This is a genomic window from Nosocomiicoccus sp. HMSC067E10, assembly GCF_001810835.1.
GTDB classification, from domain to species: domain Bacteria; phylum Bacillota; class Bacilli; order Staphylococcales; family Salinicoccaceae; genus Nosocomiicoccus; species Nosocomiicoccus ampullae_A.
The window spans coordinates 1-57,671 of the sequence record NZ_KV802751.1 but is presented as its reverse complement, the minus strand read 5'-3'; the positions used below and the strand labels follow the sequence as shown (position 1 = coordinate 57,671).

The 57,671-nt window shown below is 37.5% G+C and carries 61 protein-coding genes and 1 pseudogene (1 of these 62 running past the window's edge); 9 read left to right on the top strand and 53 right to left on the bottom strand.

Annotated features, from left to right (window positions below; genetic code table 11):
• The 11 genes from rpe to gmk all read right to left on the bottom strand — a co-directional run.
• Nucleotides 1-220, bottom strand: partial view of a ribulose-phosphate 3-epimerase gene (gene rpe / locus HMPREF2767_RS02065; RefSeq protein WP_070622452.1) — the 5' portion only. It extends 425 nt beyond the left edge of the window; only the first 220 of its 645 coding nucleotides appear in the window; its start codon is at nt 218-220; the stop codon falls past the left edge of the window.
• Complete coding sequence (gene rsgA / locus HMPREF2767_RS02060; protein ID WP_070622451.1) at nt 220-1,083, bottom strand: ribosome small subunit-dependent GTPase A; 864 nt, start codon at nt 1,081-1,083, stop codon at nt 220-222. The genes rpe and rsgA overlap by 1 nt, the downstream gene beginning before the upstream one ends.
• Before the next feature lie 100 nt (nt 1,084-1,183).
• Nucleotides 1,184-2,452: a cytochrome P450 gene (locus tag HMPREF2767_RS02055; protein WP_070622450.1), complete on the bottom strand. Its 1,269-nt coding sequence runs from the start codon at nt 2,450-2,452 to the stop codon at nt 1,184-1,186.
• An 81-nt stretch (nt 2,453-2,533) separates the two neighbouring features.
• Nucleotides 2,534-4,462 (bottom strand): Stk1 family PASTA domain-containing Ser/Thr kinase, encoded by a 1,929-nt coding sequence (pknB, locus tag HMPREF2767_RS02050; RefSeq protein WP_070622449.1) that lies wholly within the window; start codon nt 4,460-4,462, stop codon nt 2,534-2,536.
• Nucleotides 4,463-4,464: 2 nt separating this feature from the next.
• Complete coding sequence (locus HMPREF2767_RS02045; RefSeq protein WP_070622448.1) at nt 4,465-5,193, bottom strand: Stp1/IreP family PP2C-type Ser/Thr phosphatase; 729 nt, start codon at nt 5,191-5,193, stop codon at nt 4,465-4,467.
• Between the two features lie 12 nt (nt 5,194-5,205).
• Nucleotides 5,206-6,498, bottom strand: a complete 1,293-nt coding sequence (rsmB, locus tag HMPREF2767_RS02040) for a 16S rRNA (cytosine(967)-C(5))-methyltransferase RsmB (protein ID WP_070622447.1) — start codon at nt 6,496-6,498, stop codon at nt 5,206-5,208.
• Entirely contained in the window at nt 6,495-7,433 is a 939-nt protein-coding gene (gene fmt, locus HMPREF2767_RS02035; RefSeq protein ID WP_070622446.1) for a methionyl-tRNA formyltransferase, read from the bottom strand. Before fmt ends, rsmB begins: the two co-directional genes overlap by 4 nt.
• 8 nt (nt 7,434-7,441) lie before the next feature.
• Nucleotides 7,442-9,817 carry a primosomal protein N' gene (priA, locus tag HMPREF2767_RS02030; RefSeq protein WP_070622445.1) on the bottom strand — a complete coding sequence of 792 codons (2,376 nt, stop codon included), beginning with the start codon at nt 9,815-9,817 and terminating at the stop codon, nt 7,442-7,444.
• On the bottom strand, nt 9,817-11,004 hold the full coding sequence (gene coaBC / locus HMPREF2767_RS02025; RefSeq protein WP_070622444.1) for a bifunctional phosphopantothenoylcysteine decarboxylase/phosphopantothenate--cysteine ligase CoaBC: 1,188 nt from the start codon (nt 11,002-11,004) through the stop codon (nt 9,817-9,819). The genes priA and coaBC overlap by 1 nt, the downstream gene beginning before the upstream one ends.
• Nucleotides 11,005-11,058: 54 nt before the next feature.
• Nucleotides 11,059-11,262 carry a DNA-directed RNA polymerase subunit omega gene (gene rpoZ / locus HMPREF2767_RS02020; RefSeq protein WP_068128850.1) on the bottom strand — a complete coding sequence of 68 codons (204 nt, stop codon included), beginning with the start codon at nt 11,260-11,262 and terminating at the stop codon, nt 11,059-11,061.
• Nucleotides 11,262-11,885, bottom strand: coding sequence for a guanylate kinase (gene gmk / locus HMPREF2767_RS02015; protein ID WP_070622464.1), 624 nt, complete (start codon nt 11,883-11,885; stop codon nt 11,262-11,264). Before gmk ends, rpoZ begins: the two co-directional genes overlap by 1 nt.
• Before the next feature lie 127 nt (nt 11,886-12,012).
• Between gmk and HMPREF2767_RS02010 the strand changes: the two genes are divergently transcribed.
• Nucleotides 12,013-13,713, top strand: a complete 1,701-nt coding sequence (locus tag HMPREF2767_RS02010) for an Rqc2 family fibronectin-binding protein (RefSeq protein WP_070622443.1) — start codon at nt 12,013-12,015, stop codon at nt 13,711-13,713.
• Between the two features lie 81 nt (nt 13,714-13,794).
• A complete protein-coding gene (locus tag HMPREF2767_RS08665) occupies nt 13,795-14,031 on the top strand; it encodes a hypothetical protein (protein ID WP_148128987.1) in 237 nt (78 codons plus the stop codon).
• Nucleotides 14,032-14,199: 168 nt separating this feature from the next.
• On the opposite strand, the gene pyrE is transcribed toward HMPREF2767_RS08665, so the two are convergent.
• From pyrE to HMPREF2767_RS01875, 27 genes and pseudogenes are all read right to left on the bottom strand, one after another.
• The gene (gene pyrE / locus HMPREF2767_RS02005) at nt 14,200-14,808 is read right to left on the bottom strand and encodes an orotate phosphoribosyltransferase (RefSeq protein WP_070622442.1); all 609 of its coding nucleotides are present in this window, start codon (nt 14,806-14,808) and stop codon (nt 14,200-14,202) included.
• On the bottom strand, nt 14,808-15,500 hold the full coding sequence (gene pyrF / locus HMPREF2767_RS02000) for an orotidine-5'-phosphate decarboxylase (protein ID WP_070457614.1): 693 nt from the start codon (nt 15,498-15,500) through the stop codon (nt 14,808-14,810). Before pyrF ends, pyrE begins: the two co-directional genes overlap by 1 nt.
• Nucleotides 15,501-15,509: 9 nt before the next feature.
• Complete coding sequence (locus tag HMPREF2767_RS01995; RefSeq protein ID WP_068128860.1) at nt 15,510-16,412, bottom strand: dihydroorotate dehydrogenase; 903 nt, start codon at nt 16,410-16,412, stop codon at nt 15,510-15,512.
• Nucleotides 16,409-17,158 (bottom strand): dihydroorotate dehydrogenase electron transfer subunit, encoded by a 750-nt coding sequence (locus HMPREF2767_RS01990; RefSeq protein ID WP_070622441.1) that lies wholly within the window; start codon nt 17,156-17,158, stop codon nt 16,409-16,411. The genes HMPREF2767_RS01995 and HMPREF2767_RS01990 overlap by 4 nt, the downstream gene beginning before the upstream one ends.
• A 13-nt stretch (nt 17,159-17,171) precedes the next feature.
• Nucleotides 17,172-18,434: a dihydroorotase gene (locus HMPREF2767_RS01985; RefSeq protein WP_070622440.1), complete on the bottom strand. Its 1,263-nt coding sequence runs from the start codon at nt 18,432-18,434 to the stop codon at nt 17,172-17,174.
• Nucleotides 18,400-19,317, bottom strand: a complete 918-nt coding sequence (locus tag HMPREF2767_RS01980; protein ID WP_070457606.1) for an aspartate carbamoyltransferase catalytic subunit — start codon at nt 19,315-19,317, stop codon at nt 18,400-18,402. The genes HMPREF2767_RS01985 and HMPREF2767_RS01980 overlap by 35 nt, the downstream gene beginning before the upstream one ends.
• A 45-nt stretch (nt 19,318-19,362) precedes the next feature.
• Nucleotides 19,363-19,878: a bifunctional pyr operon transcriptional regulator/uracil phosphoribosyltransferase PyrR gene (gene pyrR, locus HMPREF2767_RS01975; RefSeq protein ID WP_070622438.1), complete on the bottom strand. Its 516-nt coding sequence runs from the start codon at nt 19,876-19,878 to the stop codon at nt 19,363-19,365.
• Between the two features lie 205 nt (nt 19,879-20,083).
• Nucleotides 20,084-20,998, bottom strand: coding sequence for an RluA family pseudouridine synthase (locus HMPREF2767_RS01970; protein ID WP_070622463.1), 915 nt, complete (start codon nt 20,996-20,998; stop codon nt 20,084-20,086).
• Nucleotides 20,979-21,458, bottom strand: a complete 480-nt coding sequence (gene lspA / locus HMPREF2767_RS01965; protein ID WP_070622436.1) for a signal peptidase II — start codon at nt 21,456-21,458, stop codon at nt 20,979-20,981. Before lspA ends, HMPREF2767_RS01970 begins: the two co-directional genes overlap by 20 nt.
• A gap of 8 nt (nt 21,459-21,466) precedes the next feature.
• Complete coding sequence (gene ileS, locus HMPREF2767_RS01960) at nt 21,467-24,205, bottom strand: isoleucine--tRNA ligase (RefSeq protein ID WP_070622434.1); 2,739 nt, start codon at nt 24,203-24,205, stop codon at nt 21,467-21,469.
• Nucleotides 24,206-24,464: 259 nt separating this feature from the next.
• Complete coding sequence (locus HMPREF2767_RS01955) at nt 24,465-25,247, bottom strand: YlmH family RNA-binding protein (protein ID WP_070622433.1); 783 nt, start codon at nt 25,245-25,247, stop codon at nt 24,465-24,467.
• A gap of 50 nt (nt 25,248-25,297) precedes the next feature.
• The gene (locus tag HMPREF2767_RS01950; RefSeq protein ID WP_083286890.1) at nt 25,298-25,603 is read right to left on the bottom strand and encodes a YggT family protein; all 306 of its coding nucleotides are present in this window, start codon (nt 25,601-25,603) and stop codon (nt 25,298-25,300) included.
• Between the two features lie 12 nt (nt 25,604-25,615).
• On the bottom strand, nt 25,616-26,131 hold the full coding sequence (locus tag HMPREF2767_RS01945; protein ID WP_070622431.1) for a cell division protein SepF: 516 nt from the start codon (nt 26,129-26,131) through the stop codon (nt 25,616-25,618).
• Nucleotides 26,132-26,140: 9 nt separating this feature from the next.
• Entirely contained in the window at nt 26,141-26,770 is a 630-nt protein-coding gene (locus HMPREF2767_RS01940) for a YggS family pyridoxal phosphate-dependent enzyme (RefSeq protein WP_070622429.1), read from the bottom strand.
• A complete protein-coding gene (locus tag HMPREF2767_RS01935; RefSeq protein WP_083302020.1) occupies nt 26,771-27,535 on the bottom strand; it encodes a purine nucleoside phosphorylase YfiH/LACC1 family protein in 765 nt (254 codons plus the stop codon). It abuts the gene before it with no gap.
• Between the two features lie 274 nt (nt 27,536-27,809).
• Nucleotides 27,810-28,764 (bottom strand): annotated as a pseudogene (ftsZ, locus tag HMPREF2767_RS01930) (cell division protein FtsZ); the annotation flags it as partial.
• Between the two features lie 25 nt (nt 28,765-28,789).
• The gene (gene ftsA / locus HMPREF2767_RS01925; protein ID WP_068128883.1) at nt 28,790-30,229 is read right to left on the bottom strand and encodes a cell division protein FtsA; all 1,440 of its coding nucleotides are present in this window, start codon (nt 30,227-30,229) and stop codon (nt 28,790-28,792) included.
• 98 nt (nt 30,230-30,327) lie between these two features.
• Nucleotides 30,328-31,461, bottom strand: coding sequence for a cell division protein FtsQ/DivIB (locus HMPREF2767_RS01920; protein WP_070622425.1), 1,134 nt, complete (start codon nt 31,459-31,461; stop codon nt 30,328-30,330).
• Nucleotides 31,462-31,476: 15 nt separating this feature from the next.
• Complete coding sequence (gene murD, locus HMPREF2767_RS01915) at nt 31,477-32,808, bottom strand: UDP-N-acetylmuramoyl-L-alanine--D-glutamate ligase (RefSeq protein ID WP_070622423.1); 1,332 nt, start codon at nt 32,806-32,808, stop codon at nt 31,477-31,479.
• Between the two features lie 3 nt (nt 32,809-32,811).
• Nucleotides 32,812-33,771, bottom strand: coding sequence for a phospho-N-acetylmuramoyl-pentapeptide-transferase (gene mraY, locus HMPREF2767_RS01910; protein ID WP_068128889.1), 960 nt, complete (start codon nt 33,769-33,771; stop codon nt 32,812-32,814).
• 9 nt (nt 33,772-33,780) lie between these two features.
• On the bottom strand, nt 33,781-35,958 hold the full coding sequence (locus HMPREF2767_RS01905) for a penicillin-binding transpeptidase domain-containing protein (protein ID WP_210391799.1): 2,178 nt from the start codon (nt 35,956-35,958) through the stop codon (nt 33,781-33,783).
• Nucleotides 35,948-36,322 carry a cell division protein FtsL gene (ftsL, locus tag HMPREF2767_RS01900; RefSeq protein WP_068128891.1) on the bottom strand — a complete coding sequence of 125 codons (375 nt, stop codon included), beginning with the start codon at nt 36,320-36,322 and terminating at the stop codon, nt 35,948-35,950. Before ftsL ends, HMPREF2767_RS01905 begins: the two co-directional genes overlap by 11 nt.
• 15 nt (nt 36,323-36,337) lie before the next feature.
• The gene (gene rsmH, locus HMPREF2767_RS01895) at nt 36,338-37,264 is read right to left on the bottom strand and encodes a 16S rRNA (cytosine(1402)-N(4))-methyltransferase RsmH (protein ID WP_070622421.1); all 927 of its coding nucleotides are present in this window, start codon (nt 37,262-37,264) and stop codon (nt 36,338-36,340) included.
• A 12-nt stretch (nt 37,265-37,276) separates the two neighbouring features.
• Nucleotides 37,277-37,708, bottom strand: a complete 432-nt coding sequence (gene mraZ, locus HMPREF2767_RS01890) for a division/cell wall cluster transcriptional repressor MraZ (protein WP_070457577.1) — start codon at nt 37,706-37,708, stop codon at nt 37,277-37,279.
• Between the two features lie 121 nt (nt 37,709-37,829).
• Nucleotides 37,830-39,407 carry a bacillithiol biosynthesis cysteine-adding enzyme BshC gene (bshC, locus tag HMPREF2767_RS01885; protein WP_070622419.1) on the bottom strand — a complete coding sequence of 526 codons (1,578 nt, stop codon included), beginning with the start codon at nt 39,405-39,407 and terminating at the stop codon, nt 37,830-37,832.
• Between the two features lie 110 nt (nt 39,408-39,517).
• Nucleotides 39,518-39,691, bottom strand: coding sequence for a 50S ribosomal protein L32 (gene rpmF, locus HMPREF2767_RS01880; protein ID WP_040929246.1), 174 nt, complete (start codon nt 39,689-39,691; stop codon nt 39,518-39,520).
• Between the two features lie 2 nt (nt 39,692-39,693).
• A complete protein-coding gene (locus HMPREF2767_RS01875) occupies nt 39,694-40,215 on the bottom strand; it encodes a YceD family protein (RefSeq protein ID WP_040929247.1) in 522 nt (173 codons plus the stop codon).
• Between the two features lie 148 nt (nt 40,216-40,363).
• Between HMPREF2767_RS01875 and HMPREF2767_RS01870 the strand changes: the two genes are divergently transcribed.
• A complete protein-coding gene (locus HMPREF2767_RS01870) occupies nt 40,364-41,494 on the top strand; it encodes a nucleotidyltransferase (protein ID WP_070622417.1) in 1,131 nt (376 codons plus the stop codon).
• Here HMPREF2767_RS01870 and coaD read toward each other — a convergent pair.
• Nucleotides 41,475-41,972 (bottom strand): pantetheine-phosphate adenylyltransferase, encoded by a 498-nt coding sequence (gene coaD / locus HMPREF2767_RS01865; RefSeq protein WP_070457571.1) that lies wholly within the window; start codon nt 41,970-41,972, stop codon nt 41,475-41,477. The two genes, HMPREF2767_RS01870 and coaD, sit on opposite strands and share 20 nt — an antisense overlap.
• Entirely contained in the window at nt 41,965-42,537 is a 573-nt protein-coding gene (rsmD, locus tag HMPREF2767_RS01860; protein ID WP_083302021.1) for a 16S rRNA (guanine(966)-N(2))-methyltransferase RsmD, read from the bottom strand. Before rsmD ends, coaD begins: the two co-directional genes overlap by 8 nt.
• A gap of 39 nt (nt 42,538-42,576) precedes the next feature.
• Between rsmD and HMPREF2767_RS01855 the strand changes: the two genes are divergently transcribed.
• Nucleotides 42,577-42,945 carry a DUF7147 family protein gene (locus HMPREF2767_RS01855; protein WP_040929251.1) on the top strand — a complete coding sequence of 123 codons (369 nt, stop codon included), beginning with the start codon at nt 42,577-42,579 and terminating at the stop codon, nt 42,943-42,945.
• Here the strand turns inward: HMPREF2767_RS01855 and HMPREF2767_RS01850 are convergent, their stop codons facing one another.
• A complete protein-coding gene (locus HMPREF2767_RS01850) occupies nt 42,946-43,185 on the bottom strand; it encodes a DUF2129 domain-containing protein (RefSeq protein WP_040929252.1) in 240 nt (79 codons plus the stop codon).
• Between the two features lie 76 nt (nt 43,186-43,261).
• Between HMPREF2767_RS01850 and HMPREF2767_RS01845 the strand changes: the two genes are divergently transcribed.
• Nucleotides 43,262-44,161, top strand: a complete 900-nt coding sequence (locus tag HMPREF2767_RS01845) for a glycerophosphodiester phosphodiesterase family protein (protein WP_070622413.1) — start codon at nt 43,262-43,264, stop codon at nt 44,159-44,161.
• A gap of 37 nt (nt 44,162-44,198) precedes the next feature.
• Here HMPREF2767_RS01845 and HMPREF2767_RS01840 read toward each other — a convergent pair whose 3' ends face one another.
• Nucleotides 44,199-44,636, bottom strand: a complete 438-nt coding sequence (locus HMPREF2767_RS01840; RefSeq protein WP_068128913.1) for a YlbF/YmcA family competence regulator — start codon at nt 44,634-44,636, stop codon at nt 44,199-44,201.
• Nucleotides 44,637-44,751: 115 nt separating this feature from the next.
• Between HMPREF2767_RS01840 and HMPREF2767_RS01835 the strand changes: the two genes are divergently transcribed.
• Nucleotides 44,752-45,108, top strand: coding sequence for a YugN family protein (locus HMPREF2767_RS01835; protein ID WP_068128914.1), 357 nt, complete (start codon nt 44,752-44,754; stop codon nt 45,106-45,108).
• Between the two features lie 36 nt (nt 45,109-45,144).
• On the opposite strand, the gene HMPREF2767_RS01830 is transcribed toward HMPREF2767_RS01835, so the two are convergent.
• From HMPREF2767_RS01830 to cyoE, 7 genes are all read right to left on the bottom strand, one after another.
• Nucleotides 45,145-45,609, bottom strand: a complete 465-nt coding sequence (locus HMPREF2767_RS01830) for a DUF420 domain-containing protein (RefSeq protein WP_068128916.1) — start codon at nt 45,607-45,609, stop codon at nt 45,145-45,147.
• A gap of 14 nt (nt 45,610-45,623) precedes the next feature.
• Nucleotides 45,624-46,586: a cytochrome c oxidase assembly protein gene (locus HMPREF2767_RS01825; RefSeq protein ID WP_246828756.1), complete on the bottom strand. Its 963-nt coding sequence runs from the start codon at nt 46,584-46,586 to the stop codon at nt 45,624-45,626.
• Between the two features lie 112 nt (nt 46,587-46,698).
• Nucleotides 46,699-47,046: a cytochrome C oxidase subunit IV family protein gene (locus tag HMPREF2767_RS01820; RefSeq protein WP_068128918.1), complete on the bottom strand. Its 348-nt coding sequence runs from the start codon at nt 47,044-47,046 to the stop codon at nt 46,699-46,701.
• Nucleotides 47,047-47,673, bottom strand: a complete 627-nt coding sequence (locus HMPREF2767_RS01815) for a cytochrome c oxidase subunit 3 (protein ID WP_068128920.1) — start codon at nt 47,671-47,673, stop codon at nt 47,047-47,049. It lies immediately after the preceding gene.
• Nucleotides 47,673-49,604 carry a cytochrome c oxidase subunit I gene (locus tag HMPREF2767_RS01810; protein WP_070622411.1) on the bottom strand — a complete coding sequence of 644 codons (1,932 nt, stop codon included), beginning with the start codon at nt 49,602-49,604 and terminating at the stop codon, nt 47,673-47,675. The genes HMPREF2767_RS01815 and HMPREF2767_RS01810 overlap by 1 nt, the downstream gene beginning before the upstream one ends.
• 2 nt (nt 49,605-49,606) lie before the next feature.
• Nucleotides 49,607-50,755: a cytochrome c oxidase subunit II gene (gene coxB / locus HMPREF2767_RS01805; RefSeq protein ID WP_083302017.1), complete on the bottom strand. Its 1,149-nt coding sequence runs from the start codon at nt 50,753-50,755 to the stop codon at nt 49,607-49,609.
• 28 nt (nt 50,756-50,783) lie between these two features.
• Nucleotides 50,784-51,695, bottom strand: a complete 912-nt coding sequence (cyoE, locus tag HMPREF2767_RS01800) for a heme o synthase (protein WP_068128924.1) — start codon at nt 51,693-51,695, stop codon at nt 50,784-50,786.
• A 329-nt stretch (nt 51,696-52,024) separates the two neighbouring features.
• Between cyoE and HMPREF2767_RS01795 the strand changes: the two genes are divergently transcribed.
• The gene (locus HMPREF2767_RS01795; RefSeq protein ID WP_371440753.1) at nt 52,025-52,909 is read left to right on the top strand and encodes a COX15/CtaA family protein; all 885 of its coding nucleotides are present in this window, start codon (nt 52,025-52,027) and stop codon (nt 52,907-52,909) included.
• A 59-nt stretch (nt 52,910-52,968) separates the two neighbouring features.
• Here HMPREF2767_RS01795 and HMPREF2767_RS01790 read toward each other — a convergent pair whose 3' ends face one another.
• Both HMPREF2767_RS01790 and HMPREF2767_RS01785 read right to left on the bottom strand, forming a co-directional pair.
• Nucleotides 52,969-54,165, bottom strand: a complete 1,197-nt coding sequence (locus HMPREF2767_RS01790; protein WP_070622409.1) for an FtsW/RodA/SpoVE family cell cycle protein — start codon at nt 54,163-54,165, stop codon at nt 52,969-52,971.
• Nucleotides 54,166-54,176: 11 nt separating this feature from the next.
• Nucleotides 54,177-54,479, bottom strand: a complete 303-nt coding sequence (locus HMPREF2767_RS01785; RefSeq protein ID WP_040929268.1) for an Fpa/YlaN family protein — start codon at nt 54,477-54,479, stop codon at nt 54,177-54,179.
• Between the two features lie 116 nt (nt 54,480-54,595).
• On the opposite strand from HMPREF2767_RS01785, the gene HMPREF2767_RS01780 reads away from it, so the two are divergent.
• Nucleotides 54,596-55,066: a hypothetical protein gene (locus HMPREF2767_RS01780; RefSeq protein ID WP_083302016.1), complete on the top strand. Its 471-nt coding sequence runs from the start codon at nt 54,596-54,598 to the stop codon at nt 55,064-55,066.
• Between the two features lie 44 nt (nt 55,067-55,110).
• Here the strand turns inward: HMPREF2767_RS01780 and HMPREF2767_RS01775 are convergent, their stop codons facing one another.
• Together HMPREF2767_RS01775 and typA are read right to left on the bottom strand one after the other, a co-directional pair.
• Complete coding sequence (locus tag HMPREF2767_RS01775) at nt 55,111-55,470, bottom strand: YlaH-like family protein (protein WP_070622458.1); 360 nt, start codon at nt 55,468-55,470, stop codon at nt 55,111-55,113.
• A 27-nt stretch (nt 55,471-55,497) separates the two neighbouring features.
• Nucleotides 55,498-57,330: a translational GTPase TypA gene (gene typA, locus HMPREF2767_RS01770; RefSeq protein ID WP_068128927.1), complete on the bottom strand. Its 1,833-nt coding sequence runs from the start codon at nt 57,328-57,330 to the stop codon at nt 55,498-55,500.
• A 103-nt stretch (nt 57,331-57,433) separates the two neighbouring features.
• Between typA and HMPREF2767_RS01765 the strand changes: the two genes are divergently transcribed.
• A complete protein-coding gene (locus HMPREF2767_RS01765) occupies nt 57,434-57,622 on the top strand; it encodes a DUF5325 family protein (RefSeq protein WP_040929270.1) in 189 nt (62 codons plus the stop codon).
• Nucleotides 57,623-57,671: the final 49 nt, after the last annotated feature.

Here is a 57,671-nt window from a genome sequence, read left to right as displayed (position 1 = left end):
ACTGCTCTGGATCTTCTGTCATTAAGTGAACGTCTAGTGGAATATTCGTTTTTTTACTAATCGCTTCACAAACAGGAATACCGTATGAAATATTCGGCACAAATTGTCCATCCATAATATCTAAATGGAAAATATCCGCACCTGCTTCTTCCATTCTCTTCATTTCACTTTCTAAATTTAAAAAATCACTCGCTAGTAATGATGGTAATACTTTAACCATTAATATCTCTCCTTGTAATTCGTCATTTCTTCGTATATTTGTAAGTAACTGTTGTAGCGACTTTCTTTTATATCACCATTATTCACAGCATCTTTTACGGCGCATTTCGGTTCGTTAATATGGACGCATCCTCTAAATTTACAGTCGTCTAGAAAAACGTTAAATTCTTTAAAATAAAAACGTAAATCCTCTTTGTCGATATGTGTAAAATCAATCGTAGAAAATCCTGGAGTGTCTGCGATTTGACCGTTGTTTTTATCGATCAGTTCAACATGACGTGTCGTATGTTTTCCGCGATTTAGCTTTTCACTAATTTCATTTGTTTCTAAGTTTAAGTTTGGAAGTAACGTATTTAATAACGTACTTTTCCCGACACCCGTTTGTCCAGCAAGGACCGATAACTTATCTGGGAATATATCTTTTAATGATTCATTTACCGTGTCTTTTTCTGTAAAGTACACGTCATACATATCATATGTTTCTTTTATTTTTTTGATTAATTCTTCATCGTCATTTAAATCGTTTTTAGTAACGATTAAAATTGGCGTAATATGATTAGATTCACTATATGCTAAAAATCGGTCTGTTAAATAAAAACTAAAGTCCGGATTTTTTATGCTCACTGTAATGAGTAGTTGATCGACGTTAGCAACTTGCGGACGGACTAAACAATTTTTACGTGGATGTATATGAGTAATCGTTCCTTCTTTTACGTTGTCCGCTTCAAAATCGACAATATCTCCAACTAATGGACTCTCTTTACGTTTACGGAATATTCCACGCGCTCTTGTTTGATATACTATGCCGTCACTTTTAACGTAATAAAAACCGGCAAGCGCTTTTACAATTTTACCTGTTTGCATAATGCCTCCTAAAATTTTCATCTAAATAAATTATAACAAACGTTTATATTTAAGAAACATAAAAAATCCCTCTAAACATTTTTGTTTAGAGGGAAATATATTAGAAACGATCCACTTTTTCTCTAACGTTGTTGATGACCATACCACTGTTAATGTAACCAGGGATACTGTTTAAGTCGATTGTTAAGTCTTGCTCTGGAACGTCCCAAGTGATTTCGTTTGCGAAGTATTTCATAGTTTCTTCCATGATGATGATTGTGATCCACTCACCTGCACAACGGTGGTTAGTCCAGTAGTCTCCGCCACCTTGTGGAATCATATCAAATGGTGATCCGTCCCAGTCTCTAAAACGTTCTGGAATGAATTTGTTTGGTTGATCCCATAACTCTTCACTGTGAAGCGTACCGTAAACGTCGATTACGAGACGTTGGTCTTTAGGAATCGTTACACCTTTATGTTCCACTTCTACTTTCGTTTTACCAGGTAAGAATGGAACGAATGGGTAGAATCTTCTTACTTCTTGAGCGAACATGTACGGATAATCTTCTACCGTGCTCATTTTACGAATTGCTTCTGGGTGTTCGTAAAGTGCAAGTACACCGTATGATACGAAACGGTTAATTGCAATTAATGGACGGAACGTGTTCATGAGGTCGATACCTGCAAGACGTGAATCCATTTGATTACCTTCATAGTCTCTCCAGTGTGCTAACTCATATAATGATGAGCCTTTTGGAGGATTAATTTCACCGTTACGTGTTTTAATGATTTGATCTTCTAACCAGTCTTCAACACGTTTACGCGCATCTTTAGATGATTTGTAACCTTTGAACGCATTACCGAGACCTTTGAATGAGTCGATCATGATATCCATGTCTTCTGCGATTCTTTCGATTTCTTCTTCTGGAGCAGTTACTCCCGCCCAGCGCATACCAATACGTGTTAATAGAACGATAGATTCGTGGTAAACGTTAACGTCTCCCATCGCTTCCATACGCGCTGTGTTAGCTTTCCAGTAGTTACGTGTTAATTTACGTACATACTCTAAGTTTCCTTCAGTCATTAATGACATGAATAGCGCTTTTCTGTCGATATGTTGTTTACCAGTTGTCGTGTGGATCGCACCTTTACCGAATAAAGTGTTTACAACACGCTTAGGTAAACCACCTTCACGTTCGATTTTGTCGTTATCGTAGAATAGTTCTGCCCCTTCTTTTCCACTTAAAACGACGTAGCTTTTACCACCGAGTGCACGTGTTTCAAACACTTCTGCACCTAGGCGTTCTCTTTGATTTGTCGTATAAAGGTAGCCTTGTTTAAATACTTTTAACGTATTATCTAGACCTTTATCTCTTTTAATTTTTGCCATTGTTTTCATCCTCCAAATTGAAGTCTTCCTTTTTATTATAGATAACATTTTTTATAAACGCCAATATTTCAATAAATTTATTTAATCATTTTTGATTTTTTCTTCTAACACTTTTTTACCATCGACTTCGATACGATAACCACCTGATTCACCTTCTTCTAGGACGAGGTTAATCGTGTACGGTGTGTCTTCAAAGATCACAAACTCTTCCTCGACGTCATCGATGTTTCGTGTTTTATCTTCGATATAGACTTTTACTTTTTTCGTTTTTTCTTTCTTGTCTTTATCTTTAGAAGTATCCTCTCCAAATGGAATCGTCACTTTAAATTGATATTCTTTTGCTTCTTTTGGCGCTTTACCTTTAGACACTGTTAAATTAATTGGAGAGCCTGGTAAAAACGCACCGTAACTTGGGTCTTGAGACACTACGATCCCTTCGCCGTATTCGTCACTATGGATTTCATTCACACTGTTAATTATAAATCCGTTGCCTTCGAGTACTTGTTTCGCTTCCTCGAACGGTCTTCCGACGAAGTTCTCTATTTCTATCGGTTCAGGACCTTGAGATACCGTTAACGTAATCGATTCTTCTTTTGGAATAATTTTTGTGCCTGGTTTTATCGATTGTTCGATAACTTTATTTTTATCGATTTCACTTGAATATTCCTCTTCGATATTAACAGAATTAAATCCGAGTTCTTCTAATTTCTTTTTAACGTCATCGATTGATTTTTTCGTAAAGTCTTCCATTTCATATGGTGGTTCACCGTCAGACACATTTAAGTCGATCGTGTCTCCTTCTTTTAAGATAGCACCGGATTTTGGAGACGTATTAATGACGTGATCTTTTTCAATCTTTTCGTTATGTTCACGTGTAATATCACCGATCACGAGGCCTGCTTCTTCGAATTTTTGAACTGCTTCGTCAACATGCATACCTTGAACGTTTTCTACAGTGACTTCTTTCGGTGTCGATTTTAAGAATAATGCACCTAGTGCACTACCACCGATTAAAAGCAGTAATAGTATTACGATAATCGGCCATATACGACGTTTCTTTTTAGTCTCTTCTTTTGGTGGTTCTGTCTGTTCTGGCTTTTTGTTCTTAGGTTTTACCGGAACTGGTGCAACAGGTGCTACTTTCACTTTGTCCTTATCGACTTTTTTAGGTTCATTATTCGCTTTATACGCATGTGTCATATTTTTGTAGTCAAGTAAATCACGAATTACTTCTGACGCGTCACTATAACGGTCGTTCGGTTCCTTTTCGGTACACTTATAGACGATGTTTTTAAGTCCTAGTGGTACACCTTCACGCTTATCGTCGATGTTTGGCATTGGTGACTGTATATGTTGAAGCGCTACGGATACTTGAGTTTCAGCTTGGAACGGTAATTCTCCCGTAATCATTTCGTATAACATGATTCCAAAGCTGTAAAGGTCCGCACGTTCATCCGCATGCTTTCCTTTTGCTTGTTCTGGTGCAATGTACTGAACAGAACCCATCACTTGGTTCGTTTCAGTAAGCCTTGTTTCAGATAAAGCTTTCGCGATACCAAAGTCCGTAATTTCTAACTGACCATCTTCATCGATTAAAATATTTTGCGGCTTAATATCTCTATGGATAATTCCACGGTTATGCGCGTGTTCGATACCACGAAGCGTCATAAGTGACAGTTCTACGATTTTGTCATATGGCAGCGGCTTGTTTTCATCGATATATTGCTTTAAATTCGGACCTTTAATGTATTCCGTGACGAGTACGTGGTATTCACTCGTATCATCGACGTCGATCACTGTAACGATGTTTGGGTGGTTTAATCGTGTTGTGTTTTGTACTTCACGCTGGAAGCGTTGCATCATTTTTTCTTTGTTATACGGATCTGATTTTATCAATTTTACGACGACTTCACGGTCTAATATAATATCATCGGCCAAATAAACTGAACTCATCCCACCGCCTAAATATTTTTTAAGGCGATAACGATCTGAAATGATGTTTCCTTCCATTACTATTCACCCGCCTTTAAGTCGACGACGATAACGCTGATGTTATCTTTCGAGTCATTTTTTTCAGCTTTAGCTACAATTTCATCTGCTTTACTTTCGTTTTCATACACAATTTTATGAATCGTTTCATCGTCCACTACATCTGTCACGCCGTCACTCGTTAAAACGATATAATCATACAGATGATTTTTTAAACGGAATAAATCCGGCTGAATGAGTCTTGTTGTACCGAGTGCTTTCGTTACGATATTTTTTTGAGGATGAGATTTTGCTTCTTCTTTTGTAATTTCACCTGAACTGACGAGCATATTAACAAACGTATGGTCGTTTGTGATTTGGCGTATTTCTAACTTTTTAAGTGCATACGCTCTAGAATCTCCGACGTTAAATACGTAAATCATTTCATCTAAAAATGCTGCTAAAACGAGTGTTGTTCCCATATTTTTAGACTCCGTATTTTCGTTTGAATAGTCATATAACTCGCGGTTCGTTTGAATAATTAAATCTCTTAAAAAATCTTTGCCGTCGTCTGGTTTAAAGTAGTTCGTCTCTTCGAACGCTTCTTTAATTTTAGAAGCGACAAATTTTGAAGCGACTTCACCATGCTCATGGCCACCCATACCGTCGGCAATTAACGCGATTTTTTGACCGGTTTTATTTTGAAATACGTAGGTCGTATCTTCGTTTAAATTACGGTAACTCCCACAAATACTTTTCTCATAAAATTTCATAGCTGTCCTCCCTCACAGTTTCTTAAATTTAGCGATAAAGAAACCGTCTGTATTCAGTTCATGGGGGAGAATTTGACGCATGTTTCCTTTGAATTTAAACGGTGGAATTTCAAATTCGTCAAATTCTATATCCGTCGACTGTTTTTTAAATGTATATGCGACGTTTTCATTTTCCATTTGATGCAGTGTACATGTCGAATAAACGAGTGTACCGCCACGTTTTAAATACTGTTTGACGTGATTTAAAATCGATAGTTGAATGTCAACAAGTGTGTTGATATCTTCTTCACGGACGTTGTACTTAATTTCAGGTTTACGTTTTAAAACGCCGAGCCCTGAACACGGTGCATCTACGATTATTTTATCGTACATCGTATCATAATCGTCTTTCGTTGCATCTTTTAGCATTACATTTAAATTCGTATGTTTTAAACGTTTGCTTTCATTTTTGATTAATGTCAGTTTATGTTCAAATACGTCTGAAAAATCGACGTGTCCATTCATATTTTCTAGTGCGTGGAATCCTTTCCCGCCAGGCGCACTACATGCATCGAGTATCGCTTCTTTTCCAGTTGGATCTAATGCATAATTGACACACATCGAACTCGCATCTTGAATACCAAATAATCCATCTTTATAGGCTTTCGTTTCCGTTAGCCCTCCACCATAAACGATGACTGCATTTTCATGAATAGAGCTTTTCTTAGCAGTCACTCCTTCGTCTTGTAGCTGTTTAATTAGTGCCTCACGCGTCGTTTGTTTCTTGTTTACGCGGACGTACATGTTTGGTCTCTCAAGTAGACTTTTTGCGATATTTTCAGTGTTTTCGACTGAATGATGTTTTAATAGATGTCTGACGATCCACTTCGGTAGTGAGTACTCGATTGATAGCCTCGTCGCGTCGTTCTTAATATCGCTGATTTTTGGTTTTTCTTCACGTAAGAAACTACGTAAAATACCGTTAATTTGACGTGAACTCTGTAGTCCACCACGCTCTTTAGCAATTTCAACCGCTTCATTGATCACTGCGTAACTCGGTATTTTATCGAGATATTCTAATTGATATAGACTGATGACGAGTAAATCGCGTTGCCAACGTTTTATTTTCGTTTGTATGAGTGGGCGTAAATAATATTCGAGCGTTAATTTCCTCGAAATCGAACCGTACAAAATCTCTGTGAGTAACGCACGGTCTTTTTGTGATAATTCGTTTTCCTCGATGATTCGATTTAAAACGATATTTGAATACCCACCGTCATGAATGACGTTTGAATACGCATCGAGTGCTAATTCTCTTACTGTCATACGTCTTCACCGAGCACGTCGCCAATTAAATCACTATTATTACGAATATATTGACCTGCGTTTATACGTTTTCCGCCTGCAGGTTGGACTTCTGTAATTTCTAAGTCAAAATCATTTGTCGCAACTAAAAATCCGTCTTTCGTTTCTTTTATAATCGTCCCTGGCTTTTCTGTCGACTGTTTTTCTGTCAATTTCGATAAATATAACTTCAGTCGTTTACCATTTAACAATGTATAACTTCCCGGGAACGGGTTTAAACCCCGGATATGGTTAAACACTTCTCTAGACGGACGGTCGAACGTAACGAACTCATCTTCTTTTTCGATGTTTGGACTAAACGTTTTTAAAGCGTCGTCTTGAGGTGTACGTGAATTTGTTTTGTTTAAAATATTTGGTAACTCATTTATCAGTAATTCCGTACCGATTTCACTTAAACGGTCGTGAAGCGTACCGACTGTGTCACTATCTTCGATGACTGTTTCTTGCTGCGCGATGATGTCTCCCGCGTCTAACGCTTTTGCCATATACATTAATGTGACGCCAGTTTTTTCATCGCCTTCAATTATCGAACGGTGAATCGGTGCGCCGCCTCTATGTCTAGGTAAGAGTGACGCGTGAACGTTAATACACCCGAGTTTTGGTATGTTTAACACGTCTTCACTTAACAGCTGACCGTATGCGGCTGTAACAATAATATCTGGGTCGTATGATTTTATTTTTTCAATCGATGAAGTACTACCGATAGCCTCCGGTTGGAATACTTCTATGCCAAGCGTTGCCGCTTCTTTTGCGACTGCAGGAGGCGTTAAAATTTGTTTTCTGCCGACCTTTTTATCGGGCTGAGATACGACGAGATCAACTTCGAACGTCTCGTGTAGCGCTCTTAAAATGGGAACAGAGAAATCTGGCGTTCCCATAAAAATTATATTTGCCATAGTTTCACCTACATAATATATTCTGGATCAACATCGATTCTTAACGATGTTTGTGTCTTTTGATATTCCTTACTATAGTTATTATCCAGTTCATGGAGTACTTTAAACAGTTCTGGCTCACTTTTATATTTTAATATTATTTGGAACCTATATTTGTTTTGGATTCTCTCGATTGGAGATGGACTCGGTCCAATTAAAATCGAACGATTCGACACGTCTTTTTGAATGACTGTGTGAATGTCACTCGCTGCTTTAATGACGCGGTCTTGATACTCGCTTGAAATTGTAAATAATACGTGGAAGTAATACGGGCTATACCGTGCGAGTTTTCGATATTCCATTTCTCTTAAGTAAAACGAACGATAGTCATTTTCTTTTGCGAATTGGATCGCGTAATGATCTTCGTTATACGTTTGGAATATCACTTCTCCTTCAACGTCTCCGCGTCCTGCGCGCCCGGATACTTGAGTGAGGAGTTGAAACGTACGTTCATTTGCTCTAAAATCCGGTAGATTTAAAATCGTATCTGCATTTAACACTCCGACGAGTGTGACGTTTTTAAAATCTAACCCTTTCGCAATCATCTGTGTGCCGAGTAGTATCGGAATATTTTCTTTTTCGAACGTGCTTAATAGCTTTTCGTGTGCACCTTTGTTACGCGTCGTGTCGATATCCATTCGTACGACGTCGACGTTATACGTATCGCGCAATATTTCTTCTATCTTTTGTGTTCCTGTCCCGCGAAGACTTAAATCGTGTTCACCACACGCTCCGCATTTTGTTGGCATCGGCTCTTCGTATGCACAGTAATGACACATCAGTGAATTGTTAGATTTATGATACGTTAAGCTGATGTCACAGTTTGGGCACATCGGAACGTGACCACAGTTTTGACAGACTAAAAAGTTCGCATATCCTCTTCGATTGAGTAGCAGGATCATTTGTTCATCTTTACTTATTCGGTCTCGAATTTTCATGTCGAGTTTACGTGAAATGATTGACGTGTTGCCGTCTTCTCGCTCTTTAACCATACTGACGATTTCTGGAGTTGGAACGGTTTGTTCCGTCGGTCTTTCTGTAAGTTCAAGTCTCTGATACACGCCGACTTCACTTCGGGCGTATGACTCGATACTCGGTGTTGCAGAGCCAAGTATTAACGGACAGTTATAATACTCCGCGCGCCACTTAGCAACGAGTCGTGCGTGATAATACGGGCGTTCGTTTTGTTTATAAGTCGACTCGTGTTCTTCATCGATAATAATACACCCGACGTTTTGAAATGCCGCAAACACGTTACTTCGTGCGCCAATAGAAATTCGAGCACGCCCTTCACGTATTTTACGCCACTCATCATATCGTTCACCGTGACTTAACATCGAGTGAATCACTGCAACGTCGTCACCAAATCTCGATTTAAAACGCTGCACCATTTGTGGAGTAAGTGCAATTTCTGGGACCATCATAATCGCATTTTCACCGCGATTTAATACTTCTTCGATTACTTGTAAATACACTTCTGTCTTTCCGCTTCCAGTGATTCCATGTAATAAAAACGTTTCGTGTTCATCGTTATCAATCGATTTTTTAATCGTGTCAAACGCGTGTTGTTGTTCAGGCGTTAGTATCTTTTTATCGTCTTGATAAAATACTCGCCCTTCATATGGATCGCGCTCGACTAATATATCGATTTTTTTACAAAAGCCGTTATCGACGAGTGCGTTAATGACTCCTATAGAGTATCCTTCTTCTTCGATTTGTTCATACGTTAACGGGCCACGGTCTTCGACGAGTTCGAGTAACTCGATTTGTTTCACTGCTCGACTCGATGGTTTTATATCTAAATAATTTGATTCAATCCCTCGACGTGTCTTCTTTTTCGTATGCTGAGAAAATTCTTTTTCTTCAATAATTTCTTTAGAGTTAATAAACGGCATTAATTGTTTTAAGTCGTTCATATCGAGCAGTTTGACGTCGATTTTTTCATCGTCAAACTTTTTAAATGTTTCTCTAGCAATTGTGGACGCGTCATTACTTAGTTTTAATACAGATCTCGATTTCATTTTTAACGCTGCAGGGAGTATTGCTTCAATGACTTTTATATGTCGTTCGACGTAATAATCTGCGAGCTTTTTACTTAAATGAATAAGTTCTTTCGTAAGTACTGGGTAGACGTCCATAACTTTTTGAATTGGTTTAATTTTCGAAGGATCTAAGTCTGTCTCATTTTTTACCTCGACGACAAATCCTTGAATCATTCTCGGGCCAAATGAAACGAACACTCTAGATCCCGGTTGTATTTTATCTTCTAAGTGTTCAGGAATTTTATACGTAAAGAGACGATCGACGTTCTTATTGCTAATCGCGACGATGACTGATGCGTACATTATAGGTCCACTCGCTTTACGATTTCGTCGACGATTTTGTCTGCGATTTCTTGTTTCGTCCCGTAGTTTAACTGTGTTTTATCACCTGTTTTAAAGAACATCGTAATCTCGTTAAAGTCACTATTCATACCGATTGACGTGTTTGATACGTCGTTTAAACAAATTGCGTCGATCTGTTTTTTCGCTAGTTTTTTTAGCGCATTTTCTTCGACGTTATCCGTCTCAGCAGCAAATCCGACGACGTACATATCGTCCGTATTGTGTCCGACATATTTTAAAATATCTGTCGTTTCTTTTAACTCAATAGCGTCAAGTGTATCTGTCTCTTTTTTAAGCTTTTTTGTCGCTACGTGTTTTGGTGTGTAATCAGATACTGCTGCAGAAAATATACCGATATCATTGTCTAAATTATTTTTGACCGCTTCAAACATTTCTTCAGTCGATTCAACTTGAATAACATTGACACCGCTCGGCGGGTCAATACTGACTGGCCCACTCACGATTGTTACAGTCGCACCTCGATTTTTAAACGCTTCAGCGATACTGTAACCCATCTTTCCACTCGAATAGTTCGTTAAATATCTAACGCTATCTATTCTCTCTCTTGTCGGACCTGCTGTTACTAATACGCGTTTTCCTTTTAAATCTTCATTTAAAGATAAAATACGATTCATCTCCGCGATGACCGTTTCAATACTCGCTAGTCTACCGTCGGCATTATATCCACATGCTAAAAAGCCAGTTTCGCTATCGACAAAATGATAACCGTCTTTTTTTAAGATGTCGATATTACGTCGCGTCGCCGGATGATTTAACATATTAACGTTCATTGCCGGCATAATCATGACGGGTTTCGTATTTGCCGCGAGGACGTTCGTTAACATATTGTCGTATATCCCGTTTGCGAGTTTACCGATCGTATTTGCCGTTGCGGGTAACACTAAAATAATGTCTGCCCATTCACCAAGTTTAATATGCGCAATTTCAGCTGGATTTTCTTCTTTAAATGTATCCGTATATACGTGATTTCGACCAATCGCTTGAAATGCGAGTGGTGAGACGAATTGTAACGTATTTTCTGTTAAAACAACTTTAACGTTATGACCGAGTTGCGTGAGTTTGCTCGTTGCATCAATTGCTTTATAACTCGCGATTCCACCAGTTACTCCGAGTAAAATATTTGCCATAATATCACCTCTAATAGTAAAGAAAAGCTGACAACATACATTGTCAGCTTCACATTAGTCCTTACGTGTTACGTGTTTATCTGCGATTTCTTCGAGTGCCATACCGACAGTCTTTTTAGACCTATATCCTGTGTCTCCACCGAACACCGCATATTCAGGATGGTCTTGTAATTCTCTTGCACGTTTTGCCGCCATAATGACGATCATATATTTTGAATTTTCGTTTTCTTTTAATTCATGAAGTGACGGGTATAACATTACTCCTCTACCTCCAACAGTAATTTTCTTAAATGTCTTTCTACTTTTGAGCGTCTTAAATGATTTGCTTCTACAATGCATCGAATTTTTCGTTTTGCTTCTTCGATAGAATCATTGACGACAACAAAGTCATATAAATTCATAAGTGTTAATTCTCTTTTTGCTTCGCTAATACGGTGTTCGATAATCTCGTTAGAGTCTGTGCCACGACCGACAAGACGCGACTCTAACTGTTCGATTGACGGTGGTGCTAAAAAGATAAATAGCGCTTCAGGGAATTTGTCGCGCACTTGTTTTGCACCTTCAACCTCGATTTCTAAAAATACATCGTGGCCTTGTTCCATCGTTTGATGAACAAAATCAACCGGTGTCCCGTAATAATTTCCAACGTATTCCGCATATTCAATAAATTTATCTTGTTCAATTAATTGCTCAAATTCTTCACGCGATTTAAAGAAGTAGTCGACACCGTCCACTTCCCCTTCACGTTTATCACGTGTCGTCATTGAAATTGAGTATTTAAAGTTCGTTTCTTCATCTTCAAACAATGCTTTACGCACTGTTCCTTTTCCGACCCCAGAAGGCCCAGAAAGAACAATCAGCAATCCTTTATCGTTTGTCATTCGCAGTAAACCTTTCATTAAAGTGATTATTCTTAACTTTACCATAATCATGAGATAATTTCACTATAAGTTAGACGGTGTTATAATAGATAAAGTACATTTTCTGAAAGATAGGAGTGCAATGATTATGGCACTTGACGGAAATTTTATACATGAACTCATGAACGAATTTACTCCACTGAAAGGTGGACGTATTAATAAAATTCATCAAATCGATCCGTATACAATTATATTAAAAATACGTGCAGAACGTAAAACACAAACACTTTTAGTGAGTTGTCATCCGGGTTTAGCACGCATTCATTTTACAAAAGAATCTTACGAAACACCGTTTGAACCGCCGATGTTTTTACGCATGTTGCGTCGTGATTTAGAGTCTGGAATTATTAGAGATATTAAGCAAGTCGGTAATGACCGCCGTATTCATATGATAATCACAAACCGAGACGAAATCGGTGACGAAATCGAACGAGAGCTCATCATTGAAATTATGGGTAGACATTCGAACATCATTTTAACGGATGATCATAAAAAAATCATTTTTGCGATGAAGCACATATCAATCTCTGAAAACGAGCGCCCGATTCAACCAGGGTTACAGTACGAGGCACCTCCAACGAAGAAAAAGTTAAATCCTAGAACTGAAGAAATTAACGACTTACCAAAATATATTGACTTTAACGGTGGGAAACTGAATCGACAAATTTTAAATAACGTCGAAGGTGTGAGTTTACAATTTATTGAAGAAGCTGAGCACCGTGTAAAGTTCTGGAATATCAAAAATATCGTGAGTGGCATTGAAGAGACACTGAGTGCTTTATCTTTAAATCCGACATTGTACATCGGTGATAGAGATGCGTTTTACTATAGCGAACTCGAGACTTCAAATCATCAATATGATGAAAAAATCCACTTCGATACGCTCTCAGAATTACTCGATGAATTTTATCATTCAAGATATATTAAACAAAATATAAAACGACAAGCGAATGATTACTTGTATGTCATCGAGCAAAATTATGACAAAACAAAGCGTAAAATCGAAAAGTTAAATGAAGATATCGAAGAGTCTCACCGTAAAGAGGACTATCAAAAGTACGGTGAATTGCTGACGGCATACATGCACGAGTTAAAACCGTATAGCGAGGAAGCGAAAGTCTTCGATTACTATGAAAATAAAGAAATTACGATTCCGCTAAAAGTGCACTTATCACCTGCGGATAATGCACAAAGATATTATCACTTATACAATAAGATGAAAAACCGAGAAATTGAAGCGGAAAAGCAACTCGAAATTGCGAAGATGGATTTAAATTATCTCGAGACGTTACTACATCAAATGGAGAGTATTTCAACTACCGAAGAGGTCGAAGATATCCGTGAGGAACTGATGTCAGAAGGAATCATCAAAGAGAAGAAGCGCAGAAAGCGTAAGAAGAAGCATGCGGTTCATCTTAATAAATATAAAACGACAAACGGTTTAACGGTCCTCGTCGGTAAAAATAATACGCAAAATGATTATTTAACAAACCGACATGCGAGTAAAAACCATCTGTGGTTCCACGTCAAAGATATGCCGGGAAGCCACGTCGTCATTACGCATGTTGCTGACGAAATCACTGAAGACGATATAATGGAAACTGCGAAAATCGCTGCGTATCACTCAAAAGGAAAAGAATCACAATCAGTCCCAGTCGATTACACAGAAATCCGACATGTCAAAAACATCCCAGGCACAAAACCCGGGTTCGTCACGTACACCGATCAAAAAACAGTGTACGTCACACCGGTAGAACGAGAAATCCGTCTAATGGAAGATACGGAATAGTTTATTATCTGTCTGAGTGGGAGTTCGGGTGCTTTATCGTCTGTGCGTTTGTGATTGTGCAGTTTGCGTCGGTGAGATTGGATGTTCACCGATGATTCAGTGATTTGCGTCGGTGAGATTGGATTTTCGCCGACAATTCGGATTATCGTCGGCGAATGGATTTTTTCACCGTCGCAGAACGGACTTTCGTCGGCGAATTTTTTATTCACCGACGGGAAAGACAGTATCGTCGGCGAAAAACCCGAAACTCAAAATTTCACCGACGATTCGACCGTTACCGTCGGCGAACTGAATTTTCACCGACGATTTCCTTATTAGCGACGGTGAACTTTTCATTTCACCGACGATTCAGCTTATCGACGGCGAGTCCGGTCTTTCACCGACGATTCCCGCATCCAAACGTACGAAATCACATCAACCACCCATCAATACGCACCAAAACACACCAAACAAAAGAAGAACTCGGCATCGCCGAGTTCTTTCATTTTATAAGTTATCTCTAAAGTTTTTAACGACTTCGATGTCCGCTTCACTGAGTCTGTTTGTTTCTTCGCATAGTTCAAGCATTTCATCGATTGTGCTTAAACTTGCGTATTCTAATCCTGCTGCTTCAAAGTTTTCTTTTAGTACGTCTAGTTCATAACTAAATACACTCATCACGGATATGACTTCAGCGCCTGCTTCTTTTAAAGCGTCTGCTGCTTTTAGGCTAGAACCACCTGTTGAGAATAGGTCTTCGATCAAGATCACTTTTTTACCTTCGACGTCGCCGCCTTCTATTTGTTTTCCTGCACCGTGCTTTTTCTTTTCACCGCGCACGTACACCATCGGTAAGTCGAGGCCTGCTGCTAAAAATGCTGCGTGCGGAATGCCAGCTGTTGCTGTACCGGCGATAACTTCAACGTCGCTATAGTTTTCTTTAATCTTTTCAATGAATAACGTAATAAGTTCTTTTCTCTCTTTCGGGAATCCTATCGTTTTACGGTTATCACAATAGATTGGAGATTTAATGCCACTTGCCCATGTAAATGGATCGTTCGGTTGAATTTTAACCGCTTCGATATCTAATAAAATTTCTGATACACGTTTACTCATTATTTCCCCTCCCACATTGCTTTGATTTTATGATAACTTTCAACTGGATTATCTGACTGAGTAATCGGGCGACCTACTACGATATAGTTTGAACCGAGTCGTCTCGCTTCGTCTGGTGTTACGATACGTACTTGGTCGTCTGTTTGACTCTCTTTTAGACGAATCCCCGGTGTAATTGTTAAAAAGTCTGGACCAATTTTTTCGTGTAGCATTTGACTTTCTAATGGAGATGAAACAACTCCATCTAAACCAGCGTCGTATGTGAGTTGTGCTAAGTTTAGCACTGAATCTCTTAACGATAATTTTGACTGAAGTTCGTGTTCAACCATATGTTCGTTCGTACTCGTTAACTCAGTAACCGCAATACAAATTCCGTCTGGATTATATTCTTTAAAGCTTTCGTTTGCACGTCTCATCATTTCACTTCCACCGCGTGCATGTACGTTTACCATCTGTACGTCTAAACGTCCAAGTCCTGCCATCGTACGTGACACAGTGTTCGGGATATCATGAAGTTTTAAATCTAAAAACAAATCATGTCCCATCGCGCGAATTTCTTTAATGACGTTATGCCCTTCAAGCATATATAATTCCATTCCAACTTTAACGTATAGTTTTTCATCGAATTGTTTTAAGAAGTTTTCGACCTCTTCATAACGATTAAAGTCAAGTGCAATAATTGGTGTATTCATTGTATCCTCCTAGAGCGTTCTCCCTTTTAAGTCGTGTATATGTTTAATGTTGTGTTCTTTTAAGTATGCTTCAAGTCCGTCTATTAATTTCGGACAAGTCATCGGATCTGTGAAGTTTGCTGTACCAACTGCGACCGCATCTGCTCCGACTGAAATATAGTCGATGACGTCTTGCACGTCCGTGACGCCACCCATCGCGATGACCGGCATATCTGGTAATGCTTTTTTCACTTGGTATACCATGTTTAACGCAACCGGTTTAATTGCTGGGCCAGATAAACCACCCGTAATATTACTAATAATCGGTTGGCCATTATTATCAAGTCTCATACCGACGAGTGTGTTAATCATCGTAAGACCATCACATACATCTTTAACTGCCATCGCCATATCGACGATTGACGTGACGTTTGGTGAAAGTTTAACGTATACCGGCACTTCTGACACTTCGTATACTGCTTTAGTTAAGTTATACGCCATCTCAGGGTTCGTACCGAACTGGATTCCACCTGCTTTAACGTTTGGACAACTAATGTTTAACTCTAAAGCATGCACGTTTTTCGCTTTTGAAATACGTTTTGCAACTTCCACATAGTCTTCGATTGTCGTTCCAGCTACGTTAGCGATTAACGGAACATCGAACTGTTCTAAATATTTAAGCTCATGTTCTAATACGTGATCTAAGCCTGGATTTTGTAGTCCAATCGCATTTAACATGCCTGAATCTGTTTCAGCTACTCTCGGTGTTGGATTCCCTTTACGTGGTTCAACTGTTGTCGCTTTAATCATAATCGCGCCGAGTTTAGAAAGGTCATAAAACTGACTGTACTCTTCGCCAAAACTAAAGCAACCAGAAGCTGGCATAATCGGATTTTTTAAAGAGAGACCTGGTAATTCTACGTTTAAACTCATAAAATGATCTCTCCTTTTTTAAATACTGGACCGTCGACACATAATTTTACTTGTGTCCCGTCTTCTTTATCAGCAACACATGCGTAACATGCACCAAATCCACATCCCATACGCTCTTCTAATGAAATGTATCCATCCATATCTAACGTGTCACTTAACACTTTTAACATCACTTTTGGTCCACAAGAATAAAATTTATCGAACTTTGTATCTAACGTGTCGATGACGTCTGTGACAAAACCTTTTGTTCCGTAGCTACCATCGACTGTTGCGATATATGTGTCTCCGTAACGGCTAAATTCTTCTTCATAAAAGACTTCACGTTTAGAACTAAAGCCTAATACGTGTGTCGTTTTTACGTCGCGTTTATGTAATTGCTTTGTTAACTCAAGTAGTGGTGGTACACCAATACCTCCACCGACGATTAATACGTGATTCGCCTCTTCTACTGGGAAACCATTTCCAAGAGGTGCTAACACATCTACGTTGTCTCCAGCTTTTAATTTCGATAATTCTGTAGTCCCTTTTCCACCAGCACGATATACAATTGTAAAAGTCTCATTGACAGCATCAACGTCCGATATAGATATCGGACGTCTCAGCATAAACGCCGAAGTCTCGTTTACACGAATATGTGCAAACTGACCTGGCGTTTTCATTTTACTTGTAATCGGGCCATGGATCACCATTTTGTATATGTTATGTGCAATTTCTTCTTGAGATTTTACACTGAGTAAGTGATTCATGTCGACACTCCTATTATTTTTCGTAGACGATTTTACCGTCGCAAATTGTCATGAAAATATCTGACTCTAATTCCTCACCAATAAATGGTGAGTTGCTTGCTTTAGATACGAATCCATCTTCAGTAATCGTCACGTTATCCTCTAAATCAATCACTGTTAAGTCAGCAGCTTTTCCTTCTTTAATCTCACCGCTATCTAAGTTAAAGACGTTACTTGGTTTAACTGTCATGAAATCTACAAGTTGTTGTAACGTGAATACACCTGTTTTAACGAGCTTCGTATAGAGTAATTGGAACGCATGTTCAATGCCAACAATTCCAAATGGAGCTTTCGCAACACCAGCTGCTTTTTCATCTTTATGATGAGGTGCATGGTCTGTTGCGATAAAGTCAATCGTACCGTCGAGCAGGCCTTCAATTAATGCTTCACGGTCATCGCTACCACGAAGTGGTGGGTTCATTTTGAAGTTTGGATCGAGTTCAGTAAAGTCACTTTCATCTAACACTAAGTGGTGTGGTGTCACTTCTGCTGTCGCTTTAATGCCTGCACGTTTTGCGTCGCGAATGACACGAACTGATTCTTTTGTAGACACGTGACAAACGTGGTAGTGGCATCCTGCTGCTTCAGCAAGTAATACGTCACGTGCGATTTGTGTAGATTCTGCAAGACTTGGAATTCCTTCGACGCCGAGCCTTTCTGATACGTCACCTTCATGAACCGCACCAGTCCCTGCAAGTGAGTTATCTTCAGTATGTGCAACGATCGGCATATTAATCGCTGCTGCTTTTTTCATAGCTTCATACATAACTTTTGCTGTTTGGACACCGACACCGTCATCAGTAAATGCGAATGCACCGTGTGCTTTTAACCCGTCAAAGTCGACGAGATTTTCTCCGCTTAACCCTTCAGTAATCGATACGTATGGTAATACGCGAATAACAGCATCACGCTCGATAATTTCGTTTACTTTGTCGAGTGTTTCAACGCTATCGATAATCGGATTTGTATTTGGCATCGGACATACTGTCGTAAATCCTCCACGTGCTGCTGCTAAAGATCCTGTTTTAATCGTTTCTTTATGTTCAAATCCTGGTTCTCTAAAGTGAACGTGAACATCGACGAGTCCTGGTGTTAATAACTTACCGTTTAAGTCGATTACGTCGTGACCTTCTTGCTCGATTGAATCCGCAATTTTTGTGATAATACCGTCTTCGATTAATACATCTTTTGTGATGAAGTCATTATCTAACAATAACTTCGCTTGTGTTAAAAGCACTAGATTTCTCTCCTTCAAGAACTCTTTCTAAAATACTCATTCTGATAAATACACCGTTTGCCATTTGTTCGAAGATAACACTCTTATCTCCTTCTACACATTCGTCAGTAATTTCTACACCGCGGTTCATTGGTGCTGGGTGCATTAAGATTGCATCATCTTTCATGCGTCGAACGCGTGCTTGGTTAATACCGTATCTTTGGTTGTACTCGATGTTTGATAATAACATTTTTCTGTCGTGACGTTCGTTTTGTACACGTAACATCATGACGACGTCACATACTTCAATCGCTTCGTCTAATTCCATGTAAGGGACTCCGAGTGAGTGATCTTGGTACTCTTCTGGACCTGAGAAGTAAACTTCTGCGCCCATTTTACGAAGTGCTGTTGCGTTTGATTTCGCTACGCGTGAGTGTACGATGTCTCCAACGATTACGATTTTTAACCCGTGGATTCTACCGTGGTGTTCGTAAATTGTCATCATATCGAGTAGAGATTGTGATGGGTGACTTCCGCTTCCGTCTCCACCGTTTACGATTGGAATGTTAATGCCTTCTAATTGTTCGTAGTACTTATTATCAGGGTGTCTAATGACAAGTGCATCTACACCGATTGCTTCAAGTGTTTTACACGTGTCGTATAACGATTCACCTTTTTGAACTGCTGATTGTGACACTTCAAAAGGAATTGCGTGCATACCAAGTCTAAATTCAGCCATTTCGAAGCTTGATTTTGTACGTGTTGACGTTTCAAAGAATAAGTTACATACCGTTTTGTCTGTGTCGAATTTTTTGTAGTCGCCTTTTTTGATTTCTTGTGCGCGTGAAATAATTTCGTAAATCTCTCTTGGTGATACGTTGTCCATTGATAATAAGTTTTTCATAGTATATACCTCCGGTTTTAAGATTATTGTAGGAGTAGTTTTAGATTAAGAAATTGAAACTGAGTTTTCACCGTCGATTTCCTCGATTTGAACGACGACTTCTTCTTCTTTTCGTGTCGGAATGTTTTTACCGACGAAGTCTGGTCGTATCGGTAACTCTCTATGACCTCGGTCAACGAGTACTGCGAGTGAAATCGTCTTTGGTCTATGGTGGAACATAATTGCGTCTATTGCTGCTCGAATCGTTCGACCAGTTTGCATGACATCATCTACTAAGACGACGTGCTTGTCATTTAAATCACTGTCAGTATCTAACCCTTCAGTGTTTTCACTTCTCGCTGTGTCATCTCTAAAGTTTTTAATGTCGATCGTACCGCCTGCAACCGCTTCTCCTTCGATTGTTTCAATCTTGTCTCGCATTCGGTTTGCGAGGTACTCACCGCGTCTTCGAATACCGAGTAGTACGACGTCACTACTTCCTTTATACCTCTCGAGTATTTCATGTGACATTCTCGTTAAACTTCTATTGATTCCTTGTTCATCTAAAACAGTTCTTGCCATTTGGCATCCTCCTAATAATCATAAAAAAATACTCATGCCAAAGACATGAGTATACGCGTCAGTAAACTCGCACATAAAGCGAGCGTTATATATACGTTTCATCATGTCTTTTTGGCCTCACGGGACCAATTTTAAAGACACATAAGTATTTAATTATGTCGCTTATTATAATAGTCTTATTTAAAATATTTGTCAACACAATCCATTAACTTTTTTCTAAACGTAATTCTTCTAGTACTGTTTTAAATTGTTCTGGTAATTCAGATGAAAAACTCAGTCTCTCTTTTGAAACAGGATGCGTAAAACCGATTGTTTTCGCATGTAATAATTGCCCATCTGTATCAAATTTTGTTTTTCTACCGTAGACGGGATCTCCAACGATTGGATATCCGATATAATCCATATGCACACGAATTTGGTGTGTACGCCCCGTCTCTAAAATCGCTTCGATTAACGTGTAGCCATTAAAACGTTCTAATACGTTAAAATGCGTGACTGCATTTTTCCCATCATCGACAACAGCCATTTGTTGACGCTTTTCTTTGTTACGTCCAATCGGAGCGTCAATCGTTCCTTTGTTATGTGGAATCTCTCCATGAACGAGTGCAACGTATCGTCTGTCGACTGTTTTATCTTTTAACTGTTCACTTAAATCGCGATGTGCGACATCGTTTTTAGCGACCATTAACAGTCCACTCGTATCTTTATCGATTCTATGAACGATACCCGGACGATATTCTCCGTTAATGCCTGAAAGTGAATCGAGTGCATACATTAAACCGTTGACGAGCGTATTAGTTTTATGTCCAGCTGACGGATGAACGACCATCCCAGACGGTTTATAAACGACTGCGACATTATCATCTTCATATACGATATTTAAATTTAAATCTTCAGGTATAATATCGACGTCTTCTACTTCTCGCTCAAACACTTTGATCACGTCACCGAGTTTCACTTTATAGTTCGGTTTCACTTCGTCACCATTGACGACAATATTACCTTCTTTTAAACGGTTCTGAATTTCAGTACGAGAACTATTTTCGACGTAATCAAGTAGTAGTTTGTCGATTCGTACGTTGACATCTTTTTCTTCGATTTTAATTTCCACTTTGTTCACCACGCTCTGTAAAGAATTGAAATAGCATGAGTATGACTCCAATCGTTAAACTCGAATCTGCAACGTTAAATATCGGGAAGTCATATGAGAAAATCATCGTATCGATCATATCGACCACTTCTTGAAATAGTACACGGTCGATAAAATTCCCTAACGCTCCTGCAATTAGCATTGTCAGTGATATTTGTAATAGTAAATTATCCGTCGCTTCTTTTTTATAAAAATATACCAACATAATAATGACGAATACGGTAATGATGTAGAAGAGCCACATCTTACCTTGTAACATCCCCCACGCTGCACCACTATTTCTATGTGACGTTATCGATAAGAAGTTTTCGATGATTGGTATCGATTCCCCGTAGTCCATAAATTTAACTACGAGGAATTTTGTAATTTGGTCAAGCGCCAATATACCGATACCGAAAATACTCATCGGAATAATTCGATATTTTTTCATCGTCTCACCTAGTTTTCTCCAACAACAGTACGGCAACGATCACAAATATCATCTTTACCGCTCACGAGGTTTCTGTCTGTTTTATAGTTCCAGCAACGTGCACATTTTTCGCCTTCAGCATGCTCTACTTTAACTGTCGTGTTTTGATATGTTGTACCATCTGTTAACTCATCGACGATTTCAACTTGCGAAACGATAAAGAGCTGTGTGAACTCTGAATTGATGCTGTCTTTTGTTAATCCTTCAGGTAATGTTAACGTCACTTTCGCATCGAGTGATTTACCGATGACTTTTTCGTTACGTGCCACTTCTAACGCTTTATAAACGTCATCACGTACCGCCATAATTTGAGCCCACTGTTCTAATACTTTCTCATCGACATCTTCTTTGTCACTAAAGTATGTTAAGTGGATACTTTCAGCTGTACGGTGTGGTGTATGGTCATAAATATCTTCAGCTGTGTGAACGAGCACTGGTGCTAACACTTTTGTTAAATCTTCTAAAATACGGTGTAACACTGTTTGTACACTACGTCTTACTCTAGAATCTTCTTTTTCGATATATAAAATATCTTTTGCATAATCTAAGTAGAAGTTTGATAAGTCTACGTTGATGAAGTTCTGTAACGACTGGTAAATCGTAATGTAGTTATATGCGTCGTAGTTGTCTCTCGTTTCGTTATAAAACTTACTAAATTTGTTGTACATATATTTATCGACGTCGTATAAATCGTCATATGCAACTTTGTCTGTTTCAACGTTAAAGTCGCTTAAGTTTCCGAGTAGGAATCTCATCGTGTTACGGATTTTACGGTATACGTCTGACACTTGTTTTAAAATGTCGTCAGAAATACGTACGTCTTCTTCAAAGTCACTTGAGAATGCCCATAGACGAATGATGTCTGCACCCATTTGGTTCATAATTTTCGTTGGATCTACAACGTTACCGAGTGATTTCGACATCTTCTTACCTTCTCCGTCCATGACGAATCCGTGTGATAATAACTCTTTGTATGGTGATACTCCGCGCGTTGCGACACTTGTAATAAGTGAAGAGTTGAACCAACCTCTATATTGGTCAGAACCTTCAAAGTATAAGTCTGATGGATACGTTAAGTAATCTCTATAATCGAGTACCCCTCTATGTGTTGACCCAGAGTCGAACCACACGTCCATAATATCTGTTTCTTTTTCAAACGTACCGTTTGGAGAACCTTCGTGCGTAAATCCTTCTGGTAATAAGTCTTTTGCATCCCATTCAAACCAAACGTTACTTCCGTGTGTTTCAAAAAGGCTAGCAACGTGTTCCATTACTTCAGGGTCGACGATTGCTTCACCATTTTCAGCATAGAAGAATGGAAGTGGTACACCCCAAACACGTTGACGTGAAATGACCCAGTCTCCGCGGTTTTTAATCATGTTATACATACGTTCTCTATTCCACTCAACTTGGAATTTCGTGTTGTTAAGTGCTTCTAGAATTTCTTCACGTACGTTTTCGATTGACGCAAACCATTGTGGTGTTGCACGGAAGATTACCGGTGTTTTAGAACGCCAGTCATGTGGATACGAGTGCGTAATGAACTGTAGTTTAACTAATGCGCCTGCTTTATCTAAGTCTTCACCGATTACTTTGTTTGCATCGTCATAGTATAACCCTTCATATTTGCCCGCTTCTTCAGTAAATACACCTTTGTTATTTACTGGAGATAAAATTTCAAGATCATATTTTTGTGCCACTTTATAGTCGTCATCCCCGTGACCAGGTGCTGTATGGACAAGTCCAGTACCGCCGTCAGTCGTTACGTGATCTCCTAAAATAACGAGACTCATACGATCAAATAATGGGTGTTTTGCTTCTACGCGTTCGATTTCAGAACCTTTAAATTCTTTCGTACGAGTAACTTTTTCTTTCTCCCACTCAACAGCTTCTAAATACGTGTCAAGTAATTCTTCAGCAATAACGTACGCTTCATCTTCATAATCAAACTGTACATAATTCAATTCAGGGTGAACAGCGATTGCTAAGTTTGAGGGAATCGTCCACGGAGTTGTCGTCCAAATGACTAAGTTTACGCCTTTTTCAATTACGTCATTACCGTTTTCTACTTTAAACGTCACGTAAATTGACGGTGAACGTTTGTCTTTATATTCAAGTTCCGCTTCAGCTAAACTCGATTCTGATACAGGTGACCAGTACACTGGTTTTTTACCACGGTAAATTAAGCCACTCTCTACCATATCTTTTAAGACACGTACTTGTGATGCTTCAAATTCTGGTTTGTATGTTAAATACGGGTTATCCCACTCTCCGTCGATACCCATACGCATAAATCCAGCCTTTTGACCTTGTACTTGTTCGTTTGCGAATGCTTCACATTTTTTACGGAATTCACTCACAGACATTTTGTTGCGGTCGACACCTTTATTCGTCAGTGCTTGCTCGATTGGTAAACCGTGCGTATCCCATCCAGGTACATATGGTGTGTAGTATCCTTGCATTTGTTTGTTACGGTTAATGATATCTTTTACAATTTTATTTAACGCGTGTCCCATATGAATTGCACCGTTAGCATATGGTGGTCCGTCGTGTAATACGAACGGTTCATTCCCTTTATTTAATTCTAATTTTTTATTATATAAATCCATTTCGTGCCAGCGCTTTTGCATTTCTGGCTCTTTTTGTGTTAATCCACCGCGCATTTTAAAATCCGTATGCGGCATAAGTAGCGTGTCTTTGTAATCCATTCTTATATTTCCTCCTAATAAATTAAAAACTCTTTACAAGTCAAAAAGGGACGATTTCACCGTGTTACCACCCTAATTGACTCATAAAGAGCCCACTCATTTATATATTTATATAATTATCATATTAGTGATATCAATATATTTATTTTCTAGAGCTTTCACCGTCCTCTAGTCGCTTTAAAAAATGCCATATATTGCGTGTCTAATACATTAATAACATTATGCAAAAATTTCAGACTATTGTCAAACTATATTGAAACTAGTCTTCATACACTAAAACTTCGATTCTCGACTTCCCTTTTCTCGTTTCATGAATAAATTCACTGACGATAAATCTTCCAAAACCTCTTACACTTATTACGTCTTCAAGTTCGACTTGGAAACTCGGATCTGTCACGAGTGCATGATTGACTTTAACTTTCTCTCGCGTGACACGATTTTTACTTTTTGCTCGTCCTTCTTTTAATACTTCTGATACGATCACATCTAAACGAAATGATGATACGATAATCGAATGTTTCGTCGTATTCGAGACTGCACTTAAAAATTCATCGTTAGGAATTTTAACGAGTTCTATCGGTGCGTTTTTAATCGTCGTAAGTTCTGATTTAAATAAATCAAAAAAGTTTTTATCGATCGCAAACTGAATGTGATCTGAAAGTATAATGTCACCGAGTTTACTACGGTCGACGCCGACATTCATCATCGCACCTAAAATATTACGATGTGTGAGCGTCACAAATTTTTCTGGATAATGTAACTCTACCGTCTCAATTTCAAAATCATCTCGAGACACTTCTAACATTTCAGGAACGAGTAACACACGTTTTCGTTCGTGGTTATCTTCAAGACCCCCACCGTAATATTCGATTTTTATATCAGGGAAACGTCCGCTAATACTTTCGATAATTTTACGTTCTCTCGGGTCGGTAAAATCAAGCAGTACAGGATAATAATCTCTCGACGCGATTTCAAATTTACTGTAGTAAAAAATAATCTTTTCTTTTTCTTCTTGTCTAAAATGTTGAAATAGGGATTCCATAATATAACTCCTAATGGCGAAATAAAAAAGAGATATTGTAACAATATCTCTTACATTAACATATTATATAACGATACAAATATTTGACGCATTCCAAAGTTAAATAACTGGAATATAATAATTAAAAAGATCGGTGAAATATCGATCATGCCACCAATTGGTGGAATTATATTTCTCAGTGGTGAAAGTAACGGTTCATATATTTTACCGAGTAACTCACCAAATGATGACTCTCTTAAACCTGGAATCCAACTAGATAGTATGTAAATGATGAACCCCCAAGTAAAGATTGGCCATAATATCGAATATATTTTAACTACTGTTGTCAGTATATTTATCGCTGTTGATTGGTCCACAGTAAAAACTCCTTACATTAAGTCAGAGTCATTCTTCTCCGAAATAACACCTTCCACACCAACAGAGTTTGGTGTACATAAGAAAATGTCAGCTCCAACTTTTTGAATATCGCCTTCTAAAGCATACACTGTTCCACTTAAAAAGTCGATGATTCGCTTTTTTGATACTTTATCGAGTTTTGATAAGTTCACAAGTGCTGTTTGATTATTTTTTAATTGATCCGCGATATCTTGAGTTTCACCAAATACATATGGTTCAAACAGACATACTTTTGTATTAATTTTACTCATGTCAACGTGTCCCCCTTGTTTCACTACTGGCTCACTCACTTCACGGTGCTCTCTTGCCTCAATTTTTGGTCTACGGCTTCTCTTTGTTTTTTCAGAAAAATCGACTGCTGTGACTTTACTTTTATTTTCTACTTTTGGCTGTTCTTTAACTTCAGCAACTTGCTTTTGTTCTGTTTCGATTTCATCCATATCTTCAGATTCGATTACGAATAAATCTTTTAAAAATTGTAGAGCCATTTGAATCACCTATTTTCCCATAATTTTACTACCGAGTCTAATAAATGTCGCACCCTCTTCAAGTGCAATTTTATAGTCGTTACTCATTCCCATACTTAACTCAATAATATCTTTAAATTCCTTTTGTAAATCATCTCTAAGTTCTCTTAACTGTTTAAACACATTTCTAATTTCTTCAACGTTGTCTGTTTCAGGTGCCATCGTCATGAGCCCGATCACTTTAACGTGATCATATTTTGATACTTTCGTTACAAAATCTTTGACGTCTTCAGGTTTTAAACCATGTTTCGTCTCTTCTCCTGACACATTTACCTGTATAAAACATTTTACATCATGCGAGCTATATTGTTCAATACGTTTCGCGATAGATTCTCGTTCTAATGAGTGTAAGTAATATAGATTATCTATGACATCTTTAACTTTTCTCGATTGAAGTGTTCCGATAAAGTGCACATTCGCATCCTGAGGAAGTGCGGCTCTTTTTTCATTAAATCCTTCAATTCTATTCTCTCCAAAGTCTCTCACACCAGCGTCGTATGCTTCTAGCGCATCTTCAACAGTGTGATATTTAGTCACAGCGATAATCGTCGCTTGATTATTGACTTCTTCTTTTACTTTTAAATAATTATCTTTATTCAATTATAATCTCCTTCCAATAAACCCTAAAGCACGTCCCGTCGGTTGATCATCTAACCGATATGAAAAGAATTCTTCACTTTCCGTACCGATTGGTGTGACGTGAATGTTCGATTCTTTTATACCGTAATCGAGTGCTTGGTGTTTATTTGCAGTTTTTAAATCGAGTAAGAATTTATCGTTACCTAATGGAGTGACTGCTTCTTTAGTAACTAAAAACGAATCGTTGACGACCGCATCATCGACTTCGTAATAATCGCCGTTAATCGCAATTCCAATGACGACGCGTAAATCATCGATATCTCCGTCGTAATGATCTAATAGGTTTTTTAATACGTTCCCACGCGTTCCCTTCCATCCTGCATGCACTAAACCGATAAAGTTATTCGCTACGCTGTACACATAAATTGGTGTACAGTCTGCGTAATTCATACCGAGTACGATATTTCTTTCATATGTATATAGAGCGTCTATACCATATATGTTATTTGTTAACGCATCTACATTTGTCCCGGCATCCGCTTTTTTTACTTCATACACTTTGTTTTCATGCGTTTGAATTGGGATCACGAAATCTGAACGTTCAAATCCGATTTCTTCACTTAAAAGTTGTTGATGGTGGTGTACATTGTCCGGATTATCTCCGATATATAGCGCCATATTAAATGCATTTTTTGGATAGTCGCTTTGACCGTTTGTACGTTTCGTATACCCAAACACTAAATCGTCTGAACTGTATCCTACATAATGATTATAATTTTTAAACACGCGTATCTATCTCCTAATAGACAAAAACGGAGATATTGATGTCAATATCTCCGTGAGTGAATGTCTTATCTTCTACGACTACGACGACCTCTAATAAATGATGGTACGTCTGGCTCGTTATCTAATGAAGATTTTCTATCAGAGCTATCAAATGATTGTTCAGAATTTGAACGATCATCTAAGTTGATGAATGAATCTTCTCTTTCTTTTTCTTCGAATGAAGGTGCTTGTCTACGTTCTTGTTGAACTGGACGTTCAGGACCTCTTGATACTGACTTTTCGTTAAAGCCTGTTGCGATAACTGTAATTACTAGCTCATCTTCAAGCTCAGGGTTGATTACTGTACCGAAGATCATGTTTACATCTTCGTCTGCAGCGTCTTGAACGATGTCCGCAGCTTCTTGAGCTTCGAATAGTGATAAGTTTTCGCCACCAGTGATGTTCATTAACACACCTTGTGCACCGACGATTGAAGTTTCAAGTAATGGACTTGAGATTGCTTTTTTAGCCGCTTCAACCGCACGGTTTTCACCACTTGCGACACCGATACCCATTAATGCAGAACCTTTGTCTGTCATAATCGTCTTAACGTCCGCAAAGTCTAAGTTTACTTCACCGCTTACGCTGATGAGGTCTGAAATACCTTGAACCCCTTGACGTAATACGTTATCCGCTTCTTTAAATGCTTCCATCATCGGTGTTGATTTGTCAACGATATCGAGTAATCTGTCATTTGGGATAACGATTAATGTATCTACAGCAGCTTTCATTTGTTCTACACCTGCAGCTGCTTGTGTTTGACGTTTTCTACCTTCAAAAGAGAATGGGCGTGTTACAACACCAACTGTTAAAGCTCCCATTTCTTTTGCGATTTTCGCAACGACTGGTGCTGCTCCAGTACCAGTTCCGCCACCCATACCAGCAGTGACGAATACCATGTCCGCACCTTGGATTGCGTCTTCAATTTGTTCACGTGATTCTTCTGAAGCTTTTTTACCAATTTCAGGGTTCGCTCCAGCACCTAAACCACGTGTTAATTTTTCTCCGATTTGGATTTTAGATTCTGCTTTTGATAAGTTTAAAGCTTGTCCGTCTGTGTTAACTGCAATAAATTCAACGTTTTGCATACCTTCATCGATCATTCGGTTTACTGCGTTGTTTCCTCCGCCACCGACACCGATTACTTTAATAGATGCTTGATGGTTAAAACCAGTTTCAAATTCTAACATCTCACCATATCCTCCCAAATTTTAATTACTCAAATAAATTCTTAAATACTTTTTTCATAAATCCACCAAAGTCAGATTTCTCTTTTTCTTTTGGCGGGGCATTTTTAACATCTGACGTCTCAACGATTTCACGTTCGTAATCGTCATGTTCGTCTTCTTCGTATCGGTCGTCGTCTGACTCATATTCAACGTCTTCTTCGACTTCAACACTTTGATTTTTCTCTTTTCTTTCTCTAAATAGAGAAGGGAAAATCGACTGTTTTTCTTCTTCTACAATTGGTTCGTTGTCATCTCTGTCATAATCATCTTCATGATTATCAATTGTAACATAATCGAGGAGTTCATCAAAACGAATACCGCTTTCAACTGTAGCGATTGCACTCGTGAATTCAGGTTTTCTCGCACCCATTTGTGTTGGGATATGAACGCGTACTTTTTCAGAAACAATATCGAGTAGTAAATCTCTAATTCCTCTCATGTTTGCAGTACCACCTGTAATGACGAATCCACCGCTAATATCGTCGATATTCGCTTCACCGAGTTCTCTAAAGATTTCCATAAACATATCTTCAAGAGTCACTTCGATGACGTCAGATAAGTCTTTCGCACTCACTTCTACGTCTTTATCACCGTTGTTTTGTGGGAAGACGACGCGTTCACCTTCTGGTGCTCTTTCGTAAAATGCGTGACCATATTGCTCTTTTGCACGGTTTGCATAATGGAAGTCTGTATTAAACTCTCTCGCAATGACTTCAGTAATCGTGTTACCACCTGCAGGGATAACACCTGCATATTTTAACGATCCATCTTTATAGTATGCGTACTGTGTTAAGTCAGCTCCGATATCCATAACGACTGCGCCAAGTTCAATTTCAGCCTCTGTTAAAATATGTGAGTAGTTATATGCGTCTGAAGTGACGTCTACGATATCTAGACCTGCTTCTGCCGCACAGTTACCCATGTTTAAGAATAACGTACGATCTACAGCGATGATACCAGCTTTCACAGTGAGACTTTCTCTAGCGATAATCCCTTTTGGATCTTCGACTTCATGTAAATCGTCAACGACAAATGACACAGGGAATACTGTGACAATTTCTTGATCTGTTGAAATTTCTTTAAAGCGAATATTTTCAAGTAATTCTTCGATGAGTTCTCCATCGATTTCTGTATCTTTACCAGAGAATCTTAACGTTTCTGTTGTAAATATGACATCAGAATTCGTTATTGGAACTTTTAAAAATACTTCGTCAATATCTATATTTGCTATTAGTTCTGCTTTTTTCACTGTATCTATAATTCCACTTTTAGCGAGATCAAAATCTCGAATCATACCCTTTGATACGCCATCAGTGAAGGTTTGGCCAGTACCAATAATATTTACACCATCGTGAAATTTCTCTCCAATCACGATTTTAACACTCGAGGACCCTACATCTAGGGCAACATAATATTGTTCCTTCACCTGAATGCCTCCCAATCTTTTCAGAATAATCTATCCTATAGTTTACCTTAAATAAAGCGAATTGTGAACTAAATCAGTTAAATAAATGAAACTTTTCACTAATCTGTTGATGTTTCGATTTTTTCAAGTGATTTCTTAATCACATCTAGGCTTTCGTTTATATCTTCGATATAAGGTACATGTCTTGGAATACTTGACATGTCGCGCTTCACACGCCTTGCTTCTTCAGTATTATACGGAATAAACGCATTACTCACTTCTAAATCGATAATCCCCTCATTATCTCCAATAGATTCGCGCATTCCATTAAAGTAATTGATCTTTTCACCAAATGTCGTATAGTCTGCGATAATTTCCTGACCGTTATTCATAAGTACTTGAATTCTCGTATATGATTCATCATACGGTCGATAATATATCTCAGATATCATTCGTAACATCTCTGGATTGACATCGTTTAAACTATCGACAAGTGCGTCGAACTCTCTACCTTCAAAGAAATGGATAATCGGTGCATCTACAGGTTCCATATGAAATCCTCTTAATACGCGTTTATTTTCGAGTACTGGATAATAGTTTCGGTTGCTTTCAATAAAACCAACGACGTTATGTTCTTTAACATTTATAATGACTTTATTTGGCCATTCACGTTCGATGTCAATTGACTGTATAATCGGTAACACTTTTACTTTATCTTCAGATTTATTTGACTGAAGCAAGTACATTTTTTGTCCTGTGTCTATACCGCTTCTATCTAGTATTTCTTTGTCGGTGATGTTTTCATTACCGACAATTTCAATTTCTTTAATATCAGATAGACTGGATATTAAATATGTAGCTATCGTAATTAAAACGAGCGCAATTCCAATAAGAAATATAAGTTTTTTATAATTTAAATTTGGCAGTGATAACTGTGGCTTTTTAACCGATTTAAATCGCTCTTTTAGCGTCTCTTTTTCATCTTCTAGAGACTCATATTCTATTGAAGGTGCATCTTTTTCTTCATCGCGATAGTCTTCAATTAAAGATGGATCTAACGTGTCTTCGTCACTCTTTGCCACTTCGTCTTGCTGTAGTTTTATAACACCTTCCTGAACGAGCGCTTCTATGACTTCAAGTTCCGTTTTAAATGAGGGGACATCGTCAGTGTGTGTATGCTTCTTATCTTTTTTAGTCGTACAATTCTTTTTTAACTTCTTTTTTAAATCATCTACGTTAAAATCTTCACTCATCGTGTCCCCTCCTTTTTATAATTGATGAACTGCTTCTTTAAAATGTCTGCCACGCGTTTCAAAATCAGGATACTGATCCCAACTCGCACACGCTGGTGAAAATAGCACTTTGTCTCCAGCATTACCATGTGTTTTGACAATGTCGACAGCTGTGAATGGATTATCTGTTTCAATCACTTCGATATTGTTTTCATTTAAAAATTGTTTTAGCTTTTCTTTCGTTTCACCAAATACGATACCAAGTTTTACATGCTTTAAATGTGGAAGAAGTTCTTTGAAATCTTGTCCACGGTCTAATCCACCAGCGATCCAAATCGTCGGCGTATTAAAGCTATCTAATGCAAATGTCGTCGCGAGCGCGTTCGTCGCTTTTGAATCGTTATAAAATCTCATGCCGAGTTTTTCATCGACGAATTCCATACGGTGCTCGATACCTTTAAACGTCGTTAAAACATATTTCATATGCTCGATCGGTACATTTTTTAAATGTGCAACGAGTAAACTTGCAAGGATATTCTCTAAGTTATGTGGACCTTTTAACAGAATCTCTTCGATATTTATTATTTTTTTACCAAAAACATATATCCAATTATCTTTTACATATGCATCTGCTTCCTCATCGATACTGAAGAAGTAAACGTTACTCTTCACATCTTTATGTTCGACAAAATGTCTTTGAGATTGATTAAATATAACAATGTCCGTGTCTGTCATATTTTTCATAAGAGATAGTTTCGCTGATTGATACTCGTTTAAATCTTTATGATAATCGAGATGTGCTTCATATATGTTTGTAAATACTGCGATATTCGGTCTAAACGTATCGATGCCCATTAACTGAAAACTAGATAATTCCATTACGAGTTCGTCTGACTGTTCTTCAAGCGCCGCTTGGCTTGCTGGATATCCGATGTTCCCACATAAAATTGGTGTGCGGTTTCCATCAGTAAGTAGTCTTCCAACGAGTTCTGTCACCGTCGTTTTTCCGTTCGTTCCGGTAATACCAATAATCTCATTATTTGTGATTAAATACGCAAATTCTACTTCAGTAATAATTTTAATATTGCGTTTTAAGGCTTCCTGTAAAAAAGGAATCGTATACGGAATACCTGGATTTTTAACGATCAACTCTGTATCGTTTAATAGATGCTCTGGATGATGACCATCTACGACTTTCACGTTCATTTGTTTTAAATGATTTAAAACACTCTCTTCAACGAGAACCTCACTCGTAGTAAGTGTGATATCTGCGCCGAGTTTAAACAGTGCTTCTATCGCACTACGACCACTTCGTCCGTATCCTAAAACGAGCACTTTCTTATGTTTAAATGATTCGATTTCTTTCATAACTTAGCCTCCGATTAAAATACCAATTAGACCAAAAACTAAACCGACGAATGAAAATACGAATACAATTTTACGTTCGTTCCATCCAGACAATTCAAAGTGGTGGTGAATCGGTGTCATTTTAAATACACGTTTACCTGTTGTTTTAAATGATACGACTTGTATAATGACGGATGCTGTTTCGATGACGAATACGATACCGATTAAAAGAAGTAATAAACTGTTGTTTAACATAATCGATACGATACCGACAATCCCACCGAGTGCTAAAGATCCAGTATCTCCCATAAATACCTTCGCTGGATATTTGTTAAATAGTAAAAATCCGAGTTGTGCACCAATTAGTATCGATAAAAATAAAATAATTTCTTTTTCTGAATGTAACCACGCAATGGCTAAAAATGCACCGTTCGCAATAATCGTCGTACTTGTTGATAACCCGTCTAAACCGTCCGTTAAGTTTACAGCGTTACTAAAACCAACGAGCCAGAATACGATCCAAACGATGAAAAACACACCGAGTGGAATTGTAATATCTGTCATTGGTATCGAAACACCAAGCTCAATAGAAGGTACGAATTTCATCATAATGAAAAAGACGATAATTGACACGACTACTTGTGCCAGCGCTTTTTGCTTAGATGTTAATCCTCTATTATCTTTTTTTACAACGATGATGTAATCGTCAATAAAACCAATTAACCCAAATCCTAGCGTTACGATGACGAGGATGAGTAATTTCGAAACGTCTTCAACGAAGAACATACATATTATCGATAACACGACCGTTACAGAAATAAATGAAATACCACCCATTGTCGGTGTGCCTGTTTTCGCTAAATGACTTTCCGGACCTTCCTCACGAATTGCTTGGCCAAATTTTAATTGTTTTAATTTTGGTATCATCATTTTCATTAATGTTGCAGACAATATAAATGAAATGATTAATAATATAATACTCATCGTTACCTCCTAATTGTTTGGGTCTTTCATTTGTAACGTAAAGTTGATTTTTTGTTTATCTCCAAGTGGTTCACCTGGTTTAATCGTTTGTGCTGTGACGTAACCTTCACCTTTAAAGTTCGATTTGAGTCCTAAATAGTCCATGATGAGTAATGCGTCACGCTTAGAAAACCCACGTAAGTCCGGCATTGTACGTTCACCGTCTGTGACGATGACGAGCACTTCAGACGGCAACATTTCTTCATTTTTTGGATAATAGTCTTCAACTTTCGTTCCTTCACCGACATACACTTGTTTTAATAAATCATTTTGTAATACGTCGACGTCTTCAATGTTTTGACCTGTAATGTCTTCCATTTTAATCGTTTTAATTTCTTGACTGTTTTGAACGTCTTTAACGTCTAAATATTTCAGTGAGCGTTCCATTAACGGATTAAATCCTCTCGACACACCGAAGTCCCACGTCTCACTTTTATTTTTTGATGCGCGTTTAATACCGTAATAGACGATAATTCGTGGATCTTCAACTGGTGCATATCCGATAAATGACGTTATAAATTCATACTCTCCTGTTAAATATCCGCCCGTTTTTTCGTCATATATTTGTGCTGTACCAGTTTTACCTGTGACTTGATAATCATCGAGCGCGTACATACTGTTTATATCTAACGAACCTGCGACGAGTGTGCTCATTTCTTCCATCGTTTTCTCGGCTGTTTCTTTACTAATGACTTGTCCGAGATTACGTTCTTGACCTCGATATATTTCTTCGTTCGTTTCTGGATCGACAACTGACTGAACGACGTATGGTTTTTTCATCATCCCGTCGTTTAGTAACGCAGTAAATCCTTGAATCATTTGAATTGGAGTTACACTAATCGTTTGTCCAAACGAACTCGTCTTTTGTTGGAGTTCATTGTCCCACACGATTTGACCACTTGCTTCTGTGTTAAATTCAGATTTTGTAGCTGTCCCAAATCCAAATGACTGATAATATTCGAGCATCTTTTTAGGTCCGACTGAATCGAGTAAATCCATCATTAGAGTGTTCGAAGAATATTGTAACCCTTCGTTATAAGTAATTGTACCCCAACCCGACTTTTCCCAGTCGTAAATCGTCGCATCCATCACTTGTCTATTCCCAGTCGTGTAGTACTGATTTGGATCATACTTACCTTCTTCAATTGCTGCCGCTAACGTAAATACTTTAAACGTACTTCCTGGCTCGAATTGATATTCGTAAAGCATATTTAACCAGCTTGTTCCGAAACCTTCTCGAGTATCTGGGTTAAATGAAGGACGTTGACCTGCACCTAAAATTTCGCCTGTTTTTGCATCTGCAACAAAAGCAAATAACTCTTCAGGTTCGAAGTGTTCTTGCATATCATCTAATGAGTCTTCTAAGTAAAGTTGTATGTTAGAATCAATCGTTAATTCAACGTCTAACCCATCGACCGCTTCTTCACTTTCCATCGTTCCAGGAACGATATAGTTCCAACTATCGACGTTATAATCTTTAAAGCCGTCTTTTCCAGTTAATTCTTTATTGTATTCTTTTTCAATACCTACAGCACCATTCATATCTCCGTCTTCATTTAACTCAGCCATTCCAATTAAATGTGAAGCAAACACTCCGTTAGGATACGAGCGTTTGACAACAGGAGTAAAAACAATTCCTTTTAATTCTTTCTCTTCTACTAATCTTTTTGCTTTATAATCGATATTTCTTCCTTTACTACCGAATTCAACTTGATATCTATTATTTTTAATACCATCATCGATTACCTTTAAAATTTCTTTTTCTTCCATATTCATAATTTCAGATAAGACTTTTGCTACTTCGTTTTTATCTTCGATATGATTATCAAAATCTTGTCCGACGATGACCGCGATATTATAAGCTTCCGTATCTCTTGCTAAAACATTCCCATCGCGGTCAGTAATTTTACCACGTTCAGCACGGTTAACGGTGTGACGTTCATATTTACTGCGCGCTTGATCTTTTAAATTGACGTCATCCACATTTTTAAACAACATAATCGTAATGATATTAAAAACGAGTAAAGCAAAAAACACTCCTAAACTAATATAAATCAGGAGTGTAATAATCGGTATTGAAAAAGTAAATTGATTTTTACGTCGCTGTTTTAACGACTTAAAGATATTAGACTTAAAATTACTTTTCATACTTCCTAACAACCTTTACATTATCATTGTTTGGTTTTAGCCCAAGTTCATTTGCTTTTTGATAAATGCGTTCGTATGAAGATAAATGTGTAACTTCTGTTGTTAGTTCGTCTATCTCTTTTTCTGTAGCGTTAATTTCGTAGTTGATTTGAGATATTTCTCTCTCATATTCATGCGCTTCTAATTTTGTGTTGAGTACAAATACTACTGCTGCCGATAAAACAATCATTAAAGCGACATATAACAGAAGCTCATTTAACTTCAGACTTACAAGGTAGCGTTTTTTCTTTGGCGCTACGTTATGTACATGATTTTGTTGTGTGTGTTCTTTTTGAACTGTTTGTCTTACGCGTGCTGCTTCCATGGTTTCACTTCCCTATCACTTTAACTTTTCTGCGATTCTAAGTCTAGCGCTACGTGCACGACTATTATTCTCAAGTTCTTCGTCACTCGCTAGTATCGGCTTTTTATTGACTCTTTTTAAAATTGGCTCGTATCCTTCAGGGATAATCGGCATGTTTTTAGGTAGTTCGGGTCCGCGTTCATACTCTAAATAAATTTGTTTACAAATTCTATCTTCGAGTGAGTGGAACGTAATGACCGAGACTCTACCACCTTTATCTAACAATTCGATCGCATCTTGTAAGCTATTTTCAAATACTTCAAGTTCGTTATTTACCGCGATTCGTAATGCTTGAAAGACTCGGCGTGCTGGATGACCTTTCATGCGTTTAAACTTCTCAGGAATTTTCGATTTAATTAAGTCGCTTAACTCTGTCGTCGTTTCAATTGGTTTTTCCGCACGTCGTTTTTCGATTTCACGTGCGATTTGTTTTGAGAATTTCTCTTCACCATATCTAAAGAAAATGCGTACGAGGTCGTCATAGCTATATGTATTTACAATTTCATAAGCATCTAGACTTTGTGTTTGATCCATTCTCATGTCGAGTCGTGCTGTTTTCGAATGTGAAAAACCGCGTTCGACTAAATCTAATTGTGGACTCGATACGCCTAAGTCATATAAAATGCCATCGATTTTTCCGATGCCGAGTTTGTTTAATTCTTCTTTTAAATATTTAAAATTCCGATGAACGAGCGCTAGTCGGTCGTCATTAAATTTTTCTTTAGCGTGATTAATTGCAAGAATATCTTGGTCAAATGAAATCACTCGACCTGTCGTTAATTGATCAAGTAAATAAGATGTATGTCCGCCACCACCGAGTGTAGCGTCTACATAGATGCCGTCTGGTTTAATGTTTAAACCGTCAATTGTCTCTTTTAATAATACTGTGTCATGTTTAAACATTTTTTCACCCTCTTATAAATCAAAATCAATTAAGTCTTCTGCAATCATTTCAAAGTTATCTGCTGAATCACTGTAGAAATCGTTCCAGCTGTCTGTATCCCAAATCTCCACACGATCCGAAACACCGATGACTGTACACGATTTACTTAAATCTGCGTAGTCTCTTAAATGTTGTGGGATATTTACACGTCCTTGCTTATCGACGTCAACAATCGCTGCGCCAGAAAAGAATAGTCGTGTAAAACGTCTTGCATCACGTTTTGTGAGTGGTAGTTGTTTTGTCTTTTGTTCAATCGCTTTAAAATCGTCGACTGTATAACAAAATAAGCATTTATCTAATCCGCGAGTAATGACAAATTGCGCTTGTAATTCATCTCGAAATTTACTCGGGACGATCATGCGTCCTTTAGCGTCTAAATTATGATGATACTCGCCAATAAACACCCAAACTACCTCCTCCCACCTACTATATTAATAATTTACCATATTCTACCACTTTCCACCACTTTCTTCTTAAAAAATTGCAAAAAAAGAACGGCTCAACTTTTTGAGCCGTTTTTAAGGGTTAATCCATAATAATGATTAACTGATCCGTATAAGTTAATGGTGTAAAATCAATGAACGCATTTGAAAATACTGTTGGGTGGAACGTACGCTCTTGCAGTGCATTTTTCGGAAGTAATAACATTAGAAGTTCATCTAATTGATTGAGTTTATTTCTCACTTGTCGTTTGACATCGTATTGATATTTTCGTTCTAAATAATCGACTTCTTTTAACATACGAGATTCGTTAATATCGATGAGTGTCTCTTCATGTTTAGTTTCAGTTACTTCTCCAAGAGACTCATATTGTTGTTCAATCACGTCTTTTAGAGTTTGAATACGTTGTAACAACTTTTCATTCGTCGATTTATCTATAAGTTTATCTTTTTCTTTTTCAATATGTTCAACTAAATTCGGTGTTAACGATAAATCGTATTCGTTTAATCGTTTTTCTAATTGTGGTGGAACGTGGAGGAAAGACATACGTTTTAAGACGATCGGCATTTCTCTATCCATTACTTTAAATACTTCGTGAAGTTCTCCCCAATATTTTACTTCTGCGCCTCCACCTAAAAAGACAATTGTATTAAATAGTAACTCCTGCATTAGCGGTCGTGTGACGACGTTGTTACTGAATGTTTCTGGTGATTCATTTAAATAGTTTAACAACTCTTCTTTCGTATATGTTTTGTCTTCAGTTTTAAAGACGTCACCGTCACGGTGAAGTAGCTCTCTGTTCGATTCAGAATGAATAAATAAATGAACATTCGTGTCCGTTTGAATCGTCGGGCTGATATCGAAGTGTTGATTAAATGACTGTTGACCAGATCTAAACGCTGCGTCAATTTCCTCTGATTTTTCGATTATTCGTTGAAAAATCTCTTTTTCTAACTGTCTAACGTCTTTGCTGTGCGCATTAAATATGAGTAAGCCATGCTCACTGAACACTTTATTTGTTAGTGCTGTAAAGAGCTCTGACCAGAATGTGTGCGCATTAATTTCTCGTTCGATTGTATTTTTAATTTCGATATTTTGCTTTGAGTCCTCTGTATAATTAAATACTTCATCGAGAACGTCTAACATTTCTTTTTTATCGTATTCATAAAAGCCGATACTCATTTGTATATCGAGATTTGGTTTATATGACACTTTTTTAATACGTTTATGCAAACTATCGTAAACGTGAGTATGGTTAATTTCATCGTAATCGTGATCTTCAGACGCGACCCAAAATACAGGTACCGCGTCGTAATTCACTTTTTCCTTAATATCTTTTACGACGACTAAAATCGAAATCACTTTATGCAAAATATATGCTGGACTGCCAAACAGACCTGCTTGTTGTCCGCCGATGACGACTTTATGGCCATTTTTTAATTTTTTAATATTATTTCTTTGACTTTCTGTAAGATCACCAACAATTTCGAGCATATCTTTTTCGATTATAGACGCGAGTCTTTCTGTATGTTCATGTGGTGCTCTTTTAATTAATCGATGAAGCGATTCATCATCAAACTTATTATGATGAAAGAACTTATAATCCTCTTCGCTTATACAGTGAATGTCATCATTAAATTCATCATTAAACAGATACCTCATAATGTGTCTCCTTACAATCGTCATAGTTAAATAAAATTATATGGAATTTATCCGTATGACACAAATAAATAGTTTATAAATAAAAAAACATGGACATTTCTATGTCCATGTTAGTTGTTTACAACTTCTGCACCGTTATATGACCCACAGTTCGGGCAAACGCGGTGTCTTAATTTCATTTCTCCACACTCAGGGCACTCAACCATTCCTGGTGCACTTAACTTAATGTGTGTACGACGTTTATTTTTACGAGTTTTCGAAGTTCTTCTTTTAGGTACTGCCATTGTTAATCCTCCGTTTCGTCTGTTTTAAACAGCGTTTCTAATTTTTTTAATCTTGGGTCTACAGGCTTATCTTTTTCGTACGCTTCGATACTGCCGTAGACGTTCCAATTATCAGTGTTTGATGAGTCCGGTAATTCATTACTTTCAGAATACACTTCAGGAATGCTAACATTTATTAACTCACGAATGACTGGTTCTAAGTCGAGCTCATGTAGCACCGGATGTAATGACGGATCCTCTAGCTTTTCATCCGCTTCAAGCGTCTCATCATACGTTTCAAACGAATTTACGCTTAAATCGTAAAAAACATCCTCTCCAGAACGACTATCAACCATTTTAACACGTGCCTGAATTGTTATGTCGACATAAAATTCATGACCACTATTTTTGATTGAGCCTTCTGTGAAAATATCACTTACATCTAGAACGTCTTGACGATTCGAAACATCTTCAAGTGATAAGTGTTCTTCAAAAGTAAATGCGGTATTTTGAAACTTTCTGAGTTCCGATAATGACCACTTCATATTTACCCACCTCTTATAAGCACAACAAACATTCTACCGATTTTCAGTGAAAGTGTCAAGTTATTTTCTTAACATATCACCGAATAAAATTAAGATTTATTATCTATTTTGATATAATGATATCGAATAATAAACGGAGTGTTGCGATATGAAAGTTTTGTCTTTAATTACAGAGTATAACCCGTTTCATAACGGTCATATTTACCACATCGAGTCTTCCAAACAATTAATTCAACCGGACGTGACGATTGCGATCATGTCTGGTAACTTTACTCAGCGCGGAGAACTCGCTGTGACGAATAAATTTAACCGTGCACAAGAAGCAATTAAACACGTTGATTTAGTCATTGAACTACCGACACTATATGCGATCAGTTATGCGGATGACTTTGCATATGGGGGGCTTCTTGCTGCAAAGATGCTACAAACTACCGATATCGTCTTCGGAAGTGAACTCGATGATATCGAGAAACTCCATAGTGCATACTTAAAAGCAAAGCGTATTACGAAAGAAGACCTCGTACCGCTGTTACAAAAAGGATATTCGTATCCACGTGCAATGTATGCCTTAACAAATGAAGATGCGTTTCAATCTCCAAACAACACGCTCGGTATGAGTTATTTAAAAGCGCGCGACGATTTAAACTTTGACGTCTCTATGCACACGGTTAAACGCACGGGTAACAATTATAACGATAAAACACTCTCTCATAGTCAGTTTTCAAGTGCGACGAGTATACGCGAGTCATTATTAAATGGAGAACTCGAACATGCGATTCAATTTATGCCAGAAACTCTCGCAAAAGTGATTATGGAAGATAAGGTCATTACAAATGAGCACATGTTTAATACGTTAAAAGTAATTATCGAGCGCAGTTCTTTAAACGATTTAAAAGACATATACATGATGACTGAAGGTCTCGAACATCGTCTTAAAAAGAATATTCGTCTATCAAATAATTACGAATCGTTTATCGATTCTATTAAAACGAAACGCTATACGAGAACACGTCTTCAACGTCTACTCTTATACGTTCTTTTAAACGTTACAGAAGAAGATTTTCGTAACTATGAGGTGAATAAGTTAAGAGTGCTTGCAATGAATCATACTGGTCAACAATACTTATCGACAATCCAAGATCGTCGCTTTATAACAAATTTAACAAAAAAAGATGCGCCAGACTTTTACGAAACGATAAAAGCGACGCATATATATAACACGTTAACGCAAGGACGTGTGAATGATTTTAATCAACCTGTTATGATTCTAAAGTCTTAAACTTTTCTACGAGAGCTTCTTCGACTACTGGTGGCACGACATCACTAATTTTACCGTGGTGTTTTGCCACATCTTTTGCGATTGAACTCGAAATAAACGAATATTTGTTATTTGTCATAATAAATAACGTCTCGATCTCTTCAGCGAGCTTTCTATTCATCGACGCCATCTGCATTTCATATTCAAAATCTGAAACTGCACGTAATCCACGGACGATTGCATCTGCATCGACTTTTTTACAAAAATCTATTAACAACCCTTCATGCTTATCGACTTTTGTATTGTCAATATGAGAAATCGTTTTTTCGATGAGGTGTACACGTTCGTCTGGCGTAAATAGTCCTTTTTTTGTTTGGTTATGTGATACACACACATAGACGACGTCAAAGATTCTTGACGCACGTTCGATAATATCGATATGTCCATATGTAATCGGGTCAAAAGAGCCAGAGCATACTGCAATTTTTTTCTTAGTCATAATTTTCCTCCGTTGTTAACACTTTATATTGAATCGTTCCAACTTCGTTATGCTTTAATTCAACAAAACCGTTTAAGTCTATCGTTTCATTCGCACCCGCTTCAACGATAATGATTCCGTCTTTTTTCAATATATCGTACGTTTTAATGAGATGAAGTGCTTCATCAATCAACTTTTTATTGTACGGTGGATCTAAAAATATTAAATCCATTTGTCTATCTCGTTTACTTAGTGCTTTTAACGCTCGTCTAAAATCATTTCGGTAAATTTCAACAGGTTCGTCTAACCCTTTCGTATTGTTATGAATGATACGAATGGCGTCTTTTGCACCGTCAACAAAAATACAGCGTTCTCCGCCTCGAGATAACGCCTCGATTCCAAGCGCACCAGATCCTGCAAATAAATCGAGCACATCCCCACTGACTCTTTCACCGATTGCGCTAAACATGCTTTCTCTTACTTTTTCACTCGTCGGACGCGTGTCTTTATGTTCGAGCGTCTCAATACGTCTTTTTTTATATTTACCAGTAATTACTCTCACGTATACACCTCGTTTTCTATTTATACTATAATTAAAGAAACAATTATGAGAGGTTGAAATTTCATGCAAAAATTTATCGTCTTAGGACATGGCTACAGCGAGATTTTCGAGTTGAAAGCGTTACTCGAATACAATCACAAACGTGTAAATAAAGCGATCTTCTTTCACCATGAAGATGCGCCGTCATCGTTTAGTTTAATCATGAACCCTGTCGAAAAAGACTTCCAAGCTCTTTATACAATCCTTCGAGGGCTAAGAAACGGCCCGGAAGGTAAAATGTACGAAATGATTCGCGAATTATGTGAATTATACGATATACAAGTCGTCGAGATGACAGCACGTGATCCGAAGGATTTTCATGAAGAGGAATTGTTCTTCCAATATATGATCGGTGTGTTACGACTCAACCATCTCATTCCACCGTTAAAATAATTAAACTGTTCCTTTTGGATAGGATAGTTTAATATTTTTATATTCACTGACGAGTACTTCTGTCACATATTTTAAGTTAGATAAGCGTTTTAAAGTGTCATCTAGTTCGCTCTCATCGATATATATAAGCATATATTGCTTATTTGTATTGACGTAAACGACATGACCATGACGCTTTAACTGTCTAATAAATTTATTATGCTTAAAATAAATATATATTCCAATGCGGTCCTTTAGCATATATATCACCCTTCTTCGTTAAACACATGATAACACATTTAACTTTTAGTATACTAGACACATTAGGAGGACAATTATGAAATTACGTACAAAACTTCTTCTTCTGACTGCTGGCCTTTCTAGTGCTTATATTTATAGTAAAATCCAAGCAGAGCGAAGAGTAAACGAAATGAAACCTGTCTTTAAAAGACCCGGACCATACATATTCGCTCATCGTGGAGGTAAAGGAAATTATCCAGAGCATACGAGACTCGCGTTTAATAATGCAGTAAATCAAAACGTCGACGGTTTTGAAATCGACGTACGACTTACAAAAGACAATGAGATCGTCGTACTTCACGACTTATATGTAGATAGAGTTACTGAGTATAGCGGAAAAGTTTCAGACTATACGCTCGACGAATTACGAAAATTAGATTTTGGATATAACTTTAAAGATGTGAGAGGAAACTACATATATCGTGGGCATCCTGATGCCGGCATCGTTACTTTACGTGAATTATTTAAAGAATATCCACACCAAATTATTAACATCGACATGAAAGATTCGATCGATACAGAAGCAGGTCAAAAAATTGCACCTCTACTATTCGAGCTTATACTAGATGAGAAAGCAACAGACCGCGTCATTGTAACAAGTTTTGAAGATGAACAAATTCGTCGCTTCACGAGTTTTAGTGGAGATTTAATTGCGTTAGGTGCTGGCACTGAGGAAGTGACAAAAGCATACACGCTTTACCATAGTGGGCTTGGTCACCTATACCAACCGTCAAGAGACACATTCCAAATCCCGATTAATTTATCGTCTGTTAAGCTCGATAACGCTGGATTCATTCGTTACTTAGATGATTTAAACGTTAAAGTCGGATATTGGGTCATCAACGATACAAATGAGATGACACGCTTACTAAACTTAGGTGCACATACGATCGTTACAGATTATCCAGACAAAGCAAATCTACTCATTAATTATTAATAACAAAAAACGGATTCGTAAAATACGAATCCGTTTTTTAACTTGCACAACTACATCCGCCACCCGTCATACAGTTTGACTCTCCACTTGCAAAAAATGGATTCGTACTAACGACATTGGCATGATCACTGACAGACTTACCGATTATATATAAAATCTCGTCGAGTAAACTTTGTAGTACATACTCTGCCCGTCTAAATTCTATGACGTTTTCATCCATATCTACTTTCTTTTTAAATAAACGAATCTCTTTACGTTTTTCTTTATAGTCTGGATGATATCTCCCAAAACGTTCAACTTCTTCAAAGTCTTCTTTTAATCTATTGAATTGTTTGATGAGCATTTGTGTATCATTATCTTGTTCTAATTTATGTTTGTAATATATATATGATTTAAATTCCTCAGAAGATTTTACCATATCGTTAATGTGATCGAGATGATCTAAAATTTCGATTGTTTGATTTGTAGAAAACATACGCATCCTCCTACTGAGAATATGATACCATACTATTGTAGTACATAAAATTGTATTTGTGTTTCTCGCTCTTTTCGATTAAAATAAAGATATTGGAATAGGGAGGTCTACTCGGATGGTATTTGAAAATTCTGGTCTTGAAAAATTAGTAATTGAACAAAACTTATTACAAGAGGTCATGAACGAACATGGCTGTGTTTTAGGTGGAAGTTGGGATTACGAACGTATGACGTTCGACTTCCAGTACAAAGTTCCTGAAGGTGTGTTTTACCTACGTTTCCCTGCATATGCAGTAAGTGGTGACGTCGGTGCGAACGACGCTGTACTTCAACTTATGGATCCTTACATTGGTAAGTGGTATTTCCCAACAGGTATTGAATACGGAAAAGATGAACATTTCCCAGAAAGAATTGTTGAACATGCAATTCAAAAAATTAGAGCATTACACAGCGACTTAGCTGTTCACGCTTAATAAAAAAACCCGTTACTTTAAAAGTAACGGGTTTTTTTAATGGAATATCGCATCGAGTAATCCAGAAGTTTCTCCACCTGGATATAACACATATAATAAAATATACACAGTTACTCCAGTAATTGCTGTTAAGAACCAAATCACTGCTGCAAAGATTCCAACTTTTCTATGCTTCGATAAAATTCTCTTCTTACCTGTAAATACTTGGAATCCTCCAAGTACACCACCTGTTGTAGATAAGATAATATGAGAAATTAAAAATACAACATAGTATGTTACGAGATGTTCAGGTCCACCGAACTGCGTACTTCCTAAAAATACTGTCTTCGATAAGTAAATGATAAAGAAAATTAACGCAAACCATGCACTTAATGTCATAAACTTATCGTGACCAGCAAGGTCTCTTTTCTTAAACATTTTGTAAAGTCCAATTGCCATCATTATCGCACTTAATACGATAAATGACGTACTAATCGTTGGTAGTATAAAATGCAAATTCATAATTCAACCCTCTATTATCTATATAATTCTTCTAACTTTTTACGCTCATTTGCTCTTTCTAATGATTCGCGCGTAATTTCATCTGGATCTCTAGACTCTTGTTTCCACCAGTTTGCAAATAAATACGCAATGATAAATCCAAAGAACACTTCTTGAAGAATCTTCATAATGATTCCACCTGTACGTTGGTCAGACAGTGGCGTCATATGACTGAAGTATTCCGGTCCACTAATCATATTTTGATCTTTTAGCGTATCAAGAACACCTACTGGAACACAAAGCTCCATCGATTTTAACCATGCCGCACTTTCAGTGTACGTCTTATACATAGGTGTCTCTGAGAAAATGATTAACCCACATGCTGGTAATAATAATCCACCAATACCAAATACATATAATGTCTTAAATAAGTAGTTCATATGCTTTTCTTGAGGATCCACTTTATTTAATACTGGCCAAAATGCGATTGTTGCAAGTAAAAATAAAATCGCTAATGACATAAAGTGTAATGACTGATTTAACTTTAACGTATCCATAACTGTAGGGATATGGTAAAGCGAAAACGCACCACAGAAAAGTATGAGCGCTAGTAACGGTTTCTGACCAATCTTATGGAAAAATCGTAATACAGGTAGTTTTACCATGTATGCCCATAAGTAATCTGGTATTGCAAAGTATAGTAACGGCGGAATGAGTAACAACCCAAGTGCCATTTGCACCATATGAAACGTAAATAAAATATGACTTAATATATCAATTGGTGATCCGAACGTTATATAAAATAATAAAATAACTGTAATTGACATCCAAAACTCTAATTTAGTTAGTTTTCGACCACCTGGTATATCTTTGTACCATTTCATCGTAATTAAGAAGTACACTACTGACGCTACAATAATAAACGCAATTAAAAATGGACTCCAATTTCCGATGAAACCAAAAATTCGTATCGACATTAAACGATCCAAATTTATCACCCTTTTAATATAAGCTACATACCATTATAGACTATTTTTAATGAAACGAACATATTTTAATATGTCTATTTTCTAACAAAAAAATGGACTAGCAATGCTAGTCCATTGAAGTTTATTGAATTCCACCTGTTCCAATCCATACAATGAACACAAATGTGATAATAAACGCAATTGCAAAGTACATACCAACTAAGATAAATAGCTTCGCAAAATCATGTCCTTTGTCCTTCATGTGCATGAAGTAGAAGAATTGTAGAATAACTTGTACAAACGCTAAAGTAACAATGATTGCTCCAACAAAGTATTTGTTAAAGTCTAATGCTACTAATCCAAATGCTATAAATGTCATGAAAATCATAAGAGCAAAAGAGGTTAGTTGAAGTCTCATTTCTTTTGCACGTGCTTTGTAAAGTGCGTCTAACTCTTTTCTTGTTAATGATTCAGTTTCTACGTTCGCCATTTATAACACCCCTAACAGATAAACGATTGTGAAGATGAACACCCACACAACGTCAATGAAGTGCCAGTATAATGAAGCTGTATTAACTTTCGCAGCTGTGTATACTGATAATCCGCGTCCAGAGTTACGGATGATGAGTAATGTAATCCAAATTAAACCGATAATAACGTGGAATCCGTGTGTACCGATTAAGATATAGAATGCACTACCGAACGCACTTGATCTAAACGTGTGACCGAGTTGTACATATGCAATGAACTCGTAGATTTCAAGTGCTAAGAACCCAGCACCTAAAAGAACTGTAATTCCTAACCATAATTGCATTTTCGCGAAGTTGTTATTTCTCATATGGTGTACTGCGAAAACACTCGTTAATGATGATGTTAATAAGAACATCGTCATTACGAACGCTAACTCTAAGTGGAATAGGTCAGCTGCTAATAAGTGATCGCTACTTGGCACTGAGTCTTTAAGTGCGAGGTAAGTCGCGAAGAGACAAGAGAATAATACTGTCTCTCCCGCTAAGAATGTCCAGAAACCAACAAACTTGTTTTTACCTTCTAACGTAGCTGTTTCAGGGTGCTTCGGCCAATTAGCATTATCAACATTATATTTAACTTCTGCCATTAGTTCGCACCTCTTTTTCTTTCTTCATATTCACGCATTTCTTTTTCAATACGTTCTTTCTTGATGTAGTGACCGTGGTCATCAATCCAAGATCTCGCCATCATTGAAAGGAATGTGATCGTTAAACCACCAACGAGTAAAATCATAGACCAAGGTCTCATGCTTGGTAAATCTTTAACCGCTGCAATCGCCCACTCTTGACCTGATGCGTGGAATAATGCACCAAATCCTGCAATGAATAACCCTAAAGTTAAGATAAACGGAATAATTGAGTTATTTGGCATATGAATATCCTCAACTGGTCCAGCTGATGGAATTTCACCGTTATTTTCTTCTTTTTCTAACTGTAAAACATCTAAACCACGTACTAGTGGAGTTTGGAAGAAGTTGTATTCTGGAGTTGGTGTTGCAACTGCCCACTCAAGTGTACGACCGTCCCAAACGTCAACGTTTACGACTCTATCATTTTTAACAACTGTCATAATGATGTTAATAACAAGTACGATTACCCCAACTGCCATGAGTAATGCACCAATTGTTGAGATTAAGTTTGCTAAGTTAAAGCCTTGACCGTCTAAGTAAGTGAATACACGACGTGGCATTCCCCATAAACCTAACCAGTGTTGAACTAAGAATGTCATATGGAAACCGATAGCAAAGATTGCCATTTCGATTTTACCTAATGTGTCGTTTAGCTTAGTTCCAAACATTAATGGCCACCAGTAGTGAAGACCTGCTAATATCGCGAATACTACCCCACCTACGATTACGTAGTGGAAGTGCGCAACGATAAAGTATGAGTCATGGTACTGATAGTCTGCTGGAGCTACCGCTTGCATGATACCTGTTACCCCACCCATTACGAATGAAGGGATAAACGCTAATGCATAAAGCATTGGAGTTGTAAATGTAATACTACCGCCCCAAATTGTAGCAATCCAGTTAAATATTTTAATACCCGTTGGTACCGCAATTGCCATTGTCGCTAATGCGAAGATAGCGTTCGCTGTTGGACCTAAACCAACTGTAAACATGTGGTGCGCCCAAACCATGAATCCGAAGAATCCGATTAATACTGTCGCGAATACCATCGCTGAGTAACCGAATAATCTCTTTCTAGAGAATACTGCGAAAATCTCTGAGAAAATACCGAATGCCGGTAAGATTAAAATATATACTTCTGGGTGTCCGAAGATCCAGAATAAGTGTTCCCAAATAATAGTGTTACCACCAGCTTCAACAATGAAGAAGTTCGAACCGAACATACGGTCAAACGTTAATAGGAAAAGCCCTACTGTTAATGGTGGGAAACCGAATACGATAAGGATTGATGCAACAAGTGCTGTCCATGTGAATAATGGCATTCTCATATAAGTCATACCTGGTGCTCTCATCGTAATAATCGTTGTTACAAAGTTAATACCTGTAATTAACGTACCAGCCCCTGCAATCTGTAAACCGATTGCGTAGAAGTCAATACCGTGTCCAGGTGATGCAATTGATAGTGATGCATAGCTTGTCCAACCTGCGTCAGGTGCATCTCCGAATAACCAAGAAACGTTAACGAAAATACCACCTAGAATAAACATCCAAACACCTAAAGCGTTCATGAATGGGAACGCTAGGTCACGTGCACCAATTTGTAATGGAACTACTGCGTTCATAAATGCGAATAAAATTGGCATCGCAGCTAAGAATATCATCGTAGTACCGTGCATCGTAATCATTTCGTTAAATAATCCAGCTGATAAGAAATCGTTATTTGGTACCGCGAGCTGAATACGAATAAGCATCGCTTCAATACCACCCATGACGAAGAAGAATCCACCGCCAATTAAGTAAAGGATTGCAATCTTCTTATGGTCTACTGTCGTTAAATATTCCCATATTAAACGCCCAAAGCCAACTTTTTGCCCATTAACTGTTGCCATGCTTATTTGTCGCCCCCTTCATCATTGTCTTCATTTTCCTCTGCTTCAATCTCTTTTTTCATTTTTTCGACATCGCCAGAGTTTTTATCTAGTTTTAGCTCCATTAAGTATGCAGCTACTTTGTCAATTTCTTCATCGTTTAATTGATAAGCACCAGTCATTTTGTTGTCTGGTTTAATCTTTTCTGGATCTTTGATCCAGCTTACTAAGTTTTCTTTGTTGTGCTCTAAAATACCAGCGATAAGTTCTCTATCACCAAAGTTAGTTAAGTTTGGTCCAGCAGCACCAGGGTTAGTTGGTGTAACTGCGTGACATCCTATACAAGAGTTGTTGAAGATTTCTTGACCTTCTTTTGCATCGTCAGCTGATGCAACTTTTGCCTCTTCTTCGTAAACTTTCATATCAGCTAACCATTGATCGAATTCTGCTCTTGGTAATGCAACTACTTTAAAGTCCATTAGTGCGTGTGAAGGACCACATAATTCCGCACATTTACCGTAGAATAAACGATCTGCATTTTCTGCTTTGTCATCATCAAACACTAAGTAGAAGCTGTTGATTCCGTCAACGTTTGTATCGAGTTTACCACCCGCTGCAGGTACCCAGAATGAGTGTTTTACGTCAGCACCTTTTAAGTTGAAGAATACTTTTTCATCCGTTGGAACGACTAAGTCTTGACTCGTAACAACATTTTCATGAACGTATTCAAACTCCCACCAATATTGGTAAGCAGTTACGTTAACGATTACTGAATCTTTGTTCGCTACACCATCTTCAGTTACCATATCCTCAACGTCTGCTAGAGTAAATGTTACCCAAACTGTTGGGATTGCTAAGATGATAAGTAAAATAATTGGGATAGTCGTCCAAATTACTTCAAGTGTATGGTTACCCGCAACTTGCTTTGGTACGAAATCTTCTCCCACTTTACTTCTACGACTTTTTACAACTGCAATTGTAAATGCGATTGCTACTGTTCCAACGACAAGTAACATGATTGAAATTGAAAGAATAATTAAGAAAAATTGTTGTCTCCCAACTTCACCAGCAGGATGTAAAGCACTTAAGTTTTCTTTACCACAGCCTGCTAAGAAAATAGCAAGAACAGACATTAACATATAAAATTTTGTTTTAGTCCAACTGTTCTTCATCTAATAGACCCCTCTTTCAAAAATAAGTTTAGATTAATAGACCGGCGACTATAATCATAACGTAAAAAATAAGAATGTAATTTAAAGAAAATACAAACACTGTTTTTGCATAGCGCTTGTAATCGGTGATTGGCTTAAACATGTTTAAGGAAAGTATTAACCAACTTAAGTTCAGCAGTGTGATTAATACGACAAACCAAATCCCTAAATCAGTCATGAAAAACGGGGTAATGACGAGTAGTGATATCCACATCACAATCGACCTAACCGTACGTTTTTCTCCCTTCACACTCGGTAACATTGGAATGTTAGCGGTGCTGTACTCATCTTTACGATTTATTGCTAAAGCGTAAAAGTGCGGTGGTTGCCATATAAACATTACAAAGAACATCGCAAACGCGAGTGTATGTAAGTTTGGGTCTATAACCGCCCATCCAATTAAGGGAGGTGCTGCTCCTGGTAATGCTCCAACTACTGTATTGACAACATAATGTCTTTTAGAGTAGATGGAATATAGGACTACATAGCCAAAACCAGCTAAGAGGCCAAGTGTACCTGCAGTCATATTAATTGAATATAAGAGAATTTCTCCTATAACAACCATTGAAAAACCAATCCATAGGATGTCTTTCCCACTATACGTGCCGTCGATACTTGGTCGTTGTTGCTTAGACTTCATAACTGAATCAATATCCCGGTCATAATAGTTATTCAGTGCAGCAACGCCACCAATTAAAAGACCAACACCTAATAGCATGATTAACAACAATGGAAGCGAGCTGAAAAAAGAATGACCATAATACATAACAGCTAGAAAACCAGCAGCAAATGCTGGGATCAAGTTCGCTTTTATGATACCTTCTTTAATTAACACTCGAAATGCTTGTTGTTTTTCAATAAACGTCATCGTATGCCTTTCACTAGACACATGACTCTGCATTTAACCTTCGCCCCCTTTCACCAACATTTCTAGTTACTATAATGATATAGGAAAACAGACCGAGAATCTATAGTGTTGATACCTTTTTTTCACAGATTGTTCAAAAATTGTTCAAATAATTTACAATTTAAACATTTATCTATGGAAAGTACCACTATAGACGCTATTGTTTACATATAGATTCTACCACAGTTTACAATTTTGTTAAGTCTTTCTTATAACTTTAATTATTGCATGATTCTATGTGATGGTTTATATTTATTAATTGAACAGATATTTGTACGGATTTTTTTAATGAGGTGTTTTGGTTGTATAAAAAATTGAAAATAGTGGCGGTGATCACTACACTCATCATGGTTTTTGTTCAAATCGGTGGAGCACTCGTGACAAAAACTGGATCTGCTGAAGGGTGTGGAGATTCTTGGCCACTATGTCATGGTCAACTTATCCCTAAAGACTGGCCATTAGATACGATAATTGAGATTGCACATAGAGGTGTATCTGGAATCGCAATTATCTTTTTAATCATCTTTGGAGTTATGGCTTGGAAACAACTCTCACATATTAGAGAAACGAAGTTTCTCGTCTGTGTATCTCTTAGTTTTATTCTCATCCAAAGTTTAATTGGTGCCGCGGCAGTTGTTGGTTTATGGCACGGTGAGTTTGTTCTCGCTGCACACTTTGGAATTTCGTTAATATGTTTTGCAGCTGTGTTCGTGTTAACACTACTCGTCTTCCACGTTGACTTAAAGTATGATACGAAAGGTCTTATCATACATAAAGGATTGAGACGTCATACGATCGGGATTATTATTTATATTTATTTCGTAATATATAGCGGCGCATTAGTTAGACATGCCGATGCATCACTCGCATGTACAAAATGGCCACACTGTATGCCAAACCAAATTTTACCAACGAACTTTTATCAAGCCGTTCAAATGGGACACCGCTTTTTAGTACTCATACTATTTATTTGGATGGTTATCGCTTTAATTCACGTATTAAAACATTACAGCAACTACCGAGTCATTAAGAACGGTTGGATTATCATGATGACTTTACTCGTATTACAAATCATCACAGGTGCTTTAACGATATTTACGTACGCAAATATTTTCATCGCACTATTCCATGCATTATTTATCACTTTAATATTCGGTATACTATGCTATTACATCTTACTCATTAGTCGACCGGACTATGAACCATAAAACGTGAGGGTTTCCCCTCACGTTTTTTTATATTAAAAAAAGACGTTATAACAACGTCTTTAATCACGATTGATTGCTTTACGATATCTAATTTCTTTAATAGCCACAGATAATACTGCTAATGCAATCGATATACTTAAGAAACTTGATCCACCGTAACTGAGTAACGGTAACGGAACACCCGTTAATGGAATAGTTTTCGTTGCGCCTCCAATGTTAAAGAAACATTGGATTGTAATATATATACCAATCCCAAACGTAATGAGTCTTAAATATAAATCTCCAGTATGATATGAATAATAAAATGCTTTAATGACAATTGTTGCATATAATCCTAGTACGATAAGTACCCCGATGAGCCCAAGTTCTTCAGCGATAACTGAAAATATAAAGTCCGTCTGTGCTTCAGGTAAAAATCCGAGTTTCAATATGCCGTTTCCAATACCTTGCCCAATTAGTCCTCCATTGGCTATCGCAATCAAACTATTCGTAAGCTGATATCCATCGCCATACGGATCATTAAACGGATGGAAAAACGTATCGATTCTCGCGAGCTGATATGAACTTAAAAATTGTCCGTCAAACATGATAAAAGCTCCGACGACAAGGATGATAATACCTACAATTCCTGCAAATATCATAAACGTAAATTTCCGTTCAAAGTTTAAATAGAAAAACATCGAGATAATAATCGATAAAATGATTAACGACGTTCCGAAGTCATTTCTACCAATCCATAACGTCATTACGAGTACGAGTACAAATGGCATCAAGTGCTTCGTATCTGTAGGGATAAGCTCTGTTTTTATACGTAGTCGCCTGTCATAAACATATGCTAAATACATAATGACAACAATTTTAACGAACTCAGATGTCTGTAAATTTATAAATCCGAGACGAATCCAGTTTTTCTCACCATTTACTTCAATACCGAAAAGCTGAGTCGCAAGAAGTAAAAGAATACTTCCCGCAATTAACGCAATTGGAATAATCGGCTTTCTAAATAATCGTGAACTCGTAAAAAATGTAATAATTACAAATATCGTCATCCCAAATATGACAAAACGTAACTGCGAATCAAAGAAAAACTTTGGATTAAAGTTCGTCATCTCACTGCGTGATGATTTAACCATACTCCCACTATAAATCATGACAAGGCCAATAATTGCAAGTGCTATGTATGCAAATATAATGACATAATCAATGTGCTGATTTGTCTTACTAATCGGGTAGTTTAAGCGTTTTGCTTTCTTCATTGGATCACCCACTACTTATTTGCCTTTTTTAGTTGTTCTCTATGCTCATAATACGCTTCATGTACGTCTGATACTTGCTTTTCTAAATCTGCTAATATCGAACGTCCATGCTCTCTATCTATTAACCCTAGTCTCACTGCAAAATGAATTTCTTTAGATAACCCGAACATTTGAGTATCTAACACTTCTTCATATACCGGGCATTGAGGCATTGTCAAATTATCCATTTGAACACGAATCAGTTGTACGATTCTATCTGCATCTTGCTCGAGTGTTTCTAATGCAAGCCTTTTTAAAGTTTCTTCACTAGACAAGGCCCTTCCCCCTTTTCATTACAACTAAATACTACTCTACAGTATTACATTTTTCAAGTGAGTGGCTATGTTCAATTATGTATAATTTGGTATAATTTAAGCTTAGGAGGGGTTACATGCTGCTACAAATTAAAGGAAACGTAAACTTCGTCATTACATTAGACTCGAGTGCATGGATTTTCGACGATCGTAAAATACATATAGAAGATTTAGTACATGATGAAGAACACATTGAATTTGAGGATAGTGAAGAGTGGAACCGTCAAATTATAGAAGGAGACACACTTCCACCGACGTTAAAATCAGAAAAGAGATATAAAAATAAAAAAGAAGAACTGCTAAACGGCACGTTTATTATGGCGCTCGACCCATTTTTAGAATACGCTGAACCAAAAAGCGTAAAGTATGAAATTACACATAAAAACGGGACGACAACACTCGCATATAAAGACCGTTACGAGCATTACGCACAGTTTTCTAATAATGGTAAGAGATTATACGACGACGGTATGATCGACCTACTCGTCATTAAAGACGGAGAAATCATCGAACGATACGAATACGTTACAGCATTTACGTTCGTATAAAATAAAGACCTGTCACATTTTAATATATGTGACAGGTCGTTTTATTATTTATGCGTTTCTTTATTATCAAACGATATCGTACCTTTTTTCTTTTCCTTATACAGTCTATATCGGTACATTCCCATTACAAATACGATGACGATTAAACACTCTGCAACCGGGTAAAACGCTGCAAAAAATGTCAGTGGTAATGAGAATAATAGCATAATGATATAAATCACGATGTTTTGCCAAAGCTTTAACTTTTTCGCAAAACCGAGTACGTATGCGAGAACTGATAGTACGTATACAGTAATAAACAATAACCACATCGCAGTATCTGGATTTTGTTCTGCGCCATATAGCTTACCAAACATCGACAAGCGGTTATATAAACTACTCTCGTCTGTTTGTGCCGCTGTCATTAAGACGAACGAAAAAAACATTGCCTTCTACTCCTCTTGCTTTTTAGCATTCTTTAGCGCACGGTCGCGTTCACTTTTGTTTAAAATCTTTTTACGTAAACGAATCGACTCTGGCGTCACTTCTACTAACTCATCGACGTTAATATATTCTAACGCTTCTTCTAGCGTCATAATTCTTGGACGTTTCATCGTTTCTGTTTGGTCCTTTGTTGCTGAACGCATATTTGTGTGTGCTTTTGTTTTCGTAATGTTTACACCTAAATCATTTTCACGTGAGTTCTCACCGACGATCATTCCCTCATACACTTCTGTACCAGGTTCAGTGAAGTTTGTTCCACGGTCTTCTAAGTTCATAATTGCAAATGCGCTCGCTGGACCTTTGTTAATAGAAACGAGTACACCATTACGACGTCCACCAATTTTACCTTGGATTACTGGACGATAATCTTCAAACGTATGGTTTAAAATACCATAACCGTGAGTCATCGTCATAAACTCTGTCGTATATCCTATTAAACCACGAGATGGTACTAAAAACACGAGTTTCGTTTGACCATCTTCAGTCGCCATATCTAACATTTCACCTTTACGTTGGCCGAGCGACTCAATGACACTTCCTGCATGTTCACTTGGTACGTTAATTTGTACGCGCTCAAACGGTTCATGTTTTTTACCATCAATTTCACGAATAATAACTTCTGGTTTAGATACTTGAAGCTCGTATCCTTCACGTCTCATATTTTCAATTAAGATGGATAAGTGTAACTCTCCACGTCCAGAAACGATAAACTGATCTGGCGTTGCTCCTTGGTCGACTCTTAACGATACGTCCGTTTCTAGTTGAATATCTAAGCGGTCTTTAATTTGACGTGCTGTTACAAATTTACCTTCACGCCCAGCAAATGGTGAGTTATTTACTGAAAACGTCATTTGTAACGTAGGTTCATCAATAGTTGGTGCAGGGAGTGCTTCTACTGTTTCACGGTCTGTGACTGTTTCACCGACGTTAATATCTTCTAAACCACTTAATGCGATAATGTCTCCAGCTTTCGCATGTTCAATTTCAATACGTTTCAGACCTAAAAATCCAAACATTTTAGTGACTCTAAATTGTTTTACTGTACCATCTAATTTAACGAGTGATACATTTTCTCCAACTGAAATTGACCCTCTAAATACACGACCGATACCGATACGTCCAACGTAATCGTTATAATCTAATAATGATACTTGGAATTGTAACGGTTCATCGCTATTATCTACAGGTGCAGGAACAGACTCTAAAATCGTATCGTATAGCACTTTCATATTGTCGTCTTGAGTTTCTGGATCTAAGCTTGCAGTTCCGTTCATCGCTGAAGCGTATACGACTGGGAATTCAAGTTGGTCATCATCTGCTCCTAAATCGATAAATAGTTCAAGTACTTCGTCGACAACCGCTTCAGGTCGTGCTTGTGGTTTATCGATTTTATTAACGACAACGAGCGGCGTCACACCGACGTCTAACGCTTTTTTAAGCACGAAACGCGTCTGTGGCATAGTACCTTCAAATGCATCAACGACGAGTATTACTCCGTCGACCATCTTTAAAATACGTTCTACTTCTCCACCGAAATCAGCATGTCCTGGTGTATCTAAAATATTAATTCTTACATCTTCATAATCGATCGCAGTGTTTTTAGATAAAATCGTAATACCGCGCTCTTTTTCAATATCGCCGCTGTCCATCGCACGGTCCTCAACGTGTTCGTTGTCTCTAAATAAACCAGATTGTTTTAATAATTGGTCGACTAACGTCGTTTTACCGTGGTCTACGTGGGCGATAATCGCTATATTTCTTAAATCTTTTCTTACTGTCATTCAAAAGTTCCCTTCGTATTTAGGTTATTTAACTGTACAATTATATCATATCGTACTTATTCTATGATATAATTGAGAAAATTTATATGTGGAGTCGATATACATGGAGAAAAAATCGAAAGGGATTTTTTTCATACTTGCGGTACTCGCAATCGTTTTACTCGTTTTATTATCAGTCACACTCGCTGAAGAGATGTGGGGACTCACAATACTATTAGCAATTGGATTTGTTGCTATTTTTGGTATTGGTTTTACATTAAAGAAAAAATATCGCGAAAACGATTGGCTATAATAAATATTCCCCCTCATATGTTGTGCTACCCAAAAGTTGGACTTTTGGA

What these genes read in the sequence shown, in the direction of transcription:
- rsgA (WP_070622451.1), bottom strand. Translation starts at nt 1,083, where the DNA reads ATGCAAACAGGTAAAATTGTAAAAGCGCTTGCCGGTTTTTATTACGTT.
- HMPREF2767_RS02055 (WP_070622450.1), bottom strand. Translation starts at nt 2,452, where the DNA reads ATGGCAAAAATTAAAAGAGATAAAGGTCTAGATAATACGTTAAAAGTA.
- pknB (WP_070622449.1), bottom strand. Translation starts at nt 4,462, where the DNA reads ATGGAAGGAAACATCATTTCAGATCGTTATCGCCTTAAAAAATATTTA.
- HMPREF2767_RS02045 (WP_070622448.1), bottom strand. Translation starts at nt 5,193, where the DNA reads ATGAAATTTTATGAGAAAAGTATTTGTGGGAGTTACCGTAATTTAAAC.
- rsmB (WP_070622447.1), bottom strand. Translation starts at nt 6,498, where the DNA reads ATGACAGTAAGAGAATTAGCACTCGATGCGTATTCAAACGTCATTCAT.
- fmt (WP_070622446.1), bottom strand. Translation starts at nt 7,433, where the DNA reads ATGGCAAATATAATTTTTATGGGAACGCCAGATTTCTCTGTTCCCATT.
- priA (WP_070622445.1), bottom strand. Translation starts at nt 9,817, where the DNA reads ATGTACGCATCAGTCATCGTCGCGATTAGCAATAAGAACGTCGATCGT.
- coaBC (WP_070622444.1), bottom strand. Translation starts at nt 11,004, where the DNA reads ATGGCAAATATTTTACTCGGAGTAACTGGTGGAATCGCGAGTTATAAA.
- rpoZ (WP_068128850.1), bottom strand. Translation starts at nt 11,262, where the DNA reads ATGTTATACCCGTCACTTCATGAATTAAAAGAAAACGAAAATTCAAAA.
- gmk (WP_070622464.1), bottom strand. Translation starts at nt 11,885, where the DNA reads ATGACAAACGATAAAGGATTGCTGATTGTTCTTTCTGGGCCTTCTGGG.
- HMPREF2767_RS02010 (WP_070622443.1), top strand. Translation starts at nt 12,013, where the DNA reads ATGGCACTTGACGGAAATTTTATACATGAACTCATGAACGAATTTACT.
- HMPREF2767_RS08665 (WP_148128987.1), top strand. Translation starts at nt 13,795, where the DNA reads ATGTTCACCGATGATTCAGTGATTTGCGTCGGTGAGATTGGATTTTCG.
- pyrE (WP_070622442.1), bottom strand. Translation starts at nt 14,808, where the DNA reads ATGAGTAAACGTGTATCAGAAATTTTATTAGATATCGAAGCGGTTAAA.
- pyrF (WP_070457614.1), bottom strand. Translation starts at nt 15,500, where the DNA reads ATGAATACACCAATTATTGCACTTGACTTTAATCGTTATGAAGAGGTC.
- HMPREF2767_RS01995 (WP_068128860.1), bottom strand. Translation starts at nt 16,412, where the DNA reads ATGAGTTTAAACGTAGAATTACCAGGTCTCTCTTTAAAAAATCCGATT.
- HMPREF2767_RS01990 (WP_070622441.1), bottom strand. Translation starts at nt 17,158, where the DNA reads ATGAATCACTTACTCAGTGTAAAATCTCAAGAAGAAATTGCACATAAC.
- HMPREF2767_RS01980 (WP_070457606.1), bottom strand. Translation starts at nt 19,317, where the DNA reads ATGAAAAACTTATTATCAATGGACAACGTATCACCAAGAGAGATTTAC.
- pyrR (WP_070622438.1), bottom strand. Translation starts at nt 19,878, where the DNA reads ATGGCAAGAACTGTTTTAGATGAACAAGGAATCAATAGAAGTTTAACG.
- lspA (WP_070622436.1), bottom strand. Translation starts at nt 21,458, where the DNA reads ATGAAAAAATATCGAATTATTCCGATGAGTATTTTCGGTATCGGTATA.
- ileS (WP_070622434.1), bottom strand. Translation starts at nt 24,205, where the DNA reads ATGGATTACAAAGACACGCTACTTATGCCGCATACGGATTTTAAAATG.
- HMPREF2767_RS01955 (WP_070622433.1), bottom strand. Translation starts at nt 25,247, where the DNA reads ATGGAATCCCTATTTCAACATTTTAGACAAGAAGAAAAAGAAAAGATT.
- HMPREF2767_RS01945 (WP_070622431.1), bottom strand. Translation starts at nt 26,131, where the DNA reads ATGGCTCTACAATTTTTAAAAGATTTATTCGTAATCGAATCTGAAGAT.
- HMPREF2767_RS01920 (WP_070622425.1), bottom strand. Translation starts at nt 31,461, where the DNA reads ATGAGTGAAGATTTTAACGTAGATGATTTAAAAAAGAAGTTAAAAAAG.
- murD (WP_070622423.1), bottom strand. Translation starts at nt 32,808, where the DNA reads ATGAAAGAAATCGAATCATTTAAACATAAGAAAGTGCTCGTTTTAGGA.
- mraY (WP_068128889.1), bottom strand. Translation starts at nt 33,771, where the DNA reads ATGAGTATTATATTATTAATCATTTCATTTATATTGTCTGCAACATTA.
- HMPREF2767_RS01905 (WP_210391799.1), bottom strand. Translation starts at nt 35,958, where the DNA reads ATGAAAAGTAATTTTAAGTCTAATATCTTTAAGTCGTTAAAACAGCGA.
- ftsL (WP_068128891.1), bottom strand. Translation starts at nt 36,322, where the DNA reads ATGGAAGCAGCACGCGTAAGACAAACAGTTCAAAAAGAACACACACAA.
- rsmH (WP_070622421.1), bottom strand. Translation starts at nt 37,264, where the DNA reads ATGTTTAAACATGACACAGTATTATTAAAAGAGACAATTGACGGTTTA.
- bshC (WP_070622419.1), bottom strand. Translation starts at nt 39,407, where the DNA reads ATGAGGTATCTGTTTAATGATGAATTTAATGATGACATTCACTGTATA.
- rpmF (WP_040929246.1), bottom strand. Translation starts at nt 39,691, where the DNA reads ATGGCAGTACCTAAAAGAAGAACTTCGAAAACTCGTAAAAATAAACGT.
- HMPREF2767_RS01875 (WP_040929247.1), bottom strand. Translation starts at nt 40,215, where the DNA reads ATGAAGTGGTCATTATCGGAACTCAGAAAGTTTCAAAATACCGCATTT.
- HMPREF2767_RS01870 (WP_070622417.1), top strand. Translation starts at nt 40,364, where the DNA reads ATGAAAGTTTTGTCTTTAATTACAGAGTATAACCCGTTTCATAACGGT.
- coaD (WP_070457571.1), bottom strand. Translation starts at nt 41,972, where the DNA reads ATGACTAAGAAAAAAATTGCAGTATGCTCTGGCTCTTTTGACCCGATT.
- HMPREF2767_RS01855 (WP_040929251.1), top strand. Translation starts at nt 42,577, where the DNA reads ATGCAAAAATTTATCGTCTTAGGACATGGCTACAGCGAGATTTTCGAG.
- HMPREF2767_RS01850 (WP_040929252.1), bottom strand. Translation starts at nt 43,185, where the DNA reads ATGCTAAAGGACCGCATTGGAATATATATTTATTTTAAGCATAATAAA.
- HMPREF2767_RS01845 (WP_070622413.1), top strand. Translation starts at nt 43,262, where the DNA reads ATGAAATTACGTACAAAACTTCTTCTTCTGACTGCTGGCCTTTCTAGT.
- HMPREF2767_RS01840 (WP_068128913.1), bottom strand. Translation starts at nt 44,636, where the DNA reads ATGTTTTCTACAAATCAAACAATCGAAATTTTAGATCATCTCGATCAC.
- HMPREF2767_RS01835 (WP_068128914.1), top strand. Translation starts at nt 44,752, where the DNA reads ATGGTATTTGAAAATTCTGGTCTTGAAAAATTAGTAATTGAACAAAAC.
- HMPREF2767_RS01830 (WP_068128916.1), bottom strand. Translation starts at nt 45,609, where the DNA reads ATGAATTTGCATTTTATACTACCAACGATTAGTACGTCATTTATCGTA.
- HMPREF2767_RS01820 (WP_068128918.1), bottom strand. Translation starts at nt 47,046, where the DNA reads ATGGCGAACGTAGAAACTGAATCATTAACAAGAAAAGAGTTAGACGCA.
- HMPREF2767_RS01815 (WP_068128920.1), bottom strand. Translation starts at nt 47,673, where the DNA reads ATGGCAGAAGTTAAATATAATGTTGATAATGCTAATTGGCCGAAGCAC.
- HMPREF2767_RS01810 (WP_070622411.1), bottom strand. Translation starts at nt 49,604, where the DNA reads ATGGCAACAGTTAATGGGCAAAAAGTTGGCTTTGGGCGTTTAATATGG.
- coxB (WP_083302017.1), bottom strand. Translation starts at nt 50,755, where the DNA reads ATGAAGAACAGTTGGACTAAAACAAAATTTTATATGTTAATGTCTGTT.
- cyoE (WP_068128924.1), bottom strand. Translation starts at nt 51,695, where the DNA reads ATGCAGAGTCATGTGTCTAGTGAAAGGCATACGATGACGTTTATTGAA.
- HMPREF2767_RS01790 (WP_070622409.1), bottom strand. Translation starts at nt 54,165, where the DNA reads ATGAAGAAAGCAAAACGCTTAAACTACCCGATTAGTAAGACAAATCAG.
- HMPREF2767_RS01780 (WP_083302016.1), top strand. Translation starts at nt 54,596, where the DNA reads ATGCTGCTACAAATTAAAGGAAACGTAAACTTCGTCATTACATTAGAC.
- HMPREF2767_RS01775 (WP_070622458.1), bottom strand. Translation starts at nt 55,470, where the DNA reads ATGACAGCGGCACAAACAGACGAGAGTAGTTTATATAACCGCTTGTCG.
- typA (WP_068128927.1), bottom strand. Translation starts at nt 57,330, where the DNA reads ATGACAGTAAGAAAAGATTTAAGAAATATAGCGATTATCGCCCACGTA.
- HMPREF2767_RS01765 (WP_040929270.1), top strand. Translation starts at nt 57,434, where the DNA reads ATGGAGAAAAAATCGAAAGGGATTTTTTTCATACTTGCGGTACTCGCA.